At 71.6% G+C, this 55,130-nt stretch carries 52 protein-coding genes, 9 tRNA genes, 1 other RNA gene and 2 pseudogenes (1 of these 64 cut by a window edge); 30 read left to right on the top strand and 34 right to left on the bottom strand.

The features are described from left to right. Positions 1–185: the 3' portion of a hypothetical protein gene (locus ABZ934_RS25225; RefSeq protein ID WP_361317245.1), read on the top strand. It extends 43 nt beyond the left edge of the window; 185 of the gene's 228 nt are visible here — the last part of the coding sequence; the start codon falls outside the window, past its left edge; the stop codon is at positions 183–185. Between the two features lie 47 nt (positions 186–232). Here ABZ934_RS25225 and ABZ934_RS25220 read toward each other — a convergent pair whose 3' ends face one another. The 10 genes from ABZ934_RS25220 to ABZ934_RS25175 all read right to left on the bottom strand — a co-directional run bounded on the left by ABZ934_RS25220 (position 233) and on the right by ABZ934_RS25175 (position 7,504). Then, positions 233–1,021 carry a hypothetical protein gene (locus ABZ934_RS25220; RefSeq protein WP_361317243.1) on the bottom strand — a complete coding sequence of 263 codons (789 nt, stop codon included), beginning with the start codon at positions 1,019–1,021 and terminating at the stop codon, positions 233–235. A 60-nt stretch (positions 1,022–1,081) separates the two neighbouring features. Beyond that, on the bottom strand, positions 1,082–1,921 hold the full coding sequence (locus tag ABZ934_RS25215) for an RNA polymerase sigma factor SigF (protein ID WP_361317240.1): 840 nt from the start codon (positions 1,919–1,921) through the stop codon (positions 1,082–1,084). A gap of 224 nt (positions 1,922–2,145) precedes the next feature. Next, positions 2,146–3,156, bottom strand: a complete 1,011-nt coding sequence (locus ABZ934_RS25210) for an RNA polymerase sigma factor SigF (RefSeq protein WP_361317237.1) — start codon at positions 3,154–3,156, stop codon at positions 2,146–2,148. 240 nt (positions 3,157–3,396) lie between these two features. After that, a complete protein-coding gene (locus tag ABZ934_RS25205; RefSeq protein ID WP_361317311.1) occupies positions 3,397–3,558 on the bottom strand; it encodes a hypothetical protein in 162 nt (53 codons plus the stop codon). A 395-nt stretch (positions 3,559–3,953) separates the two neighbouring features. Further along, complete coding sequence (locus tag ABZ934_RS25200; RefSeq protein ID WP_361317235.1) at positions 3,954–4,241, bottom strand: hypothetical protein; 288 nt, start codon at positions 4,239–4,241, stop codon at positions 3,954–3,956. Positions 4,242–4,578: 337 nt separating this feature from the next. Further along, a tRNA-Ser gene (locus ABZ934_RS25195) sits at positions 4,579–4,665 on the bottom strand. Positions 4,666–4,742: 77 nt separating this feature from the next. Beyond that, positions 4,743–5,171 carry a tRNA adenosine(34) deaminase TadA gene (gene tadA, locus ABZ934_RS25190; RefSeq protein ID WP_361317308.1) on the bottom strand — a complete coding sequence of 143 codons (429 nt, stop codon included), beginning with the start codon at positions 5,169–5,171 and terminating at the stop codon, positions 4,743–4,745. A 65-nt stretch (positions 5,172–5,236) separates the two neighbouring features. Beyond that, complete coding sequence (locus ABZ934_RS25185) at positions 5,237–5,785, bottom strand: hypothetical protein (RefSeq protein ID WP_361317233.1); 549 nt, start codon at positions 5,783–5,785, stop codon at positions 5,237–5,239. A 496-nt stretch (positions 5,786–6,281) separates the two neighbouring features. After that, positions 6,282–6,467, bottom strand: coding sequence for a hypothetical protein (locus ABZ934_RS25180; RefSeq protein ID WP_361317232.1), 186 nt, complete (start codon positions 6,465–6,467; stop codon positions 6,282–6,284). Between the two features lie 86 nt (positions 6,468–6,553). Beyond that, positions 6,554–7,504: a universal stress protein gene (locus ABZ934_RS25175; protein WP_361317229.1), complete on the bottom strand. Its 951-nt coding sequence runs from the start codon at positions 7,502–7,504 to the stop codon at positions 6,554–6,556. A gap of 188 nt (positions 7,505–7,692) precedes the next feature. On the opposite strand from ABZ934_RS25175, the gene upp reads away from it, so the two are divergent. Then, positions 7,693–8,328, top strand: a complete 636-nt coding sequence (gene upp, locus ABZ934_RS25170) for a uracil phosphoribosyltransferase (RefSeq protein WP_361317226.1) — start codon at positions 7,693–7,695, stop codon at positions 8,326–8,328. 109 nt (positions 8,329–8,437) lie between these two features. Here the strand turns inward: upp and ABZ934_RS25165 are convergent, their stop codons facing one another. After that, positions 8,438–9,082, bottom strand: coding sequence for a LytR C-terminal domain-containing protein (locus ABZ934_RS25165; RefSeq protein WP_361317224.1), 645 nt, complete (start codon positions 9,080–9,082; stop codon positions 8,438–8,440). A 184-nt stretch (positions 9,083–9,266) separates the two neighbouring features. Then, a complete protein-coding gene (locus ABZ934_RS25160) occupies positions 9,267–9,563 on the bottom strand; it encodes a type II toxin-antitoxin system VapB family antitoxin (protein WP_008740979.1) in 297 nt (98 codons plus the stop codon). Between the two features lie 122 nt (positions 9,564–9,685). On the opposite strand from ABZ934_RS25160, the gene ABZ934_RS25155 reads away from it, so the two are divergent. Both ABZ934_RS25155 and opcA read left to right on the top strand, forming a co-directional pair. Continuing rightward, on the top strand, positions 9,686–11,287 hold the full coding sequence (locus tag ABZ934_RS25155; protein WP_361317221.1) for a helicase HerA-like domain-containing protein: 1,602 nt from the start codon (positions 9,686–9,688) through the stop codon (positions 11,285–11,287). An 86-nt stretch (positions 11,288–11,373) separates the two neighbouring features. Then, positions 11,374–12,306, top strand: coding sequence for a glucose-6-phosphate dehydrogenase assembly protein OpcA (gene opcA / locus ABZ934_RS25150; protein WP_361317218.1), 933 nt, complete (start codon positions 11,374–11,376; stop codon positions 12,304–12,306). Here opcA and ABZ934_RS25145 read toward each other — a convergent pair. Both ABZ934_RS25145 and ABZ934_RS25140 read right to left on the bottom strand, forming a co-directional pair. Next, positions 12,255–12,728 (bottom strand): cupin domain-containing protein, encoded by a 474-nt coding sequence (locus tag ABZ934_RS25145; RefSeq protein ID WP_361317216.1) that lies wholly within the window; start codon positions 12,726–12,728, stop codon positions 12,255–12,257. The two genes, opcA and ABZ934_RS25145, sit on opposite strands and share 52 nt — an antisense overlap. Before the next feature lie 55 nt (positions 12,729–12,783). Beyond that, complete coding sequence (locus ABZ934_RS25140; RefSeq protein ID WP_361317214.1) at positions 12,784–13,437, bottom strand: HhH-GPD-type base excision DNA repair protein; 654 nt, start codon at positions 13,435–13,437, stop codon at positions 12,784–12,786. Between the two features lie 143 nt (positions 13,438–13,580). Here ABZ934_RS25140 and ABZ934_RS25135 point away from each other — a divergent pair, with 143 nt between their 5' ends. After that, the gene (locus ABZ934_RS25135; protein WP_361317211.1) at positions 13,581–14,393 is read left to right on the top strand and encodes a VOC family protein; all 813 of its coding nucleotides are present in this window, start codon (positions 13,581–13,583) and stop codon (positions 14,391–14,393) included. A 280-nt stretch (positions 14,394–14,673) separates the two neighbouring features. After that, positions 14,674–15,093, top strand: coding sequence for a TOBE domain-containing protein (locus ABZ934_RS25130; protein WP_361317209.1), 420 nt, complete (start codon positions 14,674–14,676; stop codon positions 15,091–15,093). Between the two features lie 62 nt (positions 15,094–15,155). Here the strand turns inward: ABZ934_RS25130 and ABZ934_RS25125 are convergent, their stop codons facing one another. The 5 genes and pseudogenes from ABZ934_RS25125 to ABZ934_RS25105 form a co-directional block, all read right to left on the bottom strand. Then, positions 15,156–15,902 carry a hypothetical protein gene (locus ABZ934_RS25125; protein ID WP_361317206.1) on the bottom strand — a complete coding sequence of 249 codons (747 nt, stop codon included), beginning with the start codon at positions 15,900–15,902 and terminating at the stop codon, positions 15,156–15,158. 36 nt (positions 15,903–15,938) lie between these two features. Continuing rightward, positions 15,939–16,313, bottom strand: coding sequence for an ATP-grasp domain-containing protein (locus ABZ934_RS25120; RefSeq protein ID WP_361317203.1), 375 nt, complete (start codon positions 16,311–16,313; stop codon positions 15,939–15,941). Positions 16,314–17,016: 703 nt separating this feature from the next. Further along, a pseudogene (locus ABZ934_RS25115) lies at positions 17,017–17,684 on the bottom strand (phosphorothioated DNA-binding restriction endonuclease); the annotation flags it as partial. Then, positions 17,678–18,052: pseudogene (locus ABZ934_RS25110) on the bottom strand (PIN domain nuclease); the annotation flags it as partial. The pseudogenes ABZ934_RS25110 and ABZ934_RS25115, both read right to left, overlap by 7 nt. 274 nt (positions 18,053–18,326) lie before the next feature. Beyond that, a tRNA-Ser gene (locus ABZ934_RS25105) sits at positions 18,327–18,414 on the bottom strand. 108 nt (positions 18,415–18,522) lie between these two features. Here ABZ934_RS25105 and ffs point away from each other — a divergent pair. The 6 genes from ffs (at position 18,523) to ABZ934_RS25075 (ending at position 26,995) form a co-directional block, all read left to right on the top strand. Beyond that, an RNA gene (ffs, locus tag ABZ934_RS25100) (signal recognition particle sRNA small type) lies at positions 18,523–18,621 on the top strand. Positions 18,622–18,686: 65 nt separating this feature from the next. Next, complete coding sequence (locus tag ABZ934_RS25095; protein ID WP_361317200.1) at positions 18,687–20,945, top strand: DNA polymerase III subunit gamma and tau; 2,259 nt, start codon at positions 18,687–18,689, stop codon at positions 20,943–20,945. Between the two features lie 60 nt (positions 20,946–21,005). Next, a complete protein-coding gene (purD, locus tag ABZ934_RS25090; RefSeq protein WP_361317197.1) occupies positions 21,006–22,262 on the top strand; it encodes a phosphoribosylamine--glycine ligase in 1,257 nt (418 codons plus the stop codon). A gap of 277 nt (positions 22,263–22,539) precedes the next feature. Continuing rightward, positions 22,540–24,213, top strand: a complete 1,674-nt coding sequence (locus ABZ934_RS25085) for a hypothetical protein (protein ID WP_361317195.1) — start codon at positions 22,540–22,542, stop codon at positions 24,211–24,213. 186 nt (positions 24,214–24,399) lie between these two features. Next, positions 24,400–25,875, top strand: coding sequence for a N,N-dimethylformamidase beta subunit family domain-containing protein (locus ABZ934_RS25080; protein WP_361317192.1), 1,476 nt, complete (start codon positions 24,400–24,402; stop codon positions 25,873–25,875). Between the two features lie 127 nt (positions 25,876–26,002). Next, the gene (locus tag ABZ934_RS25075) at positions 26,003–26,995 is read left to right on the top strand and encodes a phosphoribosylaminoimidazolesuccinocarboxamide synthase (protein ID WP_361317190.1); all 993 of its coding nucleotides are present in this window, start codon (positions 26,003–26,005) and stop codon (positions 26,993–26,995) included. A 47-nt stretch (positions 26,996–27,042) separates the two neighbouring features. On the opposite strand, the gene ABZ934_RS25070 is transcribed toward ABZ934_RS25075, so the two are convergent. The 6 genes from ABZ934_RS25070 to ABZ934_RS25045 all read right to left on the bottom strand — a co-directional run bounded on the left by ABZ934_RS25070 (position 27,043) and on the right by ABZ934_RS25045 (position 29,715). Next, positions 27,043–27,115: transfer RNA gene (locus tag ABZ934_RS25070), tRNA-Gly, on the bottom strand. Between the two features lie 22 nt (positions 27,116–27,137). Next, a complete protein-coding gene (locus tag ABZ934_RS25065; RefSeq protein ID WP_361317188.1) occupies positions 27,138–27,749 on the bottom strand; it encodes a response regulator transcription factor in 612 nt (203 codons plus the stop codon). Further along, positions 27,746–28,993, bottom strand: a complete 1,248-nt coding sequence (locus tag ABZ934_RS25060; protein WP_361317185.1) for a histidine kinase — start codon at positions 28,991–28,993, stop codon at positions 27,746–27,748. The genes ABZ934_RS25065 and ABZ934_RS25060 overlap by 4 nt, the downstream gene beginning before the upstream one ends. 94 nt (positions 28,994–29,087) lie before the next feature. Beyond that, positions 29,088–29,160 (bottom strand) — tRNA-Gly (locus tag ABZ934_RS25055). A gap of 77 nt (positions 29,161–29,237) precedes the next feature. Further along, positions 29,238–29,309: transfer RNA gene (locus tag ABZ934_RS25050), tRNA-Gly, on the bottom strand. Positions 29,310–29,397: 88 nt separating this feature from the next. Then, positions 29,398–29,715 carry an Lsr2 family protein gene (locus tag ABZ934_RS25045; protein ID WP_361317183.1) on the bottom strand — a complete coding sequence of 106 codons (318 nt, stop codon included), beginning with the start codon at positions 29,713–29,715 and terminating at the stop codon, positions 29,398–29,400. A gap of 327 nt (positions 29,716–30,042) precedes the next feature. On the opposite strand from ABZ934_RS25045, the gene purS reads away from it, so the two are divergent. The 6 genes from purS to ABZ934_RS25015 all read left to right on the top strand — a co-directional run bounded on the left by purS (position 30,043) and on the right by ABZ934_RS25015 (position 35,133). Then, complete coding sequence (gene purS, locus ABZ934_RS25040; protein ID WP_361317180.1) at positions 30,043–30,288, top strand: phosphoribosylformylglycinamidine synthase subunit PurS; 246 nt, start codon at positions 30,043–30,045, stop codon at positions 30,286–30,288. Positions 30,289–30,290: 2 nt separating this feature from the next. Next, the gene (gene purQ, locus ABZ934_RS25035) at positions 30,291–30,971 is read left to right on the top strand and encodes a phosphoribosylformylglycinamidine synthase subunit PurQ (protein ID WP_361317177.1); all 681 of its coding nucleotides are present in this window, start codon (positions 30,291–30,293) and stop codon (positions 30,969–30,971) included. Continuing rightward, on the top strand, positions 30,968–33,217 hold the full coding sequence (gene purL, locus ABZ934_RS25030) for a phosphoribosylformylglycinamidine synthase subunit PurL (RefSeq protein WP_361317175.1): 2,250 nt from the start codon (positions 30,968–30,970) through the stop codon (positions 33,215–33,217). Before purQ ends, purL begins: the two co-directional genes overlap by 4 nt. Before the next feature lie 314 nt (positions 33,218–33,531). After that, the gene (locus tag ABZ934_RS25025; RefSeq protein WP_361317172.1) at positions 33,532–33,756 is read left to right on the top strand and encodes a hypothetical protein; all 225 of its coding nucleotides are present in this window, start codon (positions 33,532–33,534) and stop codon (positions 33,754–33,756) included. 9 nt (positions 33,757–33,765) lie between these two features. Then, positions 33,766–34,557, top strand: a complete 792-nt coding sequence (locus tag ABZ934_RS25020) for a sterol carrier family protein (RefSeq protein WP_361317170.1) — start codon at positions 33,766–33,768, stop codon at positions 34,555–34,557. A gap of 60 nt (positions 34,558–34,617) precedes the next feature. Further along, on the top strand, positions 34,618–35,133 hold the full coding sequence (locus ABZ934_RS25015) for an META domain-containing protein (protein ID WP_361317168.1): 516 nt from the start codon (positions 34,618–34,620) through the stop codon (positions 35,131–35,133). A 4-nt stretch (positions 35,134–35,137) separates the two neighbouring features. Here the strand turns inward: ABZ934_RS25015 and ABZ934_RS25010 are convergent, their stop codons facing one another. After that, complete coding sequence (locus ABZ934_RS25010; RefSeq protein WP_361317165.1) at positions 35,138–36,583, bottom strand: sulfatase-like hydrolase/transferase; 1,446 nt, start codon at positions 36,581–36,583, stop codon at positions 35,138–35,140. Between the two features lie 164 nt (positions 36,584–36,747). Continuing rightward, positions 36,748–36,843 carry a putative leader peptide gene (locus tag ABZ934_RS25005; RefSeq protein WP_324617183.1) on the bottom strand — a complete coding sequence of 32 codons (96 nt, stop codon included), beginning with the start codon at positions 36,841–36,843 and terminating at the stop codon, positions 36,748–36,750. A 147-nt stretch (positions 36,844–36,990) separates the two neighbouring features. Between ABZ934_RS25005 and purF the strand changes: the two genes are divergently transcribed. Next, entirely contained in the window at positions 36,991–38,508 is a 1,518-nt protein-coding gene (gene purF, locus ABZ934_RS25000; RefSeq protein ID WP_136210585.1) for an amidophosphoribosyltransferase, read from the top strand. Between the two features lie 151 nt (positions 38,509–38,659). After that, a complete protein-coding gene (gene purM / locus ABZ934_RS24995) occupies positions 38,660–39,730 on the top strand; it encodes a phosphoribosylformylglycinamidine cyclo-ligase (RefSeq protein WP_361317162.1) in 1,071 nt (356 codons plus the stop codon). A 96-nt stretch (positions 39,731–39,826) separates the two neighbouring features. Here purM and ABZ934_RS24990 read toward each other — a convergent pair whose 3' ends face one another. Together ABZ934_RS24990 and ABZ934_RS24985 are read right to left on the bottom strand one after the other, a co-directional pair. Then, the gene (locus ABZ934_RS24990; RefSeq protein ID WP_136210589.1) at positions 39,827–40,090 is read right to left on the bottom strand and encodes a DUF3073 domain-containing protein; all 264 of its coding nucleotides are present in this window, start codon (positions 40,088–40,090) and stop codon (positions 39,827–39,829) included. A gap of 311 nt (positions 40,091–40,401) precedes the next feature. After that, a complete protein-coding gene (locus ABZ934_RS24985) occupies positions 40,402–41,511 on the bottom strand; it encodes a Glu/Leu/Phe/Val dehydrogenase dimerization domain-containing protein (RefSeq protein WP_361317160.1) in 1,110 nt (369 codons plus the stop codon). Positions 41,512–41,706: 195 nt separating this feature from the next. Here ABZ934_RS24985 and ABZ934_RS24980 point away from each other — a divergent pair, with 195 nt between their 5' ends. Further along, a complete protein-coding gene (locus tag ABZ934_RS24980; RefSeq protein WP_361317157.1) occupies positions 41,707–42,561 on the top strand; it encodes a hypothetical protein in 855 nt (284 codons plus the stop codon). A 652-nt stretch (positions 42,562–43,213) separates the two neighbouring features. Next, entirely contained in the window at positions 43,214–43,420 is a 207-nt protein-coding gene (bldC, locus tag ABZ934_RS24975; protein ID WP_003949541.1) for a developmental transcriptional regulator BldC, read from the top strand. Between the two features lie 642 nt (positions 43,421–44,062). On the opposite strand, the gene ABZ934_RS24970 is transcribed toward bldC, so the two are convergent. Then, positions 44,063–44,136: transfer RNA gene (locus tag ABZ934_RS24970), tRNA-Asp, on the bottom strand. Between the two features lie 70 nt (positions 44,137–44,206). After that, positions 44,207–48,163, bottom strand: a complete 3,957-nt coding sequence (hrpA, locus tag ABZ934_RS24965; RefSeq protein WP_361317155.1) for an ATP-dependent RNA helicase HrpA — start codon at positions 48,161–48,163, stop codon at positions 44,207–44,209. Between the two features lie 118 nt (positions 48,164–48,281). On the opposite strand from hrpA, the gene ABZ934_RS24960 reads away from it, so the two are divergent. The 3 genes from ABZ934_RS24960 to ABZ934_RS24950 all read left to right on the top strand — a co-directional run bounded on the left by ABZ934_RS24960 (position 48,282) and on the right by ABZ934_RS24950 (position 50,579). Continuing rightward, positions 48,282–48,716 (top strand): hypothetical protein, encoded by a 435-nt coding sequence (locus tag ABZ934_RS24960; protein ID WP_361317153.1) that lies wholly within the window; start codon positions 48,282–48,284, stop codon positions 48,714–48,716. 277 nt (positions 48,717–48,993) lie between these two features. Then, positions 48,994–49,737 (top strand): thioredoxin domain-containing protein, encoded by a 744-nt coding sequence (locus tag ABZ934_RS24955; protein WP_361317150.1) that lies wholly within the window; start codon positions 48,994–48,996, stop codon positions 49,735–49,737. After that, positions 49,734–50,579 carry a cytochrome c biogenesis CcdA family protein gene (locus tag ABZ934_RS24950; RefSeq protein ID WP_361317147.1) on the top strand — a complete coding sequence of 282 codons (846 nt, stop codon included), beginning with the start codon at positions 49,734–49,736 and terminating at the stop codon, positions 50,577–50,579. Before ABZ934_RS24955 ends, ABZ934_RS24950 begins: the two co-directional genes overlap by 4 nt. A 36-nt stretch (positions 50,580–50,615) precedes the next feature. On the opposite strand, the gene ABZ934_RS24945 is transcribed toward ABZ934_RS24950, so the two are convergent. From ABZ934_RS24945 to ABZ934_RS24935, 3 genes are all read right to left on the bottom strand, one after another. Next, a tRNA-Phe gene (locus ABZ934_RS24945) sits at positions 50,616–50,692 on the bottom strand. Positions 50,693–50,714: 22 nt separating this feature from the next. After that, positions 50,715–50,788 (bottom strand) — tRNA-Asp (locus ABZ934_RS24940). Positions 50,789–50,826: 38 nt separating this feature from the next. Then, a tRNA-Glu gene (locus tag ABZ934_RS24935) sits at positions 50,827–50,899 on the bottom strand. Positions 50,900–51,010: 111 nt separating this feature from the next. Between ABZ934_RS24935 and ABZ934_RS24930 the strand changes: the two genes are divergently transcribed. The 5 genes from ABZ934_RS24930 to ABZ934_RS24910 all read left to right on the top strand — a co-directional run. Then, complete coding sequence (locus ABZ934_RS24930) at positions 51,011–51,361, top strand: metallopeptidase family protein (protein WP_361317145.1); 351 nt, start codon at positions 51,011–51,013, stop codon at positions 51,359–51,361. Next, positions 51,358–51,831 (top strand): CrcB family protein, encoded by a 474-nt coding sequence (locus ABZ934_RS24925; RefSeq protein ID WP_361317142.1) that lies wholly within the window; start codon positions 51,358–51,360, stop codon positions 51,829–51,831. The genes ABZ934_RS24930 and ABZ934_RS24925 overlap by 4 nt, the downstream gene beginning before the upstream one ends. Continuing rightward, positions 51,828–52,202 (top strand): fluoride efflux transporter CrcB, encoded by a 375-nt coding sequence (crcB, locus tag ABZ934_RS24920; protein WP_361317140.1) that lies wholly within the window; start codon positions 51,828–51,830, stop codon positions 52,200–52,202. Before ABZ934_RS24925 ends, crcB begins: the two co-directional genes overlap by 4 nt. A gap of 90 nt (positions 52,203–52,292) precedes the next feature. Then, positions 52,293–52,886, top strand: a complete 594-nt coding sequence (locus ABZ934_RS24915; protein WP_361317137.1) for a hypothetical protein — start codon at positions 52,293–52,295, stop codon at positions 52,884–52,886. A gap of 270 nt (positions 52,887–53,156) precedes the next feature. Beyond that, on the top strand, positions 53,157–55,130 hold a 1,974-nt coding region (locus ABZ934_RS24910; protein ID WP_361317135.1), incomplete at its 3' end, for a DEAD/DEAH box helicase.

Raw genomic sequence — 55,130 nt, 5'->3', positions numbered from 1 at the left:
ACCCGGCGGGCAGTACCCAGATGTTCCGGGCGTTCGTCGAGGAGGTCGAGCCGGTACGTGCCGCCGTGCCGGGAGCCCGTCGGCGTAGGCCGGTGAAGGCGGCCCCGAAGACCGGTCTGTGGATCGGCCTGGCTCTCGCCGCGCTCGTCGTGATCGCGGCGGTCGCCTGGCTCGCCCTCGGATAGTCCTGGGCCGGCCCCCCCGGCCCGTCCCGCACGGGGGCGCCGCGGGGTCAGCTCCAGGTGGCGGTGACGTCCCGGGTCTCGACCCGCATGCCGAGGGGCACCCGCCAGGACTCGACGCAGACCGTGTAGGTCCGTGTCTTCGACGTGCCGCCGGCGATCGGAGCGGGCAGTGGCTGGGTCGTGGTGATCGTGGCCCAGTCGACGCCGAGCGCGCCGATGATGTGCGTAGCGAAGCTCACCGTGCCCGAACGAGCCGCGGTGGTGCCGGTGTTGGCGAAGGTGACCGTGACGCGTTCGCACCAGCGGTCGCCGGCCGCCGACCGGAGCGGGGTGCCGACCGTCAGACGCGCCGGGGTGGCCGGAGGTGGTGTCGGAGTGCCCGGTCTGCCCGGCGTGGGCGCGGGTGTGGACCCGGGCGACCCCGGTGAACCGGACCCTGATCCCGAGCCGGTGCCCGAGCCCGGGGTCTCGGGGCTGTGGGGGGCGCCGGGGGTGGTGGTCGCGGGGCCGGCGTCCGGTGGGGCGCCAGGAGACGCGGAGCCGCCGGGGGAGGTGGACGTGGGTCCGCCCCGGGCGGAGTCCGCCGGAGTTCCCGCATCCCCCGCACCGGGCGACGTACCACGTGCCGCCAATGGCGCACCGCCGCCCGCCGCCGGGGCTCCGAGCTGCTGGAACTCCACCTCGCCGCCGGGCGGTACGTTCCCACCGGGGCCGGGGGCCGCCGCCCCAACGGCGGCGTAGCCGCCGCGGGCCGGACCGCCGCAGCCGCCCAGGGCCACGACGGCGACCGCGCCGCAGAGGGTGAGTGCTGCCGCCCGGCGGGTTCCCGTTCGCATCACGCCAGTGTTACTGACGATCCGTCACTTGGGAAGCGAGCGGCAGCGGTCAGCGGGCCGTCACTCGCCGATGAGGCCGACGCGCAACTGCGCGAGCGTGCGCGTGAGCAGCCGGGAGACGTGCATCTGGGAGATGCCGACCTCCTCGCCGATCTGCGACTGCGTCATGTTGGCGAAGAACCGCAGCATGATGATCTGCCGTTCTCGCGGCGGCAGTTTCGCCAGCAGCGGCTTGAGCGACTCCCGGTACTCGACCCCTTCGAGCGCGCTGTCCTCGTAGCCGAGGCGATCGGCGAGGGAGCCCTCGCCGCCCTCGTCCTCGGGGGACGGCGAGTCCAGCGAGGAGGCGGTGTACGCGTTGCCCACGGCCAGGCCGTCGACCACGTCCTCCTCGGAGACGCCGAGCACGGCGGCCAGCTCGGGCACGGTCGGGGACCGGTCCAGCTTCTGGGCCAGTTCGTCGCTGGCCTTGGTGAGGGCCAGGCGCAGCTCCTGGAGGCGGCGCGGGACGCGCACGGACCAGGACGTGTCCCTAAAGAATCGTTTGATCTCGCCCACGACCGTCGGCATGGCGAAGGTCGGGAACTCGACACCGCGTTCGCAGTCGAAGCGGTCGATCGCCTTGATGAGGCCGATGGTTCCCACCTGGACGATGTCTTCCATCGGCTCGTTACGGCTGCGGAAGCGGGCCGCCGCGTACCGCACCAGGGGGAGGTTCAGCTCGATCAGGGTGTCGCGTACGTACGCGCGTTCGGGGCTGTCCACGTCCAGGGCGGCAAGTCGCTGGAAGAGGGAGCGGGAGAGCGTGCGGGTGTCGATGGCTTCCGAGCGGTTGGACACTGCCGGCAGATCACGCTTGACGAGCGTGAGCACCTTGGAGCTGCCCTGGTCTACGGACATGCCACCCCCTTGAGGTCGCGGACGGTCGCGTTTCTCTGCGCGCCCGTCGGAGGAACGCAGCCTCCACCTGAATACCGGAGGCGGGGCTGCGGCAAACGCGGTTCCAGCAGAATGTCACATGTCGGCAACACGCTGTAGCGCCTTGTCGACATGTATCTCCAGCGACAGACCGGAATGAGCCCGGTCTGTCGGGAAACGCGTCAGGTGATCTCCACCCGTTCCGGTTACGCCTCGATCCTGTTTGCGGATCGCAGGCGTGCGAAGCTCCGGGCGAGCAGCCGTGACACGTGCATCTGGGAAACTCCCAGTTCAGCGCTGATCTGCGACTGCGTCAGATTGTTGTAGTACCGCAGCAGCAGGATCCGCTGTTCGCGCTCGGGCAGTTGTACGAGGAGGTGCCGGACGAGGTCGCGATGCTCGACGCCGGCCAGTTCGGGGTCCTCGTAGCCGAGGCGGTCCAGCAGGCCGGGCATTCCGTCACCCTCCTGGGCGGCTTCGAGCGAGGTTGCGTGGTAGCTCCGGCCGGCCTCGATGCAGGACAGCACCTCGTCCTCGGTGATGCGCAGCCGCTCGGCGATCTCGGGGGTGGTGGGGGTGCGTCCGTGCAGCGTGGTGAGGTCCTCGGTGGCCGCGTTGACCTGGACCCAGAGTTCGTGGAGGCGGCGCGGGACGTGGACGGTGCGCACGTTGTCGCGGAAGTACCGTTTGATCTCGCCGACCACCGTGGGCATCGCGAAGGTCGGGAACTGCACCCCGCGGTCGGGATCGAAGCGGTCGATCGCGTTGATGAGACCGATCGTTCCGACCTGGATGACGTCCTCCATCGGTTCATTGCGGCTGCGGAAGCGGGCGGCGGCGTACCGGACGAGGGGGAGGTTGGCCTCGATGAGGGCCCCGCGGACCCGGGTGTGGTCGCGGCTTCCCGGCTGGAGGTTCTTGAGCTGCCCGAACAGCACTTGGGTCAGGGCTCGGGTGTCGGCGCCCCGGCTTTGCGGCCGGGGGGCGGCCGGGGGCTCCTGCGGGGGGCCCGGCGGGGACTCCTGTTGCGACGACTCCTGTTGCGACGACTCCTGCTGCGTGGGGACCTGGGGGTCGTGGGACGCCGGCCGGGTCGGTCCGGTCGTCGGCTCCGGGGGTTCCTGCGCGCTCGGGGTGCTCGAGGCTTTCGGGGAGTCCTCGGGACGCTGAGGGCTCGGGGGGCTCTGCGGGCTCTGGGGGTCCTGCTGGGGTGGCACCTGAGGCGCAGTACTGGCCGGCACGGTCACGCCACCCCTTCAGTCAACTATCCGTCAAAAGCGGTCATAGCATCACAAGAGATGTGCACTGTGTGCAAGCACCTGATATCGCCGTGTTGAGGGTAGATTGGGCAGTTTGCGCATATCGGGATATTCGCCCTGAACACGGATAACACAAAAAGCCCCCCACCCGTCGGAGTGGGGGGCCGGTAAGTCCGGAATCCGCTTCAGCGTACGGGTTCAGCGCACCAGTTCGGTCATGAACTCGCCGATCGCATGGGCGGCATCCGAGATCCCTTGGAAGCCTATTTGGACCATATCGGCGGCTTTGACGGGTTGAGTGATGATCACGAAGAGTACGAAGACGACGAGCGCGCCCATGACGATCTTCTTGGTGTCCACGAGCGGTGTCGGCCTCCCCAACCGGTCCTGCTGAGTCGGGTGAGTCTAACCGGTCAAGTTTGGACACTCACCTGCCCTTTAAGGACCAATGACCCGTCGGTACGGGTCGTTTGTCGGTCCCCGGGCAGGAGGGGAGGACGCAGGATGGAGCACGAGCCCACCGGTTCTGGCAGGAAATCGGTGGGTGAGGGAAAGGGCCTCGCTGCGGGGTTCGGACCGCGACCCTCCCCCTGGCCGCGGCCCGGACGGGCAGGTTCGGTCTCATCGGGGGGAGCGGCTTGTCCCCCCGACGCCGCTTCCCCCGTCCACGTGTGAAGGTCCCGGCTCCGGCCGGGGCCTTCTTCGCGTGAGGGGCCCTCGGCCGGGTCCGGGGCCGAGGCCGGCGGCCAGGCCGGTCAGCCGATGGCGCCGGCGAGGTCGGTGAGGGGCTGGACGGGGGCGATCACCGGCGCGAGGTCGTTCGGGAGGTCCATCAGCCGGTTGAGCTGGTTGAGGGCGTTGAGCTTCGCGCCGATCTCCCGGACGGAGCCGGGAGTGGCTCCCTTCGGCATGCCCGGGGCGGCCTGCGGCAGGTCCGGCAGGGTGAGCGGGGCGATCGGCGCGGCGGAGGCGGCGGGTGCGGCGAGGCCCGCGGCGGCCCCCGCGAGGGCGAAGGCGGCGAGCATGCGCTGGGTCTTGGTCATGCCGTGACAACGGCCGAGCGGGCGGCCGGTCACGCGGATGTGCCCGGGACGCGGCCGTACGGGGCGCTGCGCGCCGGGGCGCCGGGCGTATGGAACCTGCCCGCCCTGCGCGCCCTGACCGCCCTGCGTGGCCTGCGCGGTCGGTACGACGGGGCCGGCCCGGCCGGGCGTCGGGCCGACGGCTCGGTACCAAGGCCTCGGTGCCACGGGGCGGACGGCGGGCCTGGGGCACCAGGGCGTACCGGGCCGAGGCGCAACCGGGCGGGAACGCCGAGGCACATCGGCGGCGGGAACGCCGAGAGCCCCGACCCTTGCGGGGCGGGGCTCTCGGTCAGAGCGGTAGCGGTGGGATTTGAACCCACGGATAGCTTGCACCATCACACGCTTTCGAGGCGTGCTCCTTCGGCCGCTCGGACACGCTACCGAGAGAGAGCTTAGCCCAAAGAGCGCCGTGCTCTGAAATCCGTATCCGGGGTCGCGCCACGTGCCGCCCCGGGATGGTCACAGGTCGCGGAAGAAGTCCGTCAGTTGCCGGGCGCACTCGTCCGCGAGGACGCCGCGGATCACCTCCGGACGGTGGTTGAGCCTGCGGTCCCGTACGAGGTCCCACAGCGACCCCGCCGCGCCCGCCTTCTCGTCGTCGGCGCCGTAGACGACCCGGGCCACCCGCGACTGCACCAGGGCGCCCGCGCACATCACGCACGGCTCCAGGGTCACCACCAGGGTGCACCCGGTCAGCCGCCACTCCCCGAGTTCGGCGGCGGCCCGGCGCAGCGCGAGCACCTCGGCGTGGGCCGTGGGGTCGCCGGTCGCCTCGCGCTCGTTGTGCGCGGTGGCGAGGAGTTCGCGGTCCGGGCCGAGCAGGACGGCGCCGACCGGCACGTCGCCGGCCGGCACCGCCAGGGCGGCCTCCCGGAGGGCCAGGCGCATGGAGTCCCGCCAGGGGTCCCGTACGGGGTCGGGACCGGGGTGGTGCGTGTGGTGCGCGGTGATCACTAGCGGACGGCCTCCAGGACCTCGGTCGCACCGAGCGACTCGGCGATCTCCGAGAGGGCGTCTCCGTCGAGGGTCATCAGTTGCTTGTGGCTCACACCGAGGTCGTCGAGCAGCCGCGGGTCGCCGAGCGGACCGGCCGGTACCGGCTCGGCACCGCCACGGACCCCTTCGTCCGCGTCGTCCTCCTCGGCGGTGAAGGCGGCGATGGCGTCCTCCTCGCCGTCCTCGGTGCCGTCCAGGTCGAGTTCGTCGAGTTCGTCGTCCTCCTCCTCGTTGCCCAGCAGCTCTTTGGTCAGCATCGAGCCGTAGGAGCTGCGGTCGGCCGCGGAGGCGTTCGATACGAAGTACCGAGGGTCCTCCTCGCCGTCCACGCGGATGACGCCGAACCAGGCGTCCTCCTGCTCGATGAGGGCGACCACCGTGTCGTCGTCGACAGCGGCGGACCGGGCGAGATCGATCAGATCACTCAAGGACTCGACATCGTCGAGTTCCATGTCGCTCGCTTCCCACCCGTCTTCGGTGCGCGCGAGCAGTGCGGCGAAGTACACCGTGACTCTCCCACTGGTCGTAGGCGTGCCGGTTGGAGGTCCCCCCGGCCTGAGGTTGGGGTCGCGACGGCCGTGTGCGAGCCGTTCGTACCCCGCCCCATCGGCATCGTGGCAGAAACAGCGGCTTTGCGAGAGGTCTTCCGCGCTTGCGTCGTCCCGTGCCGTGCGCTCCGCGGGTTGTGCGGGGGCGGCGTTGGGCTGCCGGGACCCGGCTGCGGGGGTGGGCGTGTCCCCCGTGTCCCCCGGGGCCGGGTGCCGGGCCGGGGTGCTGCCGCGCCGAGTCGCGTCGGGGCGTGGGCGGCCGGGGCCGGCGGGGTCGGTGCGCCGGCCTGTCCCGGGGCGCCGCCCGGAACCCGCGCCTCGAACGCCGGCGGGGCTGTTTTCGGCGGCCCCCGCCACGCATGGCCCCGCCGCGCATGCGGCGGCGCGGGCTGGGCGCCTTGAACGCCGGCGGGCTCTTCGTGCGGGACCGGCAGTGGGCGGGAGGGGGGCGGAGTTACCAGCGGAAGGTGCGCATGCGCATCTGTTGGCGCATGCGGGCCGCGCGGGCGCGTCTGGGTTGGACGCGGTCGCGCAGTTCGCGCGCCTCGTTCAGGTCGCGAAGGAACTGCGCGCGCCGTGCCCGGCGCTGCGCCATACTCTCCGACTCCCCCGGATCCCCCGGCTCTTTCTCTGGCACCATCGCCCACCGCCCCGGCTGCTCTTCTCCGGTTGTCCTACCCACCTTCCCCCGGATTTCCGCGTTGATGCCATCCCGGTCGTCCCAGCTCAGACAGGTTCGTCGTGGGTCGCCGGGACGACCGCCACCGGGCCGTGCGCGTGTTGGAGCACCGCGTTCGCGACGGACCCCATCATCAGGGCACCGAGGCTCCGCCTCGGGTGGTGACGGCCCACCACCACCAACGCCGCCGACCGCGACGCCTCCACCAGCCGCTCCGCCGCCCCGCCCGGCACCGCCGCCTGCTCCACCGGCACCTCGGGGTACCGGTCGAGGAACGGCGCGAGGCGTTCCTGCTGGGCCCGCAGCGTGTCCCGCTCGGCCGGGGCGGTGTCACCGTCGTCCCCGACCAGTTCCTCGGGCGTGATCACCGTGAAGGGTGTGTCCAGGGGCGCGACCGCTGGTGAGGGCGGTACCGGGTACGCCGAGACCACCTGGACGGCCGTCCCCCGCGCGGCGGCCTCCGCGAACGCGAAGGCCAGTACGTCGTCGTGCGTCTCGGCGGTGTGCAGCCCGAGGACCACGGTCCCGCCGGCGCCCGCGCCCGCGCCGGAGGCCCGCTCGGCTCGCGGCACCACCACCACTGTGCACGGCGCGGTGGTGGCCACGGCGCGGCTGTTCGACCCGAGGAGCAGCGCGGCGAAGCCCCCGCGGCCCCGGGAGCCCATCACCAGGGCCAGCGGCCGCGTCTCGGCCCCGATCACCCTCAGCGCCTCCGGGACGGACCCCTCAAGGGCCTCGTACCGCACCTCGGCCGGCCGCTCGGGCGCCGCGGCCAGGAGATCCCGTACGTGGTCCCGCACCGGATCGGCGTACTCCCGTGGCTCCGAGGCGTCGTGGAGGGAGGAGCGCCGGCCCGCGTACAACTGGGCGCTGTCGGAGAGCACGTGCGCGACGAGCAGCCCGGCGCCGTGCCGCAGCGCCGCGCGCCGCGCCCATTCCAGGGCTCCCAGGCTGTGCTCGGATCCGTCGACCGCTGCGATCACCAGTCCGTTGCTCATCAATCCAGGGTGGTGGGCCCGTGTGCGGCCCGCAATACCGCGGCCGGGGCGCCCGGGGCGCCCCTTCCGACACGGGAGGGGCCGGCCAGCGCGTAGCCTTTTGCGTGTGGGTCGCACACCGCGGCCGTTTTCGCAGGTCGCAGGTCGAAACCCGGCAGCCGGCTGCAGTTGAGGTCTTGGAGGAAGTTGTGCGTTTGCAGGTCGTCGATCACCCCTTGGTGGCGCACAAACTGACCACCCTGCGCGACAAGCGCACCGACTCCCCCACCTTCCGCCGTCTCGCCGACGAGCTGGTGACCCTGCTGGCCTACGAGGCCACCCGCGACGTGCGCACCGAACAGGCCGCCATCGAGACCCCGGTCGCCGCGACCACCGGCGTGAAGCTCTCCCACCCGCGTCCGTTGGTCGTGCCGATCCTGCGCGCCGGTCTCGGCATGCTCGACGGCATGGTGCGGCTCCTGCCGACCGCCGAGGTGGGCTTCCTGGGCATGGTCCGCAACGAGGAGACCCTGGAGGCGTCCACGTACGCGACGCGCATGCCGGAGGACCTCTCCGGCCGCCAGGTCTACGTCGTCGACCCGATGCTGGCCACCGGCGGGACGCTGGTCGCCGCGATCCAGGAGCTCATCAAGCGTGGCGCCGACGACGTGACCGCCGTGGTGCTGCTGGCCGCGCCGGAGGGCGTGAAGGTCATGGAGCGAGAGCTGGCGGGCACGCCGGTGACCGTGGTGACGGCCGCGGTGGACGAGCGGCTCAACGAGCACGGCTACATCGTGCCGGGCCTGGGCGACGCGGGCGACCGCATGTACGGCTCGGCCGAATAGCCCCTTGCCGGCAACGCCCCGGCCGGCCGACGCCCGGGGCGTACGACGCCCGGGGCGTACGACGCCCGGGGCGTACGACGCCCCGGGCGCACCGTGCCTCAGGCGCGGATCAGCACTTCTTGACGGCGGGCGCGGGCTCGGGGTTGGCCAGTACGGCCAGCGCCTTGTCCGCGTCCTCCTTCGTGCTGAGCTCCTTGAAGCCGTCCCCGAGGATCAGGTCGATGTCCGCGCCCTCGCGGGCGTCGGTGTGCTGCGTCATGCCGGCCAGTTGGGTGCCGAGTACGGAGTACGCCGCCTTGTCGGTCTTCGGCGAACCGAGCATTATCCCGGTGCCGGGGACCTTCTTGTCGAAGTCGGCGGGGGCGTTGCCGACCTGCCCGAGCACGAAGCCGCGCTTCTTCAGCTCGTCCCCGACTGCCTTGGCGAGGCCGGCGCGCGGGGTCGCGTTGTAGACGTTGACCGTGATCTGGCCGGGCTGGGGCAGTACGACCGCGGGTTTGGACGGGGCCGCCGCCGGACCGGCCTTGGGGGCGCCGGTGGGGCAGTCCTTGGCCGCGGCCGTCTTGTGCTTGGTGTCGCCCCGGAAGACGTCCATGAGCTGCAGTGCCCCGTAGCCGAGCAGGGCCAGCGCGAGGGCCGAGCCGAGCAGGGCGAGGATGATCCGGCGGCGTCGCCGCGGGCGGCTCATGCGGGGGAAGGCAGCTCCGGTGACGCGGTACTTTCCGCCCATGCCGGGGGGAGTGAGCATGCTCATGGGCGCAGCGTAGTGCCGTACCGGAACGATGCCTACTAAATGATCTATTGATCGGCGAAGGCCGACCCGAAAGGCGCAATCGGCCGGTCAGGACGGCTCGCGCCCCCCTGCGGGAAGCGCCGTCCCTCGTGCCCGGAGCGCTGCCCCTCGTGCGTGGAACCCGCCTGGGCGTGCGTGGAACCCGTCAGTCCATTTCGAGTACGCGGGCGTGCAACACCTGGCGCTGCTGGAGGGCGGCACGCACGGCGCGGTGCAGCCCGTCCTCCAGGTACAGGTCGCCCTGCCACTTCACGACGTGCGCGAAGAGGTCCCCGTAGAAGGTGGAGTCCTCGGCGAGCAGTGTTTCGAGGTCCAGCTGCCCCTTGGTCGTCACGAGCTGGTCGAGCCGGACCGGGCGCGGGGCGACATCCGCCCACTGCCGGGTGGTTTCCCTGCCGTGGTCGGGGTACGGCCGCCCGCTTCCGATGCGCTTGAAGATCACACGGAAAGCCTACCGGGCCGGTGCCCGCGGGCGCAGCATCATGACGGCGGTGCAAAAGTGGCAGACGAGGCCAATCCGGGAGCAAGGTCGAGCCGGAGGCAGGGCCAGTCCGGGAGGGACGTATGAGTGAGAGCAACGACCCCGTGTCCCCGGCCGACGAGATCGCCGCCGGGTACGCCTTCACCGGCCCCGCGCTCGATCTGGGGGCCCTGGTCTGGGACGGCCGGTGCCTGCCGGACCGACAGATCCGCATTCCGCTGGCCGTGCTCAACCGGCACGGGCTGGTCGCCGGCGCCACCGGCACGGGCAAGACCAAGACGCTCCAGCTGATCGCCGAGCAGCTCTCGGCGGCGGGCGTGCCGGTCTTCCTCGCCGACATCAAGGGTGACGTCTCGGGGATTTCGGCGCCCGGCACGCCGAACGACAAGATCCGCGAGCGGGCCGGGGAAGTCGCCCAGGAATGGTCGGCCGTCGGCTGCCCCGCCGAGTTCTACTCCCTGGGCGGTATCGGGCCCGGTATCCCGCTCCGGGCCACGGTGACGAGTTTCGGACCGGTGCTGCTGTCGAAGGTGCTCCAGCTCAACCCGACGCAGGAGCAGTCGCTCGGGCTGATCTTCCATTACGCCGACTCCAAGGGCCTGGAGCTGATCGACCTCAAGGACTTGCGCGCGGTCGTCGCCTTCCTCGTATCCGACGAGGGAAAGGTCGAGCTCAAGGGCATCGGCGGCCTTTCCACGGTGACGGCAGGGGTGATTCTGCGGGCGCTGACCGCCTTCGAACAGCAGGGCGCCGCGGATTTCTTCGGAGAACCCGAATTCGACACCGCCGAATTCCTCCGGACGGCCCCTGACGGGCGCGGGGTGGTCTCCGTACTGGAACTCCCGGCGGTACAGGACAAGCCGCGGCTGTTCTCCACCTTCCTGATGTGGCTGCTGGCCGACCTCTATGCCGATCTGCCGGAAGTGGGGGACCTGGAGCGGCCCAAACTCGTCTTCTTCTTCGACGAGGCGCACTTGCTGTTCCACGACGCCTCGAAGGCGTTCCTCGAATCCATCACCCAGACGGTCCGGCTCATCCGGTCCAAGGGCATCGGCGTGTTCTTCGTGACGCAAACGCCGAAGGACGTGCCGGGGGACGTGCTGGCGCAGCTCGGCAACCGGGTGCAGCACGCGCTGCGCGCCTTCACCCCCGACGACGCGAAGGCGCTCAAGGCGACCGTGAAGACCTTCCCCCGCTCGGACTACGACCTGGGAGAACTGCTGACACAGCTGGGCACGGGCGAGGCGGTGGTCACCGTGCTGAGCGAGAAGGGCGCCCCCACGCCCGTCGCCGCGACCCGGCTGCGCGCCCCGCGGTCGCTGATGGGACCGGTCGACGCGGCCGTCCTCCAGCGTGCGGTTACCTCCTCGTCCCTCCACCCCCGCTACGCCCAGCCGGTCGACCGCGAGTCGGCCTACGAGAAGATCAGCGCCGAGCAGGTGGCGGCCGAGGCCGCCGCGGAGCGGGCGGCAGCGGCGGAGGAGGCCGGGAAGGAGGGCCGACAAGCGGAAAACGAGAGAGGGAAGGCCGCGAAGGCGGACCACGGAGCGGCCCGGCCGGAGCCGTCCCTGGCACAGCAGGTGGTGGGAAGCGGACTGTTCCGTTCACTGGCCCGTTCCGTCGGCACCCAGCTGGGCCGGGAGATCTCCCGCTCGCTCTTCGGCACGGCCCGTCGCCGACGCTGAACGAGCACCACCCCCGCCCGGACGGTCCAGGCGGAATCCACTGAACCGGTTGCCATGTCCCCGGCCTTCGCTGACAGACTCGGACCATGCGGACAGACCTCACAGACACCACGTCCGGCAAGATCGACCGGGCCCTCCTCGAAGCACGCCGAGCCGTCGGCAGCCCCGCCATGGGGCTGGTGCTCACACTCGTCGTGGTCACCGACGAGGAGAACGCCTACGACGCGGTACGCGCGGCCTCCGAAGCCTCGCGCGAGCACCCCAGCCGCATCATCGCGGTGATCAAACGGACCGCCCGCGGTCCGCGCAAGATGCACCAGACCCGTTTGGACGCCGAGCTGCGCGTCGGTTCCGACGCCGGGTCGGGGGAGATCGTGCTCCTCCGGCTGTACGGCGAACTGACCGACCACGCGGGTTCGGTCGTACTGCCGCTGCTGGCCCCGGACGCGCCCGTCGTGGCGTGGTGGCCGGCCGACGCCCCCGCCGCACCGGCCCGCGATCCCCTGGGCGCGCTGGCGCAGCGCCGGATCACCGACGCCCAGGCGACCGCCGACCCGGTGGGCGTACTGGGCGAGCGGGCGGCCTCGTACACCCCCGGCGACACCGATCTCGCCTGGACCCGGCTCACGCCGTGGCGCTCGCTGCTGGCCGGAGCCCTGGAGCAGGCGCCGCTGCCGGTGACGGGCGCGGCGGTGGAGAGCGAGGCCGACAACGCGAGCGCCGAGCTGTTGGCGCGCTGGCTGGAGGTCCGGCTCGGAGTGCCGGTGGAGCGGGTGGTCACGGACGGGCCGGTGGTGACGCGGGTCCTGCTGCAGACGACCGGGGGCGAGATCCGGGTGGACCGGCCCGACGGGGTGTTGGCCACTCTGTCGCTGCCGGGTTGGCCGGACCGGAAGGTGGCCCTCAAGATCCGCAGCCTCGCCGAGCTGATCGCGGAGGAACTGCGGCGGCTCGACGCCGACGTGGTCTACGCCTCGGCGCTGCGCGGACGCCCGGCCCAGGCGTCGCTCTCCGCGTAGTGGTTGTCGTAGACCGGTTGGCTGTCGACGATGTCCTGCATGGTGGCCTCGCCCGCCCGCACCCGGCCCAGGAGGCGGTAGTAGTCGAAGCGCGCCATACCGGGGGTGAAGCCGACGAACACCTCGGCGGTGTGGCCGGCCGCCGGGGCGAAGGCGTGCTTCACGCCGGGCGGCACGCTGAGGAAGTCGCCCTTGGCCAAGGTGTGGACCTCGTCGCCGACGAGTACGTCGAGCCGGCCGTCTATGACGTGGAAGAACTCGGTCGCCTTGGTGTGGAAGTGCACCGGGGCGCCGGCCGCGCCGAGCTCGAAGGTGGCGGTGTTGCAGGTGAGTTCGGGCGTGTCGGTGAGCAGCGTGATGGTGCTGCCCGGGCCGTCGGTGATGGACTCGGCGCCGGTCGCGCGGACGGGGTTCAGGGTCATGGGGTGAGGGTAGGCGCGGGGCGGCCCGCGCCAGGGTCCCGTACGCACGGGTCCGTCACGTTGCCCCGCCCTTGCCGGTCCGCGTCGTACCGGACCTCTCCTTCGCGGGCCGCGCCTCGGCGGCCTTCGCGGCCTTCGCGGCGGCCTTGTGCTCCTGCTTGTACGCGCGCACCAGGGCCAGCGACTCCGGCCCGGTGATGTCCGCCGCCGAGCGGTGGACGCCCGCTTCCCCGTAGCCCCCGGCCGCCTCCCGCCATCCCTTCGGCCGCACCCCGAACCGCTTGCCGAGCAGGGCCAGGAAGATCTGGGCCTTCTGCTCGCCGAAGCCGGGCAGGTCCTTGAGCCGCCCCAGCAGTTCCGCGCCCGACCCCGCGTCCCGCCAGATGGCCTCCGCGTCCCCGTCGTAGTGCTCCACGAGGTACGCGCAGAGCTGCTGCACCCGCTTCGCCATCGAGCCCGGATAGCGGTGCACCGCCGGCTTCTCCGAGAGCAGGGCCGCGAAGGACTCGGGGTCGTAGGCGGCGATCGTGTGGGCGTCGAGATCGTCCGCGTCCATCCGGCGGGCGATCGTGTACGGCCCCGAGAAGGCCCACTCCATCGGCACCTGCTGGTCCAGCAGCATCCCGACGAGCGCGGCGAGCGGGCTCCGGCCGAGCAGGGCGTCGGCCTCCGGCTGCTGGGCCAGCCGGATGGTGATGTCCTTGTCCATGGCTCCAGCCTCCCCCGCGGCCGTCCTCCGCGCGCGGGCGGCGCACCGGCCACCTAGCGTGTGAAGCGAGACGGGTCACCACGACGTACACGACACGGCGAGTACACGACGGACGACGTACACGACACGGGAGTCGATCGATCATGACTGAGTACCCGGAAGGCGCTCCTTGCTGGGTGGACGCGATGTTCGCCGATGTGGAAGGCGCCAAGAGCTTCTACTCCGATGTGCTGGGCTGGACGTTCGGCGACGCGTCGAGCGAGTACGGCGACTACACGCAGGCGTACTCGGACGGCAAGGCCGTCGCGGCCGTCGTGCCGCCGATGCCCGGCGTGGACGCCCCCTCGCAGTGGTGTCTGTACTTCGCGTCGCCGGACGCGGCTGCCACTGCCGAGAAGATCAGGTCGGCGGGCGGCGAGGTGGCGATGGGGCCGATGCGGGTCGGCAGCTTCGGCACGATGGTGATCGCCAAGGAGCCGAGCGGGGTGGTCTTCGGCATCTGGCAGCCCGGCGACCACAAGGGCTTCGAGAAGCGCGGCGAGCCCGGCTCGTTCGCCTGGGCGGAGGTCTTCACCCGGGACGTGGCGAAGGTGGACGCGTTCCTGCCGAAGGTCTTCCCGTACGAGGCCCGGCAGATGGAGCTCGGCGACGACCCCGAGGCGGCGGGGATGGACTACAAGATGTTCAGCCTGGGCGGCCCGGAGAACCCCGTGCTGGGGCGGATGAACATGGGCGACGAGTTCCCGCCGGAGATCCCGCCCTACATCCAGGTGTTCTTCGCCGTCCCGAACTGCGACGAGGCGGTGGAGAAGGCACAGGCGCGGGGCGGGCGGCTCCACTTCGGTCCGATGGACAGCCCCTTCGGGCGCTTCGCGGCGCTGACGGACCAGCAGGGCGCGGCGTTCGCGGCGATCGACATGTCGACACGGGTCGGCGAGATGCCGACGTTCGCGTAACCCGAGCCGACGGCGGAAACCGAACGCGACGACGGGCGCAGGAGGCGAGGGGAGGCGGCCAGGGCAGACGGCGCGCGCAGGAGCGAGCCGCACGGGTGGATCAGGCCGGCGGATGCGACGGGTCCAACCCTCGTCTTGGACAGGCCGGTTAGCGTCGATCTTGTGTGGTTGCCGCGGCCGTACGGCGCTTCCCCGGCACGCTGTGCCCTGCCCCGCCCGGCACGCTGTGCCCTCCCCTGCCCCTGCCCCTGTCTACGTCTAGGTAAGAGGTCGAACACCCATGAGCCTGAGCATCCGCAACCAGATCGCCGGTACCGTGGCCGACGTCACCACCGGCGCGGCCATGACCACGGTCAAGGTCCGGCTGGAAGGCGGCCAGGAGATCACCGCAGCCATCACCACCGACGCGGTGAAGGACCTCGGCATCGCCCTCGGCACCGCCGTGAACGCGCTGGTGAAGGCCACCGAGGTGGCCCTCACCACGGACGCCGTCGACGGCATCAGCATCCGCAACCAGATCCGGGGCACCGTGTCGGGCATCGCCCGCGGCGGGGCCATGGCGTCCGTGAAGGTCGACGTGGACGGCGGCGGCCTGACCGCCGCCATCACCAACGACGCCGTTGAGGCGCTCGGCCTCGCCGAGGGTTCCGCCGTCGTCGCCCTGATCAAGTCCACGGAGATCAGCCTGGCCACCGCCTGAGCCGGCGCCCGCGCCCGCCCGGGCGCGGGCGCTCGCGTAGCGGCGTTCCCCGCCGACAGGATCTAGCGGAGGGCGGCGGCCGGCTCCAGGACGCGGGGCGCGAAGCCGTCGTTCGTCTTGCAGCCGAGGTTCTCGTAGGTGTTGACCTTCGTGTCGGGGTCGGTGGAGACGAGGTGGAACTTGCAGGCGCCCTTGATGTAGCGGCCTTCGACCCCGCCGGGGAAGTCGATCTCCTTGTTCCAGAGGTAGGGCGATTCGTAGTGGTTGAGGTGCGCGGTGGCGTTCACGTCGATGCCGCCGGGCGCCTCGATCTCGTAGACCCACCCCGTCTTCGCCGCGCCGTACGTCGCGAACTTCTGGGCCACCCACTTCTCGCAACTGGTGCTGAGGTGCGCGCTGTTCTGCCCGCCGCCCTTGACGATGTACTCGGCCAGCGGGATCAGTTCGTCCCCGCGGGGCGCGAAGCCGGTCTTGAAGAGCTCGTCGACGGTCTCCCGGGTGTCCCCGCGCCAGAGGGTGTTGCTGTCGTCGCGCCACTGCCAGTTCTCGTCCAGGGCGGTGGCGGCGACGGCTTGGGCGATCAGCGGGTTCGTGGTCGTACGCCACCAGTCCGCGGCGCGGTACTCGGTGACGGGACCGCAGGGGGAGGTCAGGTCGGCGGCGGCCGTCGCGGCGGGCGCGGGCAACACCGCGGGTGCGGCGGGCGTGGCGGGCGCCGCAGTCGTGGCGGGGGTGGCGAGGGCGGGCGAGACGGCGACGGCGGAGACGACGGAGACGGCGGCGAGTACGCGCAGAGCGGCCTGCAACATGGTGGAACCCATCGGTAGGTCAACAGGACGGGCCCTTTATAGACGCGTCCCCTCCCTACTCGACCGACCCCGCCCCGCGGTCCACTCGCACGGGCGGAACAGTCGTACTGGCGAAAGGATTTGTCGCCCCGTCGCGTACGTACGGCAACTCCCGACCGGCCACCCGCGCCAGCGGTCCCGCACGTCGCCGGGGCGCGGATCGGTGTCGAGCGGAGCGCAGTCCAGCCGCCCGTACACGGCGTACCGGCTCCCGGCGGCGATCTCCCCGTCCAGCAGGAACAGCCGGTACTCGACGGCGAACTCCACCACCTCGGACAGCAGCACCGGGGTCCGCGCGTCCGGCCCCGCGGGCAACCGGGACCCGTCCGGATACACGACGGCCGGGAACGACTTCTCCCGCGGCGGTTTCACGAACGCGGAACCCGCCGACCCGCGCGGCGCCCAGGGTGGTCAGCTGGACGCGCCGGCCGGTGAAACGTTCCGGCAACCGTACGAGCCAGCCGTCCGGCGGCTCCGGCAGCCCGAGCCCGAGCCCCAGCCCCGCCCCGACCCGTCCGGCGGCCCCCGGCCCCCCGCGCCAGTACACCTCCCCCCGCGACCCCCCCGACGTCCCCACGCACCTCCATCCCCCGCCGCGCGGCCTCCGCGCACAACAACCCGGCGGCCCCACCGCGCCGCCCGGGCACCAAGAACACCGAACCTGCGACCACGCACTCCAATCTGGCGCCCCATCAGGAGAACGAGCCGGGACCGCAGCCTGCGGTCCGCGCCGTTGTCAGCGGCGTACGCGATGATCCCGGCACGCTGGTGATGAGTGAGGGTGCGGGCGTGGTGTCCAGACGGCCGACGAAGCCGAAGATCAGTGCGGCTATAGCCAACCTGCAGCGCGGCGACGTCCTGATCGTCGAACGCGTCGTCGAGGGGGAGCCCGGCGTCGCCAGGTACGTGCAGATCCTGATGCGCGAGGACAACACCTTCCGGCTGGAGTACCGGGACGGCGCTCCCACCGAGCACTTCCGGACCCGGACGGTCTCGCGCCAAAAGGCGGTCGCAGCGGTGCTCGGCTGGGTCAAGGGGGACCCCGGCTGGAAGGACCCCTTCATGTGGAACTCCCTCACGCCAGGGCAGGGCGTGGCGCGCGTGGAAGGCCTGGCTGATGTGCCAGGAACGGCCGGCGGCGGAGATCGGGCGGGTGCCGGGTCGAGGGCCGATCAGTGGACGGCCCGCGAGAGCCGTGACGTGTTCGCGGGCCGCGGGGCTCCGGCCGACGAAGCGCTGGGAGACCAGGATGCGGTGGCCTTCGCCGATGCCGATGACACCCTTGTCGAAGAACTTGTGGTGCAGCGAACACAGGCACAGTCCGTTGTCGACCTCGTCGGGACCGCCGAACGCCCACCAGTGCACGTGTGCGGCCTCCAGCCCGACCGGCACCGCCCCGATCCGTCCGTCGTAGCCGCAGAAGGCGCACTGGTACCCGTACGCCGTGAGCACCAGCTCGCGCATCCGCCGGTCCCGCTGCCGCCGCTGTGACGATGTCCGTCCCGGCTCGGCCGGCTCCGGCTCCGGCTCCGGCCGCAGCTCCAGACCGACCGCTTCGCACAGCTCGCTGTGGAGCGAGGGCGAGAAGTGCCGGTCGAGCAATATGCGCGCCATCCGCCCCAACAGCGGGGGCTCCCGCCGCAAGGCCGCCCGCAGCTCCGGCACCAGCCGCCCCATGGCCCCGGACGCCCGCAGCTGCCCCACGACGGTTCCGGGGCTGCCGGGTCCGCGGTCCGTGCGGACATGCACTCGAAATCGTGGTCGCGGTGCAGGAGAGTCAGCCCCTGCAGTTCCGCGGTGGCGGCAACGATGAGGTCTACCGCGTCCGCACTGCGGTGCTGCCCGCGCTGGGTCAGTAGCTCCTGGACCTGCCAGGCGCGGTCGTACGCCCGGTCATCGACGGGCACCCAGCCGAACAGCAACCGCGTGTCCTCGATGCCGTGCGCGCGGTCTGCTGCGGAGCGGGCACTGGAGAAGAAATCCAGCTCTGTGATCGGGCAGGTTGCGACGAGACCAGCCGCAGCCGCCTGATCCCAGCCGTACTGTTCGGCGTCGCCGTGCAGGAAGCGTGCGAGTGCGTTGGTGTCGATCAGGAACTGTGCCGCGCTCACCTTCGGTGGTTCCTCTTGGCCTCGAAGAGGCATGGTGATGAACAGGGCGAGGAGGTGCCAGGTGCGGTGGATCGTCATCGTGGCGGGGGCCTGGTGGCCTGGAGCTTGCGAGGTGCCTGCTGGTGCGGGTCCGGAAGCTTCTTGCGGAGCTCGCCGAGGTGATTCGGGCGTGGCGCCAGGTCCGGCAGTTGCTGAAGCGGGGTCGCCTTGGCGGGGAACGCAGAAGGCCCCGGCCGGTTTCCCGGTCGGGGCCTTCAAGTGCCCGGTGAGGCACTGGCGGAGGATACGAGATTCGAACTCGTGAGGGGTTGCCCCCAACACGCTTTCCAAGCGTGCGCCCTAGGCCACTAGGCGAATCCTCCGCCGCAAACAATACAAGACGTTGAGGGGTGCTCGCGAACGTGATCGTCGGCCGTGCGATCCCGGAGGGGGCGGGTCGATTCCGGGGGGTTCCATCCGCTAGGGTGGGGCCCAGCCCCTCACGTGGCGCTATCTCACCCAACTCCCCCAGGGCCGGAAGGCAGCAAGGGTAAGTGGGCTCTGGCGGGTGCGTGGGGGGCGCTTTGCGTTCCGGGGTGGGGCCGTGGGGCCGGGCGGGCCGCCGTTGTCGGCGGGCCCGGATAACCTCGTAGACGTGTCGTCCCTTGCGCTGTACCGCCGCTACCGCCCCGAGTCGTTCGCCGAGGTCATCGGACAGGAGCATGTCACTGTCCCCCTGATGCAGGCCCTGCGGAACAACCGGGTCAATCACGCGTACCTGTTCAGCGGGCCGCGAGGCTGCGGCAAGACCACCAGCGCGCGCATCCTCGCCCGGTGCCTGAACTGTGAGCAAGGTCCCACCCCCGATCCCTGCGGGCAGTGCCAGTCCTGCCGCGACCTCGCGCGCAACGGCCCCGGGTCGATCGATGTCATCGAGATCGACGCCGCCTCGCACGGTGGTGTGGACGATGCCCGTGACCTGCGGGAAAAGGCGTTCTTCGGCCCGGCTGCCAGCCGCTACAAGATCTACATCATCGACGAGGCCCACATGGTCACCTCAGCGGGCTTCAACGCCCTGCTGAAGGTGGTCGAGGAGCCGCCGGAGCACCTCAAGTTCATCTTCGCCACGACCGAGCCGGAGAAGGTGATCGGGACGATCCGGTCCCGGACGCACCACTACCCCTTCCGGCTGGTGCCCCCCGGCACCCTGCGCGAGTACCTGGGCGAGGTCTGCGCGCGCGAGGGGGCCACCGTGGAGGACGGCGTGCTGCCGCTCGTGGTGCGGGCCGGCGCCGGGTCGGTGCGTGACTCGATGTCGGTGATGGACCAGCTCCTCGCGGGCGCCGCCGACCAGGGTGTGACGTACGCCATGGCGACCTCCCTGCTCGGGTACACCGACGGCTCGCTGCTGGACTCCGTCATCGACGCCTTCGCCGCCGGGGACGGGGCAGCGGCCTTCGAGGTCGTGGACCGCGTCGTGGAGGGCGGGAACGACCCCCGCCGGTTCGTCGCCGACCTGCTGGAGCGGCTGCGCGATCTGGTGATCCTGGCCGCCGTGCCCGATGCCGGGGAGAAGGGGCTCATCGACGCCCCCGCCGATGTCGTCGAGCGCATGCAGGCACAGGCGTCCGTGTTCGGCGCGGCCGAGCTGTCGCGGGCCGCCGACCTGGTCAACACCGGACTCACCGAGATGCGGGGGGCCACCTCGCCCCGGCTCCAGCTGGAGCTGATCTGTGCCCGGGTGCTGCTGCCCGCCGCCTTCGATGACGAGCGGTCGTTCCAGGCCCGGCTCGACCGGCTGGAGCGCAACGGGTTCGCCGCCGCCGCGCCCGCGGTGATGCCGACCGTGCCGAACGGGCCGGCGATGGGGTACGTACCCGGCCCCGAGGCGCACCCGATGGCTCCGGCCGGTCCCGCCGGGGGCGTCGCCGCGGCGCGCGCCGCCGTACGGCCACCGGAACCCGAGCCGCAGCCCGAGCCCCGGCAGCCGCGGCCCGCGCCCGCCTCCGTACAGCAGGAGCCCGTACAGCAGCCCCCCGTACAGCAGCAGCCCGCGCCCGGCGCCTGGCCCGGGGCCGCGCAGCCGGGCGGTGGCACCGCCGCGCCCGGGGCCTGGCCGGGAGCCGCCACCCCCGCCACCCCCGCCACCCCCGCCGCGCCCGCCGCGCCAGCACCGGCACCCGCCACCCCCGCCGCCGGAGCCTGGCCCACCGCCGCGTCCGCCTCCGCCCAGGCCCCCGCACCCACCCCGGTCCCGGCCCCCGCGCCCCAGCCCGCCGCACCGGCGGCGTCCGCCACGCCCTCCCCCGGGATGGCCGCCGGCGTCGGCCAGGTGCAGGCGATGTGGCCCGGCGTGCTGGAGGCCGTCAAGAACCGCCGCCGCTTCACTTGGATCCTGCTCAGCCAGAACGCCCAGGTCACCGGCTTCGACGGGACGACCCTCCAGCTCGGCTTCCCCAACGTCGGCGCCCGCGACAACTTCGCGAGCAGTGGCAGCGAAGACGTCCTCAAGGCGGTCCTTGCCGAGCAGTTCCAGGTCCACTGGAAGATCGACGCGGTGGTGGGAGGCGGCGGAGGGCAGCCCACCGGATCGGCCCCGACCTCGTACACACCGCCCTCCGCCCCGGCGCAGCACCCTTCGGCTCCGCCGCAGCAGTCCGCGTACCAGACGCAGCACCAGCAGACGCAGCACCAGCAGCCTCAGCAGTCCCAGCAGGCTCAACAGAACCAATCGCACCAGCAGACATCGCCCCCGCCACAGCCCCCCGTGCGGCAGGCGCCGCCGCCGGTCGCCCCCGAGGACGACGTGCCCGAGGAGGACGACCCCGACCTCGTCGAGAGCGCGCTGACCGGACACGATCTGATCGTGCGCGAGCTCGGAGCCACCGTTATAGAGGAATACACGAACGAGTAGGGGCCGGTAATTGGGTGGCCGCACGAAGCCGGCCCGGCCGCCCCGGCTAGGCTGCATGACGTGAAGGTCCTCGTCATCGGCGGCGGCGCCCGCGAACACGCCCTGTGCCGCTCTCTGTCCCTCGACCCCGACGTCAACGCGCTGTACTGCGCCCCCGGCAACGCCGGCATCTCCGAGGTGGCCGAGTTGCGCCCGGTCGACGCCCTCGACGGTGAGGCGGTGGCCCGCCTGTCCACCGAACTCGGTGCCGACCTGGTCGTCATCGGCCCGGAGGCCCCGCTGGTCGCCGGCGTCGCCGACGCCGTCCGTGCCGTCGGCATCCCCGTCTTCGGCCCGTCCGCCGAGGCGGCGCAGTTGGAGGGCTCCAAGGCGTTCGCCAAGGACGTGATGGCGGCGGCCGGGGTCCCGACCGCGCGCAGCTACGTCTGCACCACCCCGGAAGAGGTGGACGCCGCCCTCGACGCCTTCGGCGCGCCGTATGTGGTCAAGGACGACGGCCTGGCGGCGGGCAAGGGCGTCGTGGTCACCGAGGACCGCGCCGCGGCCCGCGCGCACGCGCTCGCCTGCGACCGCGTCGTCATCGAGGAGTTCCTCGACGGCCCGGAGGTCTCCCTCTTCGCCATCACCGACGGCGTGACGGTGCTGCCGCTCCAGCCCGCCCAGGACTTCAAGCGCGCGCTCGACGGTGACCAGGGCCCCAACACCGGAGGCATGGGCGCGTACTCCCCGCTGCCTTGGGCCGACCCCAAGCTGGTCGACGAGGTCATGGAGAGCGTGCTCCAGCCGACCGTGGACGAGCTGCGCCACCGCGGCACGCCCTTCTCCGGGCTCCTCTACGCCGGGCTCGCGATCACCTCGCGCGGCGTCCGCGTCATCGAGTTCAACGCCCGCTTCGGCGACCCCGAGACCCAGGTGGTCCTGGCCCGGCTGCGCACCCCGCTCGCGAGCGTGCTGCTGAACGCCGCCCAGGGCACCCTGCACGCGGAGCCGCCGCTCAGCTGGCGCGAGGACGCGGCCGTCACGGTCGTCATCGCCTCGCACAACTACCCGGACACCCCGCGCACCGGCGACCCGATCGAGGGCCTGGCCCAGGTGGCCGCCGAGGACGCCCCCGAGGCGTACGTCCTGCACGCCGGGACCCGCCGCGAGGGCGACGACGCCGTCGTCAGCGCGGGTGGTCGCGTGCTGTCGGTGACGGCGACCGGTTCCGATCTGGCGCAGGCGCGCGAGCGGGCGTATAAGGCCGTCGCGCGGATCAGGCTCGACGGATCGCAGCACCGTACGGATATCGCGGCCAAGGCGGCCGAAGGCCGCTGAGCAGCGGTTTCACGTTCCCCGCGGGCCCGGACGCGCACAGCGCGCCCGGGCCCGCGCGTGCGAGTGCATCCAGCCGCGTTCGAACGCGGCCAGCTTTACCCAAAGCCATTCCATCGGGTGATCGTGCCGCGGTCCGCCTGACGTCCGGCCCCGCCCCAACTAGGGTGCGGCGCAAGCATTCCGGCACATGGCCCACCGGCATTGCGATGTCAGTGGCGGGTGTCACAGTGGGGGAGTGAGCAAAGCCGCCGCAGGGCAGAGGGGGTGAGGTCCGGCCGTGTCCGGAATCGGTTCGATCGCTGAAGTGGGCGTGCCGTCAGCGCGTTCCCGCGCCCTCGCCGTGCTGCGCGTGCGCAGCAGGGCGCTGGCCGTCGTGCTGCTCCCGGCGGCCGTCGCCGTGGTGCTCGTGGCCGCCCGGACGACGGGCCGGCTGGTCGGTGATCCCTGGCCCGTCGTGACCCTGGTCGTGTGCGTGGTCGCCGCGCTGGTGCTGCTCGTCGGCGGGATCTTCGCCGCGGTGGTGTTGCGCGCGGGCCCCGCCCTGACGCCGACGGTGCCGCTGTCGGAGGCGGCCGCGCCCGATCTCTACCGGCTGGTGCGGGACCTCGCGGACCGGATGGACGTCCCCGCGCCCTCCGCGATAGCCCTGACCCCGGATTGCGACAGTTGGCTGGAGGACCGCACGCACCCGGCCCACCGCCGGGCGGGCATCGCGGCGGGCCGGCCCGAGTCCGAGCCCGGCGCCGCCCCCGTGCTGGTGATCGGCTCGCCGTTCCTGTGGTGGATGCGGGTGGCGGAGCTCCGCGCCGTGCTCGCGCCGGTCATCGCCGGTACGGGGCCTTCCGCGCATCCGGACATAGCCGACGCGCGCGGCTTCGTGCGCGGGCTGGACGCCGCGGTGGACGTCGGGTCCAGGCGCGGGCTCGGCTGGATCGCCCGGCCGGCAAGACTGTTGCTGCGGCTGTGCCGGGTGGACGCGGCGGAGATGGAGCGCGGTGTTGCGGCCGCGGCCTCGGACCGCGCCCAGGACGTGGACTACGGGCTGCGCATCATGGCCCAGGAGCAGGTCGGGCTCGCCTACGCGGGCTGGGACCGGCTTCTCACACGGGTGGCGCTGCCCGCCTGGCGGATGGGGCGGTGGCCCGCGCGGCTCGACGCCGGGGTCGTCTCCGCCCTGACCGAGCTGTCCCGGCGGGACCGGCTGGCCGAGGGGTTCACCTCCCGGCTGGGCGAGCGGCCCGCTTGCGACCTGCTGGAGCAGCCCGGCGCGGTGGACGAGGCCGCTTCGCTGCTGGCCGCGCGGCTGTTCCACGGCGGCCCGGCCGAGGCGGGCCCGCAGTGGTCGCCCGTGGACTGGGCGGAGTACCCGGAGCAGGTCGTGGACCGCAAGTGGCGCATGGAGGCGGCGCGACTGCACACGGCCCTGGACGCACTGGCCGTGCCGGCGGGGCCGCCGGTCGAGCGGGTCCTCGGCTTCCTCACCGGCACGAACGCCAGTACCGGCACGAACGCCAGTACCGGCACGGGCACCGGTACCGGCACGGGCACGGGCGCCGATGGCCATGGCGCGCAGGCGGCGGCGCGCGGCGAGTCCCTGGCCGGGTACCTGGCCCGGGAGGAACGGTCCTCCGAAGGCGGTGCGGAGCAGGTCGGGGGCAAGGCGCGGGCCGCCGACGCGGTGCCGCTGTTCCCGCTCCAAGCACCGAGGAGCGGGCGCGACCTGCTGGCCGACCACGTCACGGCACTGGTGTGCTGCGCCGCCGTGGACTCCGCCGGGGCGGAGCCGGCCCTGGACTGGCTGGACGGCCCGGTGCTGCGCGTGGCGGGCGAGCGGCGCTCCGACCTCGCGCCGAGCGTGCTCTGTCTGGTGGAGGACGGTGACCCGGAGCCCCTGCGGGCCTGGCTCGCCAAGATCGGCGTACGCCCCGAGAAGCCGGTCCGGCTCGTCTAGGGGGTGTCCGGTGGCCGCGAGGCCCACCGCCGCCCCCGCCGGTGGCCCCGGACAGTCAGTAATCCCTCACAAGTTGGTTTCGCAAAGGTCTTTTCGCGACGAACGGTGACGGAGTGCGTGCTTTATGTGATGTGCTGGGAAGCCAGTGGATATGCGTTCGGGGGAGTGAGGGAGGGGAGCAACGGTATGGCTACGGACCAGATCCGGCGGTGGGAGTCGGGTGCGCTCGCGCACGCGGTGACGGACCCCTTCGGCCAGGGCCCGCTGCCCTGGTTCCGGGGCAGCGAGCTGTACTTCGACGACACCGGCCACGTCGTGCCCTGGTACGTCGACCCGGCCGTCGCCCCGGGACAGATCCCCCGCGCCCGCAGCAACGGCCCCCGCACCGCCGACGACGTGCACCGACAGATCAAGGGCTTCGCCTCCACGGGAGCCGTCGCCCCCGGTGAGGCCATCGACTTCCACATCACCGTCGACCCGCCCCAGCAGTTCTCCGTCGACATCTACCGCATCGGCCACTACGGCGGCGACGGCGCGAGCAAGATCCATTCGAGCCCCCGCCTCTCCGGCATCGTCCAGCCGGCCCCGCTCACCGCCGACCGCACGGTCTCCTGTCACCACTGGTGGCTGTCGTGGCGGCTCCAAGTGCCCTCGTACTGGAGCCTCGGCGCGTACGTCGCCGTCCTCACCACCGTCGACGGCTACCGGTCCCACATCCCCTTCACGGTCCGCGACGACCACCGCGCCGACCTGCTCCTGCTGCTCCCCGACATCACCTGGCAGGCGTACAACCTCTACCCGGAGGACGGCCGCACCGGCGCCAGCCTGTACCACGCCTGGGACGAGGAAGGCCGGCTGCTGGGCGAACAGGACGCGGCGACCACCGTGTCCTTCGACCGCCCGTACGCCGGCGCCGGCCTGCCCCTCCACGTGGGCCACGCCTACGACTTCATCCGCTGGGCCGAGCGCTACGGCTACGACCTGGCCTACGCCGACACCCGCGACCTCCACGCCGGCCGCGTCGACCCCACCCGCTACCGGGGCCTCGTCTTCCCCGGCCACGACGAGTACTGGTCGGCCCCCATGCGCCGCACCGTCGAGCGCGCCCGCGAACACGGCACCTCCCTCGTGTTCCTCTCCGCCAACACCATGTACTGGCAGGTGGAACTCGGCCCGTCCCCCTCCGGGGTGCCCGACCGCCTCCTCACCTGCCGGAAGCGCCGGGGCCCCGGCCGCGCCGGCCTGTGGCGGGAGGTGGACCGCCCGGAGCAGCAACTGCTCGGCATCCAGTACGCGGGCCGGGTCCCCGAACCGGCGCCGCTCGTCGTGCGCAACGCGGGCCACTGGCTGTGGGACTCCACCGGCGCGGCCGAGAACGACGAACTCGACGGCCTGGTCGCCGGCGAGGCCGACCGGTACTTCCCGCGCACGCAACTGCCCGAGCACCAGGACCGGATCCTCCTCGCGCACTCCCCGTACCGCGACAGCGAGGGCTCCAAGCGCCACCAGGAGACGTCCCTCTACCGGGCGCCCAGCGGAGCCCTCGTCTTCGCCTCGGGCACCTTCGCCTGGTCCCCCGCGCTCGACCGCCCGGGCCATGTCGACGAACGCGTGCAGCGCGCCACCGCCAACCTCCTCGACCGGATCTGCAAACGGGACTGACGCGCCCCCCTCGGAGCCATCCGGCACGCCCCCGCCGCGCGCCCCGCCCCCGCCGCCCCCGCGTCGGGCCGCCCGCCCGGGTACGGGACAATGGGGGTGCGCTCGTACAGAACCACAGGGAGACCCCGTGTCCGGATTCGTCGAAAAGCCCGAGCCGGTTCAGGTGCCCGGCCTCGTCCACCTCCACACCGGGAAGGTCCGCGACCTCTACCGCGACGAGGACGGCAACCTCGTCATGGTCGCCAGCGACCGGATGTCCGCCTTCGACTGGGTGCTGCCCACCGAGATCCCGGACAAGGGACGCGTCCTCACCCAGCTCTCCCTGTGGTGGTTCGACCAGCTCGCGGACCTCGTCCCGAACCACGTGATCAGCACCGACCTGCCCGCCGGCGCCCCCGCCGACTGGGCCGGCCGCACCATGATCTGCCGCAACCTCGACATGGTCCCCGTCGAGTGCGTGGCCCGCGGCTACCTCACCGGCTCCGGCCTCGCCGAGTACGAGCAGACCCGCACCGTCTGCGGACTCGCGCTCCCCGAGGGGCTCGTCGACGGCTCCGAGCTGCCGGCCCCGATCTTCACCCCGGCCGCCAAGGCCGAGGTCGGCGAGCACGACGAGAACGTCTCCTACGAGGAGGTCGCGCGCACCGTCGGCGCCGAGACGGCGGCGGCGCTGCGCCAGCTCACCCTGGCCGTCTACAGCCGTGCCCGCGACATCGCCCGTGACCGCGGGATCATCCTCGCCGACACCAAGTTCGAGTTCGGGCACGCGGCGGACGGCACGCTCGTCGCCGCCGACGAGGTGCTGACCCCGGACTCCTCGCGCTTCTGGCCCGCCGACCAGTGGCAGCCGGGCCGCACGCAGTTCTCGTACGACAAGCAGTACGTGCGGAACTGGCTGAACTCCCCCGACTCCGGCTGGGACCCCAAGGGCGAGCTCCCGCCGCCGGCGCTGCCGCGCGAGGTCGTCGAGCAGACCAGGGGGAAGTACATCGAGGCGTACGAGCGGCTCACCGGCCTGAACTGGGCCGCCCACCACGGCGCCCCCAGGCGGCCCGCGTCCGAGCCCGCGTCCGAGTCGGCGCCTGCTTCCGACTCCGCGCCCGCGCCCACCGAGTCCTGAACACGAAGAAGCCCCCCGGTCCGAGGACCGGGGGGCTTCTCACGCTGAGCGGACAACGCGACTCGAACGCGCGACATCCACCTTGGCAAGGTGGTGCTCTACCAACTGAGCTATGTCCGCATGCGCCGTAGCGCGGTGCCTACTATACCCAACCTCGCTCCCGCGCGAGACGCACCGCCGTGTGCCGGTTCTCCGCCCCCAGCTTCGTCGCCGCCGAGGAGAGGTAGTTCCGTACCGTTCCCGGCGACAGGGATGCCCGTTCGGCGATCTCCGCGATGGGCGCCCCGTCCCCGGCGAGCTCCAGGACCTCCGCCTCGCGGGCGGTCAGCGGGGAGTCGCCGGCACTTATCGCGTCGGCCGCCAACTCCGGATCCACATAACGCCCTCCGGCCTGCACGGTCCGGATCAGTTCCGCCAACCGCTGCGCCGAGACGGTCTTCGGCACGAAGGCCCGCGCACCGGCCGCAAGGGCCCGCTTGAGGTGGCCCGGACGGCCGTGGCTCGTCACGATCATGACCTTGCAGTCGGGGAGTTCCGCCCGCAGCGATGTGGCCACACTCACACCGTCCGCCCCCGGCATCCGCAGGTCCAGGACCGCGACGTCCGGCCGGTGGGCGCGGGCCATGGCGAACGCCTCCGGCCCCGAGGCCGCCTCGGCGACGACCAGCAGGTCGTCCTCCAGGGCCAGCAGCGCGGCCAGCGCCCCGCGGATCAGGTGCTCGTCGTCGGCCAGCAGCACGCGTACCGGGTTCACGCGTCCACCTCTCCCTTCCGGGTGCGCGGGCCGGGGATCTCCGCGACCAGCCGGAACCGGCCGCCCTCCACGGGCCCGGCCCGCAGGGCGCCGTCCACGACCGCGAGCCGCTCGCGCAGCCCGGCGAGCCCCGACCCGGGCGGCCCGGCGGGAACCCCGGCGCGGGCGCCGTCGTTCTCCACCAGCAGGGTCAGCGCGCCGTCCGGCTCCTCCCCGGCGGTCAGCCGGATCAGGCAGGTGCGGGCGTCCCCGTGCCGCAGGACGTTGGTGGTCGCCTCCCGGACCACCCAGCCCAGCGCGGACTGCACCTCGGCCGGCAGTGCGCGCCCGGCGTCGAACTCGACGCGGCAGTCCATCCCGGCGGCGCTCAACACCCCGCGCGCACCCTCCAGTTCGACCGCCAGGTCCGCTTCCCGGTAGCCGCGCACGACGTCCCGTACCTCCCGCTGGGACTCGCGCGCGATCCGCTGCACCTCGATCATCTGCTCCACAGCCTCCGGACGTTCGCGTCGGGCCAACTGCACGGCCAACTCGCTCTTGAGGGCGATCACCGCGAGATTGCGGCCCATCACATCGTGCAGGTCCCGCCCGAACCGCAGCCGCTCCTCGGCCACCGCCAGCCGCGCCTGGTACTCCCGCGAGCGGTCCAGTTCGCGCACGGTCTGCAGCAACCACGCGGAGAATCCGCAGGCGACGCTGAGGAAGAGACCGGTGGCCAGCACACCGATGGCGCAGCCGAGGGCGAGACCGGCCGGGAGGCCCGTGGCGAGCGTCGCCCCGCCGATGAGGACGGCCGCACCGAGCGGCGCGTAGGTCATGTGCCGGACCCGTTTGACGCACAGGACGAACGATCCGCAGGCGAAGCCCGTCATGCCCATCACCGGGGCCGGGACCACGGCCGCGTCCACCTGGCCCGTCCGCACCAGGACCAGGGCGGTGAGGCAGGCGGCGCCGGTGAACAGGGCCGTCGTGGCCGCGAGCCGGACCGGGCGCTCCCGGCGCTCCATGAGCCAGTCCAGGGCCCGGGAGGAGAGGATTCCGACGAGGATCGCCTGGACGCACACCAGCGCGAACAGTCCGATGGCGACCGGCCAGGCGGACCGGGTGGGGTCGTCCCCGGCCGCCGACGCGAGCGCGCCCAGCCCGAACCCGAGGACCTGGAGCACGACGAAGGAGTGGAACGACCAGCGCGTGTACAGCTCGACCTTGCCCGTGGCGCCGCGGTTCCGCCACCGTCGGATCATCTCCGGCCCCCGCTCGTCCTCGGCACGTCCGGCCCTCCGACGTCCTGCGCATACGACAAAGGCCCCGATCGGTGATCAGGGCCTTCGTTCTCTGAGCGGACGACGAGACTCGAACTCGCGACATCCACCTTGGCAAGGTGGTGCTCTACCAACTGAGCTACGTCCGCACGCTCGCTGCGGCTTGCCGCGTCGAGATGCGAGCATCACTGTACCTGATCCACAACCGTGGACGGTAAGTGTGCAGAGCGGGTGACAGGGATTGCACACTGCGCCTCCCCCCTGGAAGGGGGGTGTTCTGCTACTGAACTACACCCGCACGACCTTCGGGGCTTTGACCTGCGGTCTGGCCCCTCGGCGTGATCCACACACTAGCCGATCGGAGGGGGTGGATGGCAAATCCGGGGTCAGTGGGCAGCGTTGTACGCCTCGTAGACCCGCTTCGGGATGCGGCCCCGTGGCGGCACGTCGTGGTCGTTCGACCGGGCCCAGGCGCGGACGGCGGCCGGGTCGGGGGCGATGCTGGTGTGCCGGTACGCCTTGCCCGAGCGGGCCTGCCGGCGGCCGGCGGCCACGTAAGGCGCCAGGCTCTTCCGCAGTTTCTTTGCGTTCGCCGGATTGAGGTCGATCTCGTACGACTTACCGTCCAGGGCGAACGAGACCGTTTCCGCCGCTTCTCCGCCGTCGATGTCATCGGAGAGCGTGACTACTACGCGCTGCGCCACGGATATCGGTCCCTTCGTGCGAGGTCACCACGTGTTGACGTGCGGTGATGTCGCCTGTGTGGATGTTTCGGAGCAATGCGTCAATCGGCCGGAATCTTGACCGATTCCTTTGTACCGCGATTCTCATTGAATTGCGAAGCCCAGTTAATTATCTCCGCGTGTCCGGCCGCAATGGCAGGCGAGTGGTTTTCCGGTGGATTTTGCGAAGCGTTGGTGAAGCCGAAACGGCGTCCCGGCGGGGCCCCGGAGATATCTACCCGCGTAGAAATTTCGGGCGGGTACGCTGGAGGAACCGCCTTCGCACCAACCACCACACGGGAGTGCCCGATGGCACGCGTCGTAGTCGACGTCATGCTCAAGCCGGAGATCCTCGACCCCCAGGGCCAGGCGGTGCAGCGTGCACTGCCGCGCCTGGGCTTCGACGGGATCGCCGACGTCCGCCAGGGGAAGCGCTTCGAACTGGAGGTGGAGGGACCGGTCGACCAGACCGCCCTCGACCGCATCCACAAGATGGCCGAAACGTTCCTCGCCAACACCGTCATCGAAGACTTCACCGTGAAGGTCGAGGACTGACGGTGACCACTCGCATCGGAGTCGTCACGTTCCCCGGAACGCTGGACGACCGTGACTCGCTGCGCGCCGTGCGCCTCGCCGGGGCCGAGCCCGTCTCGCTGTGGCACCGCGACAAGGACCTCCACCAGGTCGACGCGGTCGTCCTCGCGGGCGGCTTCTCCTACGGCGACTACCTGCGCGCCGGGGCCATCTCCCGCTTCTCGCCGGTGATGGAGACCGTCATCGAGCAGGCCAAGGGCGGCATGCCCGTCCTCGGCATCTGCAACGGCTTCCAGGTCCTCACGGAGGCTCACCTGCTGCCGGGGGCGATGCTCCGCAACAACCACCTGCACTTCATCTGCCGCGAGCAGAAGCTGCGCGTGGAGAACGCGGGGAGCGCGTGGACCGGCGACTACAGCGCCGGCCAGGAGATCTCCATCCCGCTCAAGAACATGGACGGCCGCTACACCGCCGACGAGCGCACGCTCGACGAACTGGAGGCCGAAGGCCGAGTGGCCTTCCGGTACCTCGACGGGAACCCGAACGGCTCGCTCCGTGACATCGCCGGCATCACCAACGCCGCCGGCAACGTCCTCGGCCTCATGCCCCACCCCGAGCACGCGGTCGAGCCGCTGATCGGAACCGGCCGCACCGACGGCCTCCCGTTCTTCACGTCGGTCCTGAAGAAGCTGGTTTCCGCATGACCCTCGATACCGTCAAGAACGCCACCGGTACCCCGGACGCCGCGCAGCCCTGGAAGGAACTCGGCCTCAAGGAGGACGAGTACGCCCGCATCCGGGAGATCCTCGGTCGCCGCCCCACGGGCGCCGAGCTCGCCATGTACTCCGTGATGTGGTCCGAGCACTGCTCGTACAAGAGCAGCAAGGTCCACCTGAAGCAGTTCGGCGAGAAGGCCCCCGAGAACACGGCCATGCTCGTCGGCATCGGCGAGAACGCCGGCGTCGTCGACGTCGGCCAGGGGTACGCGGTCACCTTCAAGGTCGAGTCGCACAACCACCCCTCGTACATCGAGCCCTACCAGGGCGCGGCCACCGGCGTCGGCGGCATCGTCCGCGACATCCTCGCCATGGGCGCCCGCCCGGTCGCCGTCGTGGACCCGCTGCGCTTCGGCGCGGCCGACCACCCCGACACCAAGCGCGTCCTGCCGGGCGTGGTCGCGGGCATCGGCGGGTACGGGAACTGCCTGGGCCTGCCGAACATCGGCGGCGAGGTCGTCTTCGACGCCTGCTACCAGGGCAACCCGCTGGTCAACGCCGGCTGCATCGGTGTGATGAAGCACGAGGACATCCACCTCGCCAAGGCGTCCGGCCCCGGCAACAAGGTCATCCTCTACGGTGCCCGCACCGGCGGCGACGGCATCGGCGGCGTGTCCGTGCTGGCCTCGGAGACCTTCGACGACAGCAAGCCCACCAAGCGCCCCGCCGTGCAGGTCGGTGACCCCTTCCAGGAGAAGCTCCTCATCGAGTGCACCCTGGAGATCTTCAAGGAGAAGCTGGTCGCGGGCATCCAGGACCTCGGCGGCGCCGGGCTCTCCTGCGCCACGAGCGAGCTGGCCTCCGCCGGTTCCGGCGGCATGCGCGTCGAGCTGGACACCGTGCCGCTGCGTGACGCGACGCTCTCGCCCGAGGAAATCCTCATGAGCGAGTCGCAGGAGCGCATGTGCGCGATCGTCGAGCCGCAGCACGTCGACCGCTTCATGGAGATCTGCGAGAAGTGGGACGTCATCGCCACCGTCATCGGTGAGGTCACCGACGGCGAGCGGCTGGAGATCTTCTGGCACGGCGAGCAGATCGTGGACGTGCCCCCGGGCACCGTCGCTCACGAAGGCCCGGTCTACCACCGCCCGTACGCCCGCCCCGAGTGGCAGGACGCGCTCCAGGCGGACGACGCGGGCAAGCTGCCCCGGCCGCAGACCTCCGAGGAGCTGCGCGCGCAGGTCCTGGCGCTGGTCTCGTCCCCGAACCAGGCGTCGAAGTCCTGGGTCACCGACCAGTACGACCGTTTCGTGCAGGGCAACACGGTGCTCGCGCAGCCCGAGGACGCCGGCATGGTCCGCATCGACGAGGAGACCAACCTCGGCGTCGCGATGGCCACCGACGGCAACGGCCGCTTCGCGAAGCTCGACCCGTACACGGGCGCGCAGCTCGCGCTGGCGGAGGCGTACCGCAACGTCGCCGCGACCGGTGCCAAGCCCCTCGCGATCTCCGACTGCCTGAACTTCGGCTCCCCCGAGGACCCGGGCGTCATGTGGCAGTTCGCGGAGGCCACCCGAGGTCTCGCGGACGGCTGTCTGGAGCTGGGCACCCCGGTGACCGGCGGCAACGTCTCGCTCTACAACCAGACCGGTGACATCGCGATCCACCCGACCCCGGTCGTGGCGGTCCTCGGCGTGATCGACGACGTCAACCGCCGTACGCCGATGGCGTTCGCGGAGGCCGGCCAGCTGCTGTACCTGCTCGGTGAGACGGCCGAGGAGTTCGGCGGCTCGGCGTGGTCGCAGGTCGTCCACGACCACCTCGGCGGCATGCCCCCGAAGGTGGACCTCGGCCGCGAGAAGCTGCTCGGCGAGATCCTGATCTCGGCCTCGCGCGACGGCATGATCGACGCCGCGCACGACCTGTCGGACGGCGGCGTGATCCAGGCGCTCACCGAGTCCTGCCTGCGCGGTGGCAACGGCGCTCGCGTCGTGGTCCCGGAAGGTCTGGACGCGTTCACCTTCCTCTTCTCCGAGTCCGCGGGCCGCGCCATCGTGGCGGTCCCGCGCAGCGAGGAGCTCCGCTTCACCGACATGTGCGGTGCGCGGGGCCTGCCGGCGACCCGCATCGGCGTGGTCGACGGTGAGGAGATCGAGGTCCAGGGCGAGTTCACGATCCCGCTGACCGAACTCCGCGAAGCCCACGAGGCGACGATCCCGGCGCTCCTGGCCTGATCCGAGCCTTCGCTGTACGAGGCCCCGCCCACCCAGTGGGCGGGGCCTCGGCATGCCGGGCCGTGGTTGGTGGCGTCCGCCCATCGCGTCAGCAACGGGGGAAGCCGCTGTGTTCGATCCCCTGCCCACCCCTCCGCGTCCTTTCCCGGCCCGGGCGAGCGGATACTCCCGGACCGGGGGCCGTGGCGGAACCGGGCCTATGCGCTCCTGTGCACCGCCGCCGTGCTCGGCATCGCGCTGAGCGGCTGGTCGCTCCACGACTCGTACGGGACCCGGCAGGACCGCCGGGCGAGCCGCGCGGCGATCGAGGAGGGATGCGCCGGCGCCTGGTGGATCCGGCGGCGGTCATGCGCCTGAACGGCGGCACCGACCGCGTCGAGCCCAAACGGCGGGGCGCCCGGCTCGCCCTGGGGCGACTGCCCGGTTCGTGCAGCTTCGAGAGCGTCCGCGAGGTGGCCGGCGCCACCGAGTTGTTCAAGGCGTACGCGACGGAGGTCGCCGCCCGGCGCGGCTGCTCGGGGGTCAGGCTTCCCGAGTAGGGTCTGGCCATGCCGCCCGCCAAGAGGAAAACGCGCACCTACGACTCCGCCAAGATCCGTGCCGCCGTCACGGCCCAGTTCGGCCATGTCGCTGACGCCGTACGTGAGCTGACGCCCGAGCAGCTCGCCCGGCCCACCGGGCTCGGGCAGTGGACGGTCGGGGACCTGGCCGCGCACATCGCGTGGATCGCGGACTCGCTGGCCGCGGGACTCGCCCGGCCGCCCGCCGCCGTCCCGGAGCTGACCGCCGTCGAGTGGCCCTTCGCCACCGCGTCGCTCGCGGGGAAGATCGCCGAGGCGGCGAAGGAGACCCTGGTCGGCGCGCCGCTGACCGAGCTGTACGAGCGCGCCGGGGCGCGGCTGGCCGAGGGGCTCGCCGCGAACCCCGACCGCCGGGTGCTGAACCTGTGGATCGGGGCCATGACCCTGGGGGACTTCCTGGTCACCCGGACCGTGGAGTTGGTCGTGCACACCGATGACCTGAACCGGGCGGCCGGGCTGGACGTCCCGATCGAGCGGCAGGCCCTCGCCGCCTGCACCCGGCTGCTCGCCGACGCCCTCGCCGTGACCGCGCCCGGCGGCTCGGTGGAGGTACGTATCCCGCCCTTCGCGGTGGTCCAATGCGTCGAGGGGCCCCGCCACACCCGCGGTACCCCACCGAACGTGGTCGAGACCGACGCGCTGACCTGGATCCGGCTGGCGACGGGCCGTACCGGCTGGGCCGACGCGGTGCGGGAGGCCCACGTACGGGCCAGTGGTGAGCGGGCCGACCTGTCGGCGCTGCTGCCCCTGATGAGCTGAGCGGGAGCTGAGCCGGAGCCGAGCGGGGAACCGGCCGGGCGGGTCGCCCGTCACAGGGTCATGCGTGCCCCCCGCCCCCTGCTGCCCGCCGCCGCCCTGACCGCCGTACTCGCGCTCGTCGGCGCCACCGCCTGCGGCGCGCAGGACGCCCCGCCCCGGCCCGTCCACTCCGGCACCGTCGACGCGAAGCCCTCCCCGCAACCCGTACCCGACGCGCCGCTCACCGTCACCGAGTGGACCGTCACCGCCCTGGGCCGGGACGGAACGGCCTCCGCCGTGCCCGCCGATCTCGCGGGCACGGCCCGCTTCACCCTCGCCGGCGACGGCTCGGCGAGCGGCGGCCTCGGCTGCAACCGGTTCACGGCCGAGGCCGCCGTCGCCGGTGCCTCGCTCACCTTCGGGCCGCCCGCCACGACCCGGATGGCCTGCGAGGGCCCGGCGGGCGAGGTCGAGCGGGCCCTGACCACGTTGTTCGAGAGCGGCCCCCTCACCTGGCGGATCCAAGGCCGGACGTTGACCCTGACCGGCGCGGACGGCGCCGGTCTGACCGCCGAGGCGGCCTCCGCGGCGGAGTGACGCCTCACGCCGGGTAGGGCAGCAGTCCCGCGTTCGTCTTCTCCCACGCCGCCCGCAACTGTGCCAGCCGGGCCGGTTCCAGGGCCGCCTTGTCGGCCTGTTCGCGCACGTCCCCGGCCAGGTTGAAGAGCTGGTCCCGGCCGCTCTTGCCCTGGTAGTACTTCCAGTCCCCGCGGCGCAGCGCCCGCTCCCCGCGGACCCGCCAGAACAGGTCCCGCTCCGCGGGTCGCTCCCCGCGCAGCAGGTACCCGGCGAGGCTCACCCCGTCCAGCGGGTACGCCGGGTGCGGCCGGGTACCGGCCAGCTCCAGCAGCGTCGCCGTCCAGTCCGGGCTGAACACCGGGACGCGGCTGACCTGGCCGGCGTCCAGCCGGGCGGGCCAGCGCACGAGCGTCGGCACCCGGATGCCGCCCTCCTGCAGGGACGCCTTGTTGCCCGAGAGCGGCCAGTTGTAGGAGAAGCGCTCACCGCCGTTGTCGCTGGCGAAGACGACCAGGGTGTCCTCCGCCTGCCCCGACCGCTCCAGGGCCTTCAGCACCTCGCCGACCGAGCGGTCCAGGTCCTCCACCATCTGCTTGTACTTCTCCACCGACCCGCCGTCCTGGTTCCACAGCGCCCGGGCGTCGCCGGCCTTGATCCGCCGGACGATCTCGGCGCTCTGCGCCGTGTCCCCGTCGGCGATCCAGGGCCAGTGCGGGGTGGTGAAGTTGAGGTTCAGCAGCCAGGGCTTGCCGTGGTGGTCGCGGGAGACGTACTCGCTCGCCCGCTCCGTGATGATCCGCGTGTAGTAGCGCAGGTCCTTGTACTCGGCGTCACCCTCGTACAGGTCGTACTCGCCGGCCAGGCCCAGCTTGGAGTAGTACTCCAGCGCCCCGCCGAAGTTGCCGAAAAACTCGTCCCAACCCGAGCGGGTCGGGCTGTAGTCCGGCAGGTAGCCGCAGTGCCACTTGCCGATCAGCGCCGTCGCGTATCCGGAGTCGCGCAGCAGCGAGGCCAGCGTCGGATGGGTGGGCTCCAGCCCGGCCGACTTGTCGGCGATCGGCTCGGCGAGGCCGCCCTTCGTCCGGCCCGGGTAGCGGCCCGTGTAGAGGCTGAACCGGGTCGGGGAGCAGGTCGCGGAGCCCGAGTAGGCGTCGGTGAAGCGGACGCCCTGGCGGCCCAGTCGGTCCAGGTTGGGGGTCTCGATGTGCGGGGAGCCGTACGAGGACAGGTCGGCCCAGCCGAGGTCGTCACCCAGGATGAACAGGACGTTCGGGCGCCGGGAGTGACGCCCCCGGGCCGCCCGGAACTCCCGCTCGCCGGGGCCGGCCTCTTGGGCCCGGGCGGCGGTGGGCTCCTGCTGTTGAGCGGCGGCGGGCGTCGCGCCCAGCCCCACCGCGGCGGCGGCCGCGCTCACACCGACCGCGCCGCCGAAGGCGCGCCGGGACAGGGGGGATTCGGACGAGGTCACAGGTACTCCAGGGCACGGCCCGCCGGCCCGGCTCCGGGCGGCGCGGGACGGCGCACGGCACGGCGGAGCGGGCTCGGACGGGGAGCGGGGAAAGGGCAGCGCGCGGCAGAGCGCGCGACATGGCACGCGACGGAGCGCGAAAGGCGGGGGAGAGCGGCGTGTGACTACGCGGAACAGCGACAGATGGCGCTCGCGACACGGACCAGGTCCACGTGTCGGCGCTCGACGAGGGTGACGGTGCGGTCACCGAGGGGCTGCATGGGGCGAGAGCCTGTCGAATGCCCGCGTACCTGTCAACAATGGGTTCCGGATACCGAGACGGAAGCGTCCTGTCACCCTCCGTGCTGTGACATTTCCCGGCCGTCCCCAATTCGGACCAGTGGTCGATCTCGCCTACACTCGGAAGCGTGCCTCGTGGTGATGGACGACTCAACCACGACCTGCTCCCCGGCGAAAAGGGCCCCCAGGACGCTTGCGGCGTCTTCGGTGTCTGGGCTCCGGGTGAAGAGGTCGCCAAGCTCACCTACTTCGGACTGTATGCGCTACAGCACCGCGGACAAGAGTCCGCGGGAATCGCTGTGAGCAACGGTTCCCAGATCCTCGTCTTCAAGGACATGGGCCTCGTTTCCCAAGTCTTCGACGAAACCTCTCTCGGCTCGCTCCAGGGTCATATCGCGGTCGGTCACGCCCGCTATTCGACCACCGGAGCCTCCGTCTGGGAGAACGCGCAGCCCACTTTCCGCGCGACCGCCCACGGCTCCATCGCCCTGGGTCACAACGGCAACCTGGTGAACACCGCCGAGCTCGCCGAGATGGTCGCCGACCTCCCCCGTCAGGACGGCCGCGCCACGCAGGTGGCGGCCACCAACGACACCGATCTGGTCACCGCCCTGCTGGCCGGCCAGACCGACGACGAGGGCAAGCCCTTGACCATCGAGGAGTCGGCCGCCAAGGTCCTGCCTCAGGTCAAGGGCGCGTTCTCGCTGGTCTTCATGGACGAGGGAACCCTCTACACCGCCCGCGACCCGCAGGGCATCCGCCCGCTGGTCCTCGGCCGCCTGGAGCGCGGCTGGGTGGTGGCGAGCGAGACGGCCGCCCTCGACATCTGCGGCGCCAGCTTCGTCCGCGAGGTCGAGCCTGGCGAACTCATCGCGATCGACGAGAACGGTCTGCGGACCTCCCGATTCGCGGAAGCGAAGCCCAAGGGTTGCGTCTTCGAGTACGTCTACCTGGCGCGCCCGGACACCGACATCGCCGGCCGGAACGTCTACCTCTCGCGCGTCGAGATGGGCCGGCGCCTGGCCAAGGAAGCCCCGGTCGAAGCGGACCTGGTGATAGCGACGCCGGAATCCGGCACGCCCGCCGCGGTCGGCTACGCCGAGGCCAGCGGGATCCCGTACGGCTCCGGCCTGGTCAAGAACGCCTACGTGGGACGGACGTTCATCCAGCCCTCGCAGACGATCCGCCAGCTCGGCATCCGGCTCAAGCTCAACCCCCTCAAGGAAGTCATCCGGGGCAAGCGCCTGGTGGTCGTGGACGACTCGATCGTCCGCGGCAACACCCAGCGCGCCCTGGTCAAGATGCTCCGCGAGGCCGGCGCGGCCGAGGTCCACATCCGGATCTCCTCGCCGCCGGTGAAGTGGCCGTGCTTCTTCGGCATCGACTTCGCCACCCGGGCCGAGCTGATCGCCAACGGCATGACGGTCGACGAGATCGCCACGTCGCTCGGCGCGGACTCGCTCTCGTACATCTCGCTCGACGCGATGGTCGAGGCGACCACCATCCAGAAGCCCAACCTCTGCCGTGCCTGCTTCGACGGCGAGTACCCGATGGAGCTGCCCGACCCGCAGCTGCTCGGCAAGCAGCTCCTGGAGACCGAGCTCGCGGGCGGCACCGACGCCGCCGACGCGCTCCGGCGCCCGTAGGACGCACCGACGCACCGGACCCGTCCCCCTTCGGACGGGTCCGCTCCGCCCGGCCTCCGCCCCCCGTTCAACCTGCGCCCGGCCCTGTCTTTCAGGCTTTTCCCAGGGCCGTGCACCACCCGCAGTAACGACACGAAAGCTCTCTCCTGTCATGACAGAGAAGACCACCGGTGCCAGCTACGCAGCAGCAGGTGTCGACATCGAAGCGGGAGACCGCGCCGTCGAGCTCATGAAGGAGTGGGTGAAGAAGACGCAGCGCCCCGAGGTCCTCGGCGGCCTCGGCGGCTTCGCCGGCCTCTTCGACGCCTCCGCCCTCAAGCGGTACGAGCGCCCCCTGCTCGCCTCCGCCACCGACGGCGTCGGCACCAAGGTGGACGTCGCCCGCCGGCTCGGCGTGTACGACACCATCGGCCACGACCTGGTCGCGATGGTCATGGACGACATCGTCGTCTGCGGCGCCGAGCCGCTCTTCATGACCGACTACATCTGCGTCGGCAAGGTGCACCCCGAGCGTGTCGCGGCCATCGTCAAGGGCATCGCCGAGGGCTGTGTCCTCGCCGGCTGCGCCCTGGTGGGCGGCGAGACCGCCGAACACCCCGGCCTGCTGGGCCCGGACGACTTCGACGTGGCGGGTGCGGGCACCGGTGTGGTCGAGTTCGACCGGCTGCTGGGCGCGGATCGCATCCGTACGGGTGACGCCGTCATCGCGATGGCGTCGTCCGGCCTTCACTCGAACGGGTACTCGCTGGTCCGCCACGTGCTCCTCGACCAGGCGAAGATGCCGCTGGAGCAGCACGTCGACGAGCTTGGCCGGACCCTCGGCGAGGAACTGCTGGAACCCACCAAGATCTACTCGCTGGACTGCATGGCTCTCACCCGCACGGCCGAGGTCCACGCGTACTCGCACATCACGGGCGGCGGCCTCGCGGCCAACCTCGCCCGGGTGATCCCGGACCACCTGCACGCCACGGTCGACCGCTCGACCTGGGCCCCCGGCGCCATCTTCGACCTGGTCGGCAAGACCGGCCGGGTGGAGCGGCTGGAGCTGGAGAAGACCCTGAACATGGGCGTCGGCATGATGGCCGTCGTCCCGCAGGAGTCGGTGGACGTGGCCCTGACCGCGCTGGCCGACCGGGGCGTCGACGCCTGGGTCGCGGGCGAGATCCTGGACCGCGGCGACCACACCGAGGGCGCGACCCTCACCGGTTCCTACGCGAGCTGAGCAGCACTGAAACCCGGTCCGGGGCCATGCCCTGGACCGGGTTTCACTACTTCGAGTCGCTCAAGACTCTGAGCGGGTGCAGACGCGGTGTAAGCGTCAAGCGCCGCGACGGTGCGCCGACGGACCGGACTCCTCGTCCTCGTCCTCGTCGTCATCGCTGTTGTACAGCTCCGCGTACTTGGCGTACGGGTCGTCGTCGTCCAGATCGTCATCGACTTCGACCGGCGCGCTGATAGGCAGCGGCTCTGTCGGCGATGCGCCCAGCTCATTGGCCAGACGCGAGAGGTCAGTCCCGCCGCTGTTGTACTTCAGCTGGCGGGCGACCTTTGTCTGCTTGGCCTTGGCCCGGCCGCGCCCCATGGCTCGACCCCCTCGGTGACGGGGCTCGACGGCCCCAGAGTCTGACACGCGTTCATGGTTCGGAGCGGGCTCTCCGTGGAGAGACCGTCCGTAGGGGTTCAACGGTACCTGCTTCCGCGGCCATACGGTACGCCGCCCGCATGACGCGCCCCGGTGCAGGACCAACGAGACACCCCGTACTCGCTGGTCAGCAGCGATTTTAACCCTTTCCCGACCGGCGACCCGCCGAAGCGCAGTGAGTTCCGTCTCCCCGCGCCCGGAGGGACCCTTCCGGCGGTGGCGGAAGGGTCCCTCCGGCATCGCGGGACGGATCAGACGGCGCGCGTGGCGCGGGCGTCCGACATCCGCTGCTCGGCGATCCGGTCGGCCGCCGCGGCCGGCGGGATACCGTCCGCCTTCGCACGTGCGAATATGGCCAGCGTGGTGTCGAAGATCTTCGCCGCCTTGGCCTTGCACCGGTCGAAGTCGAATCCGTGCAGCTCGTCGGCGACCTGGATGACACCGCCCGCGTTCACCACGTAGTCGGGCGCGTAGAGGATCCCGCGGTCAGCGAGGTCCTTCTCCACACCCGGGTGCGCGAGCTGGTTGTTCGCGGCGCCGCACACGACCTTCGCGGTCAGGACCGGCACCGACTCGTCGTTCAGCGCACCGCCCAGCGCGCAGGGCGCGTAGATGTCCAGGCCCTCGACGCGGATCAGCGCGTCCGTGCCGGCGACGGCGGTGACCCGGCCCGCGTACTTGCCGGTGGCGTGCTTGTCGAGGATCGCCTGCACCGACTCCTGGCGGACATCGGTGATCACGACCTCGGCGCCGTCCTCCAGCAGGTGCTCGACCAGGTGCTTGCCGACCTTGCCGACACCCGCGACGGCGACCTTGCGGCCGCGCAGCGTCGGGTCGCCCCACAGGTGCTGGGCGCTCGCGCGCATGCCCTGGAACACGCCGAAGGAGGTGAGCACCGAGGAGTCGCCGGCGCCACCGTTCTCGGGGGAGCGGCCGGTCGCCCAGCGGGTCGCGCGGGCCACCACGTCCATGTCGGCAACGTACGTGCCGACGTCGCAGGCGGTCACGTAGCGACCACCGAGAGAGTCCACGAACCGACCGTAGGCCAGCAGGAGTTCCTCGCTCTTGAGGGTGTCCGGGTCGCCGATGATGACGGCCTTGCCGCCGCCGTGGTCGAGACCGGCGAGGGCGTTCTTGTACGACATGCCGCGCGAGAGGTTCAGCGCGTCACGGACGGCTTCCTCGTCCGAGGCGTACGCGTGGAAGCGCGTACCGCCGAGGGCGGGGCCCAGGGCGGTGGAGTGGACGGCGATGACGGCCTTGAGGCCCGTGGCTCGGTCCTGGCACAGCACGACTTGCTCGTGGCCGCCCTGCTCCGTACGGAACAGGGTGTGCAGGACGCCGTCGGTCATTTCGGTCACGGTGGTGACTCCCATGGAAGAGATGCGGCGGAAAGACGCCCGCCCTGCGGGTGGGGGAGGGCGCGCTGGGAGCAGCGTAAGACCTGGGAGGCGGATGGGAACTCCCTGTCCGTAGATCGGAACACTCCCGGGTTACCGGGGATGCGGGGACCCTCGTCCGGAGTACGGCCGGGCGGGGCGGGGGAGTACGAGAGCGTGAACGAATCCGCCGACCGCCGACTGCCCTCCGCGCGCACCGGGCCGACCGTCCCGTACGCCTCCTACCTGCGAGTCTACGAGCCCTTGGCGGCGTTCCCCGAGTCCGAGCGCGCGCACTGGGCGGGCTACGCCCGGCGGGGGGACGCCCCCACCGCCCAGGACGAATTGCGCAGGTCGCTGGCGGACTTGGTCCGGGTGCCCGTGGTCGGGGTGCCGGCGCACGAGAGCGGGGACGCGTTCACGGCGGAGCTGGACGGGACGCTGCTGGTCTGCCCGTGGCGCACCAGGCTGCGCGGCTGGCTGGCGCTGCGGGAACTGGAGGCCGACTTCCCGCGCCCGGTGCTCGACGCGGCCCTGCCGCCCGCGTCCCGCCGGTCGGCGACGGAGGCGTACGAGGCGTGGCGCGAGCGGAACCCGGACGGGCGCCCCTGGATCCGCACCGCGGTGTGGCAGGTCCCGCTGCGTTGGTTCGTGCTGGTTGCGGACGAGGAGCGGGAGTACCTGCCGGGCGAGCGGCTGCGCTACCGGACGCCGATGGTGCAGGCCCGGCGGCGCCTGGCGCGCGGGCTGCGGACGCTGCGGGCCGCCGAGGGGTACGGGCCGCTCGCGGAGGGGCTGGTGGAGGTCGGGAGCTGGCTGGAGGAGTTCCACCCGCGCTCGATGGTCGAGCTGGACTACGGCGGGCTGCCGCACGCGCTGCCGGAGCCCGTCCTGGCCGGCGACCGTTCGGCCCGCGACATGGCGGTGGCCCTCGCGGCGCTGCGGGCGGGGGACACCGAGGGCGCGGCCGAGACGTTCGCGGACCTGGCGGAACGCTGGCGGGCGGTCCGTGAGCGGTTGTTCGCGAATTAGGTCCGATCACCCGGCCCCTGGGGCCGCTCCAAGGGTGGGGTGATCGTGCCGGCGGGGTCCCGGTACGGCCTGGGAACGGCTTGCGGGGGCGGCATCTGCCGAACCGGCCCGGATTGTCCCTGGCGGAGGCCGCCGGGTCCCCGTATCGTCCGATCGGCCGTAAAACGCAGATCAGGGTCTTGATCGCGGCATTTGGGTCTTTGTTCCAGGACCTACGTCCCGATCCGGGCCATTGACTCAAGCGTGACGGACCGCACTAACCACACCCTTGCGTCCTTCCCCTACCCTCGTGCCAAAATAGGACAAGGAGTCCGGGGAGGGTTCCTTCCACCCAACTTTGGGCGGAATGCTCGGTATTGCACTCTACGGGGGGTCTGACGACTCCTGATCGCTCTGTGACTGATCGTCACAGTGGGGTGACTGTCCGTTATGGGATGGTCCATCGGCTTCCGCCGCTGATGAACACCTCGGAGGGCAATTCCATCGGTTTGGCCGTCGAGGCTGGACGGATGGTGTAGTTGTAGTGCCGAGGACAAGCCGTTCGTCCTATAACCGACTCGGCCTGCGTATGTCCATTTCGGGCAACGTGGGCCAAGGTGCAGAATTTAGAGGAAAGAACCGAGATGGTTCGGTTCTCCCGAGGAGGCCGCTCATGACCGCTCGCACCCCTGATGCCGAGCCGCTGCTGACCCCGGCTGAGGTTGCCACGATGTTCCGCGTGGACCCGAAGACGGTCACCCGCTGGGCCAAGGCTGGCAAGCTCACGTCCATCCGCACCCTGGGTGGACACCGCCGTTATCGCGAGGCTGAGGTCCGCGCACTGCTCGCGGGAATTCCGCAGCAGCGCAGCGAGGCCTGAGGCTCGCCGCATCACCCCATTTTTTTGGGGACGCTCCCGGCCGAGGCCGGGGGAGGGCATGAACCGGATCCCCCAATCCGATGAAACCCACAAGGCTTCAAACGGCGGGACCTGCCCCAACAGGTTCTCGCTGTTCGATCGCGCTGGACTCCGCCGGGTCCAGCGCGATCTTTTTATGCCCGGAAGGGACCCGAATCACCGGCGTTCGCAGACCCCTCCCCGATGGGTGCCATTGCACATATTAAATCGAGTCAGCATATGAGTGCGATAAACGTGCGGCTCGCGAAAACTCATGGGGTGACACCCGTCACAGTTGATGCCGCTCGTACATCCGGCAATGCGCCTGCAAGGGGACGGGTCACCCCGCCCGCCTCACGCGAAGGGGGGATTCGGGTGCACGGCCACGGCCGACCGCCCCCGGCGCGCGACGGCGGCCACCGGAGGTCCCGTACGCGCCCCAGAGCGCACCGGGGGATCTCCGGCCGCCCCGGACGGCCCGAGCGGACCGGCTCGGGCGTCTCCACGGCCACGGCGGGCGGGTGTCGACCCGACAAAGGCGGTCCGTCCGACCTGGTGAAGCGGCCGACCCGACAACGCGTCAGGGCCCGCATCCCCTGGGGGATACGGGCCCTGACGTTTCTGCGAACCTGACGGGACTTGAACCCGCGACCTCCACCTTGACAGGGTGGCGAGCTAACCAACTGCTCCACAGGTCCTCGGTGCACCACCCACCGGGCGGCTGCGAGTCAGACTCTACAGCAGCTCAGGGGGTGCAGTCGAACCGGATCACGGAGCCGCGGCGTCCACCGCCTTCACGATCCGCTTGTCGGAGATCGGGTACGCCGTGCCGAGCGCGTGCGCGAAGTAACTGACGCGCAGTTCCTCGATCATCCAGCGGATCTCGGTGACCGCCTCCGGTACCGGACGGCCCTTCGGCAACTGCTCCAGCAGCCACAGGTACTCGTCCCGCATCTCGTGGACCTTCTCCATACGGGTCGTGTCCCGCTGGACGGCCGTCGGCATCTGCTGGAGCCGCCGGTCGATCGCCACCAGGTACCGCATCAGGTCCGGCAGCCGCCGCAGCCCCGTCAGCGTGACGAAGCCGGCCGGCATCAGCTCCGCCAGTTGCGCCTTCACGTCCTGCACGTTCGCCATCAGGGCCAGGCTGTTGGTGGCCTTCACGCGCCGCTCGCACGCCTGCCAGGCGGCCAGGACCTGCTGCACCTGCCCGACGGTCCGTACGGTCAGGTCCACCAGATCGGCCCGCACCGCGTCGAACAGCTTCCGGAACGCCGCCTCGTCCCAGGCCGGTCCGCCGTGGTCGGCGATCAACCTGTCCGTCGCCGCCGTCGCGCAGTCCTCGAACAGCGCCTGGACGGAGCCGTGCGGGTTGCGCGAAAGGGCCAGCTTCTGCTGGTTGGTCAGCTTGTCCGAGGCGAACTTCGCCGGGTTCACCGGGATGTTGAGCAGGATCAGCTTCCGGGTGCCGAGCCACATCGCCCGCTGTTGCTCGGCCTCGGTGTCGAAGAGCCGTACGGACACGCTGTCGCCGGCGTCGACCAGTGCCGGGTACGCCTTCACCGGCTGTCCGGCGCGCCGGGTCTCGAAGACCTTGCCGAGCGTGCCGATCGTCCAGTCCGTCAGCCCGGTCCGCTCCACCGACTCCCCGCCCGCCCGCTCGGCGGTGGCCGCGGCGGCCTGGGACAGGGCCTGGCGGGCCTTCGGCTTCAGCTGGAGGCGCAGCGCCTCCAGGTCCTTGGCCTCGGCCAGCTTCTTGCGCCGCTCGTCGACGATCCGGAAGGTGATCTTCAGGTGGTCCGGGATACGGCCCAGGTCGAAGTCCTCGGCCGAGACCGGCACCCCGACCATCCGGTGCAGCTCGCGCGCCAGCGTCACGTGCAGCGGCTCCTGGAGGGGCTGGGCCGTCGCCAGGAAACGGGCCGCGAAGTTCGGCGCGGGCACGTAGTGGCGGCGGATCGGCTTGGGCAGCGAGCGGATCAGCTCGGTGACGACCTCCTCCCGCAGGCCCGGGATCTGCCAGTCGAAGCCCTCGTCGGTGACCTGGTTCAGCACCTGGAGCGGGATGTGCACGGTCACGCCGTCCGCGTCCGCACCCGGTTCGAACTGGTAGGTCACCCGGAACTTCAGCGGCCCCTGCCGCCAGGTGTCCGGGTAGTCGGCCTTGGTGACCCCGGCCGCCTTCTCGGTGAGCAGCATCTCGCGCTCGAAGTCGAGGAGTTCGGGCTCCTCGCGCTTCTTGTGCTTCCACCACGAGTCGAAGTGCGCCCCCGACACCACGTGCTCGGGGACGCGCTGGTCGTAGAAGTCGAAAAGGGTCTCGTCGTCCACGACGATGTCCCGGCGCCGGGCCCGGTTCTCCAGCTCCTCCACCTCGGTGAGGAGCTTGCGGTTGTCGGCGTAGAACTTGTGGTGGGTCCGCCAGTCGCCCTCGACGAGCGCGTTGCGGATGAACAGCTCCCGCGAGACCTCGGGGTCGATCCGGCCGTAGTTGATCTTCCGCTGGGCGACGATCGGTACGCCGTACAGCGTGACCTTCTCGTACGCCATCACGGCGGCCTGGTCCTTCTCCCAGTGAGGCTCGCTGTACGTGCGCTTGATCAGGTGCTCCGCGAGCGGCTCCACCCACTCCGGCTCGACCTTGGCGTTCACCCGGGCCCACAGCCGCGAGGTCTCCACCAGCTCCGCCGACATCAGGAACCTCGGTTGCTTCTTGAACAGCGACGACCCCGGGAAGATCGCGAACTTGGCGCCCCGGGCACCGAGGTACTCGTTCTTGTCGGTGTCCTTGAGCCCGATGTGCGAGAGCAGACCCGCCAGCAGCGAGACGTGGACGTTCTGCTCGGGGGCGTCCGCGTCGTTGACGTGGATGCCCATCGTCTTGGCGACCGTCCGCAGCTGCGAATAGATGTCCTGCCACTCGCGGATGCGCAGGAAGTTCAGGTACTCCTGCTTGCACATCCGGCGGAAGGAGGACGAGCCGCGCTCCTTCTGCTGCTCGCGGATGTACCGCCACATGTTCAGGAACGACAGGAAGTCGCTCGTCTCGTCCTTGAAGCGCGCGTGGTTCTGGTCGGCCTGCGTCTGCTTGTCCGAGGGCCGCTCGCGGGGGTCCTGGATGGACAGGGCCGCCGCGATGACCATGACCTCGCGGACGCAGTTGTTCTTGTCCGCCTCGACGACCATGCGGGCCAGGCGCGGGTCGACCGGAAGCTGGGAGAGCCGGCGGCCCATCGGCGTGAGCCGCTTGCGGGCGTCCTTCTCCGACGGGTCCAGCGCGCCGAGCTCCTGGAGGAGCTGGACGCCGTCGCGGATGTTGCGGTGGTCCGGCGGGTCGATGAAGGGGAACTTCTCGATCTCGCCGAGGCCGGCCGCGGTCATCTGCAGGATGACGGAGGCCAGGTTGGTGCGCAGGATCTCCGCGTCGGTGAACTCCGGGCGGGCGTTGAAGTCGTCCTCGGAGTACAGCCGGATGCAGATGCCGTCGCTGGTACGGCCGCAGCGGCCCTTTCGCTGGTTGGCGCTGGCCTGCGAGATCCGCTCGATGGGCAGCCGCTGCACCTTGGTGCGGTGGCTGTACCGGGAGATCCGGGCGGTGCCCGGGTCGATCACGTACTTGATGCCCGGAACGGTCAGCGAGGTCTCCGCGACGTTCGTCGCGAGGACGATCCGGCGGCCCGTGTGCTGCTGGAAGACGCGGTGCTGCTCGGCGTGCGAGAGGCGTGCGTAAAGGGGGAGCACCTCGGTGCCGTGCCCGTGAGCGGCTCCGCCGCGGGCGAGGTTCCGCTTGTTCAGCGCGTCCGCCGTGTCGCGGATCTCGCGCTCGCCCGAGAGGAACACCAGGATGTCGCCCGGACCCTCCGCCCGGAGCTCGTCCACCGCCTCGCAGATCGCGGTGATCTGGTCGCGGTCGGCGTCCTCAGCGTCTTCGGTTCCCCCTTCCAGCAGGGGCCGGTACCGCACCTCGACCGGGTACGTCCGGCCGCTGACCTCGACGATCGGCGCGTCCCCGAAGTGCCGGGAGAACCGCTGCGGGTCGATGGTCGCCGAGGTGATCACGACCTTGAGGTCGGGGCGCTTCGGCAGCAACCGGGAGAGGTAGCCCAGTAGGAAGTCGATGTTCAGGGACCGCTCGTGCGCCTCGTCGATGATGATCGTGTCGTACGCGCGCAGCTCGCCGTCCGTCTGGATCTCGGCGAGCAGGATGCCGTCCGTCATCAGCTTCACGAAGGTGGCGTCCTGGTCCACCTGGTCGGTGAAACGGACCTTCCAACCGACCGTCTGCCCGATCTCGGACTTCAGCTCCTCGGCGATGCGCTCCGCGACCGTGCGGGCGGCGATCCGGCGCGGCTGGGTGTGGCCGATCATGCCCCGCACCCCGCGGCCGAGCTCCATACAGATCTTGGGGATCTGCGTGGTCTTGCCGGAGCCGGTCTCGCCCGCGACGATCACGACCTGGTGGTCGCGTATCGCCTCGGCGATCTCGTCCTTCTTCTGGCTGACGGGCAGGTTCTCGGGATACGTGACCGTAGGCCTGCGCGAGGCACGGCCGGCCAGACGCGCGGCGGCCTTCTCGGCCTCCGCGGCGATCTCGTCGAGCACGGCCTGCTTGGCCTCGGGCTTGCGGATACGGCGGGCGCCTTCGAGGCGGCGGCCGAGGCGGTGCGCGTCACGGAGGGAGATCTCACCGAGAAGCGTCTGCAGGGCGGCGAAGGAAGTAGACATACCTGATCGAGGATCTCACCCGGGAGCGTCGGGTGGCGAACGCATTTGTCGCACCTACCCGTACCATTTCGGGACGAGATCGCCTGAAACCGACCGTCCCGTGAGTGAGAGGCCCGCCATGTCCCGCGCCCGTGGAGTGTGGTGGCTGCTTCTCGGCGCCGTCCTCGCGGTGCTGCCGGCGGGCCCGGCCCTCGCGACCGGTGCGGCTCCGGCGACCGGTGCGGCTCCGGTGGCCGCTCCTGCGATTGCCGCGGCGTCTTTGGCGCGGGCCGCCGCCGCGACCACCACCGCCGCCGAAGACCCCGCCGCGGGTTTCGAGGCCACCGCGGTGGCGTACGAGGGCCGCGGCCCGGCCTGCGCCCCCGGAGCGGGAGACCACGGCCGGGTCCCCGCGCTACCGCCCCGCGACGGGCGTGACCACGCCTGCGCCCCGGCGGTCCGGCTCCCCGCCGAGCCGGAGCCGGCCGGCCGGGCGGCACCGGCGGGGGTGCGCGTACGCGGGCCGGACCGCCCGGCCCCGGGACCGCTGGAGCTGTCCGTGATGCGGGTCTAGGCCGTCTCTTTCGGATCTTGCCTGGCCCGTGCCGTCCGGCACAGCACCTCGTCTCCCGGCCACCTCCCCCAGAACTCCGTCCGAGGGGACCCCCGGAGGTGCCCCGGCGTTGTCGCGGCGACCGAGTACGTCCGGTACGCGGCCGTCCCTCCGCCTGGCGATGCACGGCGCCGGACGACGCGGGCCGCACCGACAAGACCCGAACGAGACGCCCTGGCGGACCGGCCTTCACGCCGGTCCCGTCACTTCTTCCGCATCACCGCTCTGGAGCACCCGTATGCCTTCCGCCCCCTCCCGCAAGCCCCTGCTGTACGCCGCCGGGGCCGCCCTCGCCGCGATCACCCTCGGGGTGGTGTCCTGGCAGGCCGGCGCGCCCGGCGCCCGGCCCGCTGCCTCCACCTCCGCCTCCGCCTCGTCGTCCTCGGCGACCTCCGCGCCCGGGGCCGCCGATGCCCCCGACCCGCTGGCGGCCCTCGCCCGCCGCGATCCCGCCGACAAGCTCGCCGTCGGGCGCGCCGACGCCCCCGTGGTGCTGATCGAGTACTCCGACTTCAAGTGCGGCTACTGCGGCAAGTTCGCCCGCGACACCGAACCCGTCCTGATGCGGAAGTACGTGGCGGACGGCACCCTGCGCATCGAATGGCGGAACTTCCCGATCTTCGGAGCCGAGTCCGAAACGGCCGCGAAGGCCGCCTGGGCCGCCGGCCGGCAGGACCGGTTCGCCCGGTTCCACGAGGCCGCGTACGCCGAGGGAGCCAAGGAGGAGGGGTTCGGCGAGGAACGCCTGACCGAGCTGGCACGCCAGGCCGAAGTACCCGACCTTGACCGCTTCCGGCGGGACATGGCCGGCGAGGAAGCCACCGCCGCGCTGCGGAAGGACCAGGAGGAGGGCTACCGCATCGGGGTGACCTCCACCCCGTCCTTCCTGATCAACGGACAACCTCTGGCCGGCGCGCAGCCGCTCGACGCCTTCGAAGACGCGATCACCCGGGCCAAGGCGCGGGCGGGGGCCTCGAAGTGAACGGCATCGGATACCTGGCCGCCCTGCTGGGCGGCTTGCTGGCGCTGCTCAGCCCGTGCAGCGCGCTGCTGTTGCCCGCCTTCTTCGCGTACTCGATCGATTCCGCCTCCCGGCTGCTCGCCCGGACCGGGATTTTCTACGTCGGCCTCGCGAGCACCCTCGTACCGCTGGGCGCGGCCGGTTCGTACGCGGGCCGGTTCTTCCACGGCCACCGCGACGGGCTCGTCCTGGCGGGCGGCTGGCTGATCATCGCGCTCGGTCTCGCGCAGCTCCTCGGTCTGGGCTTCGCCTCCCGGCGGGCCGCGGAACTCTCGGGGCGGATCCGTCCGACCACCGCCCTGTCGGTGTACGCGCTCGGCGCGCTCTACGGGCTGGCCGGCTTCTGCGCCGGGCCGATCCTGGGCAGCGTGCTGACGGTGGCGGCGGTCAGCGGCAGCCCCGTCTACGGTGGGCTGCTGCTGGCGGTGTACGCGCTGGGAATGGCCGTGCCGCTGTTCCTGCTGGCGCTGCTGTGGGAGCGCTTCGACCTGGGGCGGCGGCGCTGGCTGCGCGGCCGGACCGTCCGCGTCGGCCGGCTCAGGCTGCACACCACCTCGCTGCTGTCCGGACTGTTCTTCGTCACCCTGGGCGCGCTGTTCCTGCTCTACGACGGGGCGAGCGCCCTGCCCGGGCTGCTGGACGTGGACGACTCGTTCGCCGTCGAGCGGTGGGTACAGTCCGCGGCGCGGGTGGTACCGGACTGGGCCGTGTTGGCGCTGGTCGCCGTAGGAGCACCCGCGGTGGCCCTGGCGCGGTGGCGCCGCAAGGCCCGGGAAGCGGACGCGGCGGAGGCGAGCGGGTAACGCGGAAGGCCCCGTCCGATGGACGGGGCCTTTCTGTGGTGGCTGGGGCCGGGGTCGAACCGGCGACCTATCGCTTTTCAGGCGATCGCTCGTACCAACTGAGCTACCCAGCCACGAGACTGTTTCCAGCCTCAGCGATCCTGACGGGACTTGAACCCGCGACCTCCACCTTGACAGGGTGGCGAGCTAACCAACTGCTCCACAGGACCTGGTTTGTGCAAGAACAAGTCTTGCACATGGTGTTGCGTACCCCCAACGGGATTCGAACCCGTGCTACCGCCTTGAAAGGGCGGCGTCCTGGGCCACTAGACGATGAGGGCTAAAGGCCCGCCGGGCACTTTTCAGCGCGTCGGGGACGTGAGAAGCATATGGGATGTCGGGACCTATCGCCAAAACGGTTTCCGCGAGTGTCCCGGAGGGACAATGACCGGGTGCTGGAGATGACGCGCGAGGAGTTCGAGGAGCTCGTCGCAGAGGCCCTGGACCGGATCCCGCCCGAGCTCACCCGACTGATGGACAACGTGGCGGTCTTCGTCGAGGACGAGCCGCCCGCCGATGACCCGGAGCTGCTCGGTCTCTACGAGGGAACCCCCCTGACCGACCGCGGCGAGTGGTACGCCGGGGTCCTCCCCGACCGCATCACGATCTACCGCAACCCCACCTTGCGCATGTGCGAGGACCGGGAGAGCGTGGTCGCGGAGACGGAGGTCACCGTCGTGCACGAGATCGCCCACCACTTCGGGATCGACGACGAGCGGCTCCACGATCTGGGCTACGGATGACCCGGCCGGTCCGCGGCGCCGAGGCCATCGACCCGGACGTCGACCTCCATGTGCCGCAGCAGCGCGCCGAACCGCAGGGGCGGGTGCTCGCCGCCGTCGCCGCGGGCGGGGCGGTCGGCGCCTCGGCGCGGTACGGGCTCGCCCTGCTCTGGCCGGCCGGACCCGGCGCGTTCCCGTGGGCGACCTTCTGGACCAACGTGGTGGGCTGCGCGCTGATCGGCGTGCTCATGGTGCTCATCAGCGAGGGCGGCCGGACGGCGCCGCACCCGCTGGTCCGGCCCTTCGTGGGCGTGGGCGTGCTGGGCGGGTTCACCACCTTCTCCACCTACGCGGTCGACTTCTCGCGGCTGCTGGACGAGGGGGAGGCCGGCACCGCGCTCGGGTACGCCGGGCTGACGGTGGTCGCGGCGCTGGGGGCGGTCTGGGCGGCGGCGTCCGTGACCCGGTTCGCTGTGCGGGGGCGCGGGTGAACTGGCTGCTCGTGGTCGTGGGCGCGGTGGTCGGGGCGCCGCTGCGCTACCTCACCGACCGGGCGGTACAGGCCCGGCACGACTCGGTGTTCCCGTGGGGGACCTTCGTGGTCAACGCCGTCGCCTGCCTGGTGCTGGGGCTGCTGACGGGGGCGCTGTTGGTCGGGGCGGCCTCCTCGCGACTCGGCCCGCTGCTCGGGACGGGCCTGTGCGGGGCGCTCAGTACGTACTCGACGTTCTCCTACGAGACGCTGCGGTTGGCCGAGCGCGGTTGGCGGTTCCTGGCCGTCGCGAACGTGGCGGCTTCGGTGCTGGTCGGGCTGGGGTCCGTACATCTCGGGTCCCAGGTGGCGCGAGCGCTGTTCGCCTGAGGGCGTGTCTCTTACGGGGTAAAGGGAGTTGGGCACATTGACCCGCCCGGTGCGGGCCGCGCTCCCCGTCCCCTTCCGGAGGTGCCACCCGTGCGCCAGTTGTCCGCTTCCCTCCGATTGGCCGCTGCCGCGCTCGCGGTCGCGGCGTCGGCCGGCTGCATGAGCGTCGGCGAGGACGCCGCCAAGCCCGGTCCCTCCTCCTCGGTGGGCGGCAAGGGCGCCGCCGTCGTCGGGGGCGGCACCTCAGGCCGGGGATCGGGGGTACACGGTGACGGCCACGGGACGAAGGACGCGGTCGGCAACCCGTCCGGCAAGCCCGGGGAGGCAGGCAAGGCCGGTGGTGGGGCCGTCGCCTCGCCCAGCCCCGGCGCACCGGCCGGGCGGCCCGGGGTCCCCTCGCCCTCGGCCGGGCCGGGTGGCGGGGCGGGCGGCCAGGGGTCCCAGGTGCCGTCGGGCGGCGGGTCCGGCTCCGGTGGCGGTTCGGGTTCGGGGTCCGGCGGTTCGGGGTCCGGCGGTTCCGGGCCCGGCGGTTCCGGTTCGGGATCGGGTTCCGGTTCCGGCTCGGCCGGCGGGCCCGGCGCCTCGCCCAGCGCGCAGCCGACCGGCGGGCCGCCTGTGACGGATCCCACGCCGACGCCCACGACCCCGCCGCAGCCCGAGCCGAGCACCCCCGCGGGGGCGTAGGGCCGGACGGGCCGCACCCCCCGCACCGCCACACGCACCCCGCCCCCGGACATCCCCGCAGGTCAGAGCCTTTCTTCGGAGAGAACTTGCCAGACCCCGGGGAGGGTGCGTATGGTTATAGATCGTTTGATCCCATTGCCCGGCGCCGAATCCGAAGAGCGCCGTGTGGCGCGTACTCTCCCTAGCCGTGGCTGACCGCATCGAGGCGGTCGATTTGCGATTCACGGAGTTTGGGCGCGTGCCGAGACTCCGGAAGGTTTCGCATTTCGCATGTCCATTTCCAGTTCTGACCGTGCCGTCATGCCCGAGAACGACTCCAACGAGATCGTCGACGCCGTTGAGGCCCTTGTGGTCACCGAGGCCATCGAGGCCGCCGAGGCGAGCGACATCATCGAGGCTCTTGAGGCCGATGTGACGACCGACCAGTCCACCGACGCCGCCTCCGACGAGGCCGACGCCGAGCCCGGCATCACCTTCGGCGACCTCGGTCTGCCCGACGGCATCGTCCGCAAGCTCGCGCAGAACGGCGTCACCGCCCCCTTCCCGATCCAGGCCGCGACCATCCCGGACGCCCTGGCCGGCAAGGACATCCTCGGCCGTGGCCGCACCGGCTCCGGCAAGACCCTCTCCTTCGGTCTGCCGACCCTGGCCCTGCTGGCCGGCGGGCACACCGAGAAGAAGAAGCCCCGCGCGATCATCCTCACGCCGACGCGTGAGCTCGCGATGCAGGTCGCGGACGCCCTCCAGCCCTACGGCGACGTCCTCGGCCTGAAGATGAAGGTCGTCTGCGGCGGTACCTCCATGAGCAACCAGATCTACGCCCTGGAGCGCGGTGTCGACGTCCTCGTCGCCACCCCGGGCCGCCTGCGCGACATCATCAACCGCGGCGCGTGCTCCCTGGAGAACGTCAAGATCGCGGTCCTCGACGAGGCCGACCAGATGGCCGACCTGGGCTTCCTGCCCGAGGTCACCGAGCTGCTCGACCAGATCCCCGGCGGCGGCCAGCGCATGCTCTTCTCCGCCACCATGGAGAACGAGATCGGCACCCTGGTCAAGCGCTACCTGTCCAACCCCGTCACGCACGAGGTCGACAGCGCGCAGGGCAACGTCACGACCATGACGCACCACGTGCTCGTCGTGAAGCCGAAGGACAAGGCGCCGGTCACGGCCGCCATCGCCGCCCGCAAGGGCCGCACCATCATCTTCGTCCGCACCCAGCTGGGCGCCGACCGCATCGCCGAGCAGCTCATCGAGGCCGGCGTGAAGGCGGACGCGCTGCACGGCGGCATGACGCAGGGCGCCCGTACCCGCGTCCTCGCCGACTTCAAGGACGGCTACGTCAACGCGCTCGTCGCCACCGACGTCGCCGCCCGCGGCATCCACGTCGACGGCATCGACCTGGTCCTGAACGTCGACCCGGCCGGTGACCACAAGGACTACCTGCACCGCTCGGGCCGCACCGCCCGCGCCGGCAAGTCCGGTGTCGTCGTGTCGCTGGCGCTCCCGCACCAGCGGCGCCAGATCTTCCGCCTGATGGAGGACGCGGGCGTCGACGCCTCGCGCCACATCGTCCAGGGCGTCGGCGCCTTCGACCCCGAGGTCGCCGAGATCACCGGTGCGCGTTCGCTGACGCAGGTCCAGGCCGACTCCGCGAACAACGCCGCCAAGCAGGCCGAGCGCGAGGTCGCCGACCTCACCAAGCAGCTGGAGCGCGCGACCCGTCGCGCCGCCGAGCTGCGCGAGGAGGCCGACCGCCTCGTCGCCCGTTCCGCCCGTGAGCGCGGCGAGGACCCGGAGGCCGCTGTCGCCGAGGTGGCCGAGGCCGCCGTCGCCGAGGTCGCGGCCGCCGTCGCGGCCGAGCCGGTCGTCGAGGAGCGCCCGGCGTTCCAGAGCCGTGACGAGCGGGGCAACTACGAGCGCCGCGACAACCGTCGTGACGACCGCGGTGGCGACCGTGGCGGTGACCGTGGCGGCTTCCGCCGTGACGACCGTCCCTCCGGTGGGTTCCGTCGGGACGACCGTGGTGGCGACAACCGTGGTGGCGGCTTCCGTCGCGATGACCGTCCCTCGGGTGGTTTCAACCGTGACGACCGCGGTGGTGACCGTCCGTCCGGTGGTTTCCGCCGTGACGACCGTCCCTCCGGTGGTTTCCGCTCCGGTGGTGACCGTCCGTCCGGTGGTTTCCGTCGCGATGACCGTCCCTCGGGTGGTTTCAACCGTGACGACCGCGGTGGTGACCGTCCG

The sequence above is a fragment of the Streptomyces sp. NPDC046557 genome (assembly GCF_040645975.1).
Taxonomy (GTDB): domain Bacteria; phylum Actinomycetota; class Actinomycetes; order Streptomycetales; family Streptomycetaceae; genus Streptomyces.
Note: the sequence above shows the minus strand (reverse complement) of the source record. Positions and strands in the feature narration are given on the sequence as shown.

Coding starts and splice junctions, on each gene's coding strand:
- ABZ934_RS25165 (WP_361317224.1), bottom strand. CDS start 9,082: ATGAGCATGCTCACTCCCCCCGGCATGGGCGGAAAGTACCGCGTCACC.
- ABZ934_RS25080 (WP_361317192.1), top strand. CDS start 24,400: ATGGCTACGGACCAGATCCGGCGGTGGGAGTCGGGTGCGCTCGCGCAC.
- ABZ934_RS25200 (WP_361317235.1), bottom strand. CDS start 4,241: ATGACCAAGACCCAGCGCATGCTCGCCGCCTTCGCCCTCGCGGGGGCC.
- ABZ934_RS25025 (WP_361317172.1), top strand. CDS start 33,532: ATGCGCCGGCGCCTGGTGGATCCGGCGGCGGTCATGCGCCTGAACGGC.
- ABZ934_RS24955 (WP_361317150.1), top strand. CDS start 48,994: ATGCCTTCCGCCCCCTCCCGCAAGCCCCTGCTGTACGCCGCCGGGGCC.
- ABZ934_RS25020 (WP_361317170.1), top strand. CDS start 33,766: ATGCCGCCCGCCAAGAGGAAAACGCGCACCTACGACTCCGCCAAGATC.
- ABZ934_RS24960 (WP_361317153.1), top strand. CDS start 48,282: ATGTCCCGCGCCCGTGGAGTGTGGTGGCTGCTTCTCGGCGCCGTCCTC.
- ABZ934_RS25215 (WP_361317240.1), bottom strand. CDS start 1,921: ATGTCCGTAGACCAGGGCAGCTCCAAGGTGCTCACGCTCGTCAAGCGT.
- ABZ934_RS24925 (WP_361317142.1), top strand. CDS start 51,358: ATGACCCGGCCGGTCCGCGGCGCCGAGGCCATCGACCCGGACGTCGAC.
- ABZ934_RS25155 (WP_361317221.1), top strand. CDS start 9,686: ATGAGTGAGAGCAACGACCCCGTGTCCCCGGCCGACGAGATCGCCGCC.
- ABZ934_RS25180 (WP_361317232.1), bottom strand. CDS start 6,467: ATGGTGCCAGAGAAAGAGCCGGGGGATCCGGGGGAGTCGGAGAGTATG.
- bldC (WP_003949541.1), top strand. CDS start 43,214: ATGACCGCTCGCACCCCTGATGCCGAGCCGCTGCTGACCCCGGCTGAG.
- hrpA (WP_361317155.1), bottom strand. CDS start 48,163: ATGTCTACTTCCTTCGCCGCCCTGCAGACGCTTCTCGGTGAGATCTCC.
- ABZ934_RS25015 (WP_361317168.1), top strand. CDS start 34,618: ATGCGTGCCCCCCGCCCCCTGCTGCCCGCCGCCGCCCTGACCGCCGTA.
- ABZ934_RS25135 (WP_361317211.1), top strand. CDS start 13,581: ATGACTGAGTACCCGGAAGGCGCTCCTTGCTGGGTGGACGCGATGTTC.
- ABZ934_RS24990 (WP_136210589.1), bottom strand. CDS start 40,090: ATGGGGCGCGGCCGGGCCAAGGCCAAGCAGACAAAGGTCGCCCGCCAG.
- ABZ934_RS25005 (WP_324617183.1), bottom strand. CDS start 36,843: ATGCAGCCCCTCGGTGACCGCACCGTCACCCTCGTCGAGCGCCGACAC.
- ABZ934_RS25140 (WP_361317214.1), bottom strand. CDS start 13,437: ATGGACAAGGACATCACCATCCGGCTGGCCCAGCAGCCGGAGGCCGAC.
- purS (WP_361317180.1), top strand. CDS start 30,043: ATGGCACGCGTCGTAGTCGACGTCATGCTCAAGCCGGAGATCCTCGAC.
- ABZ934_RS25125 (WP_361317206.1), bottom strand. CDS start 15,902: ATGTTGCAGGCCGCTCTGCGCGTACTCGCCGCCGTCTCCGTCGTCTCC.
- purL (WP_361317175.1), top strand. CDS start 30,968: ATGACCCTCGATACCGTCAAGAACGCCACCGGTACCCCGGACGCCGCG.
- opcA (WP_361317218.1), top strand. CDS start 11,374: ATGCGGACAGACCTCACAGACACCACGTCCGGCAAGATCGACCGGGCC.
- ABZ934_RS25130 (WP_361317209.1), top strand. CDS start 14,674: ATGAGCCTGAGCATCCGCAACCAGATCGCCGGTACCGTGGCCGACGTC.
- ABZ934_RS25175 (WP_361317229.1), bottom strand. CDS start 7,504: ATGAGCAACGGACTGGTGATCGCAGCGGTCGACGGATCCGAGCACAGC.
- ABZ934_RS25145 (WP_361317216.1), bottom strand. CDS start 12,728: ATGACCCTGAACCCCGTCCGCGCGACCGGCGCCGAGTCCATCACCGAC.
- tadA (WP_361317308.1), bottom strand. CDS start 5,171: ATGCGCCTGGCCCTCCGGGAGGCCGCCCTGGCGGTGCCGGCCGGCGAC.
- ABZ934_RS25220 (WP_361317243.1), bottom strand. CDS start 1,021: ATGCGAACGGGAACCCGCCGGGCGGCAGCACTCACCCTCTGCGGCGCG.
- purM (WP_361317162.1), top strand. CDS start 38,660: ATGACAGAGAAGACCACCGGTGCCAGCTACGCAGCAGCAGGTGTCGAC.
- ABZ934_RS25060 (WP_361317185.1), bottom strand. CDS start 28,993: ATGATCCGACGGTGGCGGAACCGCGGCGCCACGGGCAAGGTCGAGCTG.